41 protein-coding genes, 1 tRNA gene and 1 pseudogene (1 of these 43 cut by a window edge) are annotated in these 57,671 nt (G+C 64.3%); 34 read left to right on the top strand and 9 right to left on the bottom strand.

Annotated elements, in window-relative coordinates:
• Positions 1 to 39 precede the first annotated feature (39 nt).
• The 5 genes from P6U24_RS24970 to P6U24_RS24950 all read left to right on the top strand — a co-directional run bounded on the left by P6U24_RS24970 (position 40) and on the right by P6U24_RS24950 (position 4,844).
• The gene (locus P6U24_RS24970; RefSeq protein ID WP_407160573.1) at positions 40 to 1,479 is read left to right on the top strand and encodes an extracellular solute-binding protein; all 1,440 of its coding nucleotides are present in this window, start codon (positions 40 to 42) and stop codon (positions 1,477 to 1,479) included.
• 66 nt (positions 1,480 to 1,545) lie between these two features.
• On the top strand, positions 1,546 to 2,652 hold the full coding sequence (locus P6U24_RS24965; RefSeq protein WP_407155131.1) for an ABC transporter ATP-binding protein: 1,107 nt from the start codon (positions 1,546 to 1,548) through the stop codon (positions 2,650 to 2,652).
• 176 nt (positions 2,653 to 2,828) lie between these two features.
• Positions 2,829 to 3,647, top strand: a complete 819-nt coding sequence (locus P6U24_RS24960; protein ID WP_407155130.1) for a hypothetical protein — start codon at positions 2,829 to 2,831, stop codon at positions 3,645 to 3,647.
• A gap of 154 nt (positions 3,648 to 3,801) precedes the next feature.
• On the top strand, positions 3,802 to 4,386 hold the full coding sequence (locus tag P6U24_RS24955) for a TMEM175 family protein (RefSeq protein WP_407155129.1): 585 nt from the start codon (positions 3,802 to 3,804) through the stop codon (positions 4,384 to 4,386).
• Between the two features lie 384 nt (positions 4,387 to 4,770).
• Positions 4,771 to 4,844 (top strand) — tRNA-Gly (locus P6U24_RS24950).
• A 1,083-nt stretch (positions 4,845 to 5,927) separates the two neighbouring features.
• Here the strand turns inward: P6U24_RS24950 and P6U24_RS24945 are convergent.
• Entirely contained in the window at positions 5,928 to 6,230 is a 303-nt protein-coding gene (locus P6U24_RS24945) for a hypothetical protein (RefSeq protein WP_407155128.1), read from the bottom strand.
• Positions 6,231 to 6,626: 396 nt separating this feature from the next.
• Here P6U24_RS24945 and P6U24_RS24940 point away from each other — a divergent pair, with 396 nt between their 5' ends.
• The 6 genes from P6U24_RS24940 to P6U24_RS24915 all read left to right on the top strand — a co-directional run bounded on the left by P6U24_RS24940 (position 6,627) and on the right by P6U24_RS24915 (position 10,490).
• Positions 6,627 to 7,103: a helix-turn-helix domain-containing protein gene (locus P6U24_RS24940; protein WP_407155127.1), complete on the top strand. Its 477-nt coding sequence runs from the start codon at positions 6,627 to 6,629 to the stop codon at positions 7,101 to 7,103.
• A 129-nt stretch (positions 7,104 to 7,232) separates the two neighbouring features.
• Entirely contained in the window at positions 7,233 to 7,586 is a 354-nt protein-coding gene (locus tag P6U24_RS24935) for an ArsR/SmtB family transcription factor (RefSeq protein ID WP_407155126.1), read from the top strand.
• 11 nt (positions 7,587 to 7,597) lie between these two features.
• The gene (locus tag P6U24_RS24930) at positions 7,598 to 8,068 is read left to right on the top strand and encodes an ArsI/CadI family heavy metal resistance metalloenzyme (protein WP_407155125.1); all 471 of its coding nucleotides are present in this window, start codon (positions 7,598 to 7,600) and stop codon (positions 8,066 to 8,068) included.
• A gap of 16 nt (positions 8,069 to 8,084) precedes the next feature.
• Positions 8,085 to 8,495 (top strand): arsenate reductase (glutaredoxin), encoded by a 411-nt coding sequence (gene arsC / locus P6U24_RS24925; RefSeq protein WP_407155124.1) that lies wholly within the window; start codon positions 8,085 to 8,087, stop codon positions 8,493 to 8,495.
• On the top strand, positions 8,495 to 9,151 hold the full coding sequence (locus P6U24_RS24920; protein ID WP_407155123.1) for an aquaporin: 657 nt from the start codon (positions 8,495 to 8,497) through the stop codon (positions 9,149 to 9,151). Before arsC ends, P6U24_RS24920 begins: the two co-directional genes overlap by 1 nt.
• 268 nt (positions 9,152 to 9,419) lie before the next feature.
• The gene (locus P6U24_RS24915; RefSeq protein WP_407155122.1) at positions 9,420 to 10,490 is read left to right on the top strand and encodes a hypothetical protein; all 1,071 of its coding nucleotides are present in this window, start codon (positions 9,420 to 9,422) and stop codon (positions 10,488 to 10,490) included.
• 19 nt (positions 10,491 to 10,509) lie between these two features.
• Here the strand turns inward: P6U24_RS24915 and P6U24_RS24910 are convergent, their stop codons facing one another.
• Positions 10,510 to 16,956 carry a type I polyketide synthase gene (locus P6U24_RS24910; RefSeq protein ID WP_407155121.1) on the bottom strand — a complete coding sequence of 2,149 codons (6,447 nt, stop codon included), beginning with the start codon at positions 16,954 to 16,956 and terminating at the stop codon, positions 10,510 to 10,512.
• Positions 16,957 to 17,397: 441 nt separating this feature from the next.
• On the opposite strand from P6U24_RS24910, the gene P6U24_RS24905 reads away from it, so the two are divergent.
• The 7 genes from P6U24_RS24905 (at position 17,398) to P6U24_RS24875 (ending at position 29,876) form a co-directional block, all read left to right on the top strand.
• Complete coding sequence (locus P6U24_RS24905) at positions 17,398 to 22,959, top strand: MupA/Atu3671 family FMN-dependent luciferase-like monooxygenase (RefSeq protein WP_407155120.1); 5,562 nt, start codon at positions 17,398 to 17,400, stop codon at positions 22,957 to 22,959.
• 253 nt (positions 22,960 to 23,212) lie between these two features.
• Positions 23,213 to 23,995 (top strand): DeoR/GlpR family DNA-binding transcription regulator, encoded by a 783-nt coding sequence (locus P6U24_RS24900; protein ID WP_407155119.1) that lies wholly within the window; start codon positions 23,213 to 23,215, stop codon positions 23,993 to 23,995.
• A complete protein-coding gene (locus tag P6U24_RS24895; protein ID WP_407155118.1) occupies positions 23,992 to 25,371 on the top strand; it encodes an FGGY-family carbohydrate kinase in 1,380 nt (459 codons plus the stop codon). Before P6U24_RS24900 ends, P6U24_RS24895 begins: the two co-directional genes overlap by 4 nt.
• A 44-nt stretch (positions 25,372 to 25,415) precedes the next feature.
• A complete protein-coding gene (locus tag P6U24_RS24890; protein ID WP_407160572.1) occupies positions 25,416 to 26,912 on the top strand; it encodes a sugar ABC transporter ATP-binding protein in 1,497 nt (498 codons plus the stop codon).
• Positions 26,909 to 27,910 (top strand): ABC transporter permease subunit, encoded by a 1,002-nt coding sequence (locus tag P6U24_RS24885; RefSeq protein WP_407155117.1) that lies wholly within the window; start codon positions 26,909 to 26,911, stop codon positions 27,908 to 27,910. Before P6U24_RS24890 ends, P6U24_RS24885 begins: the two co-directional genes overlap by 4 nt.
• A gap of 79 nt (positions 27,911 to 27,989) precedes the next feature.
• Positions 27,990 to 28,928 carry an ABC transporter substrate-binding protein gene (locus P6U24_RS24880; protein WP_407155116.1) on the top strand — a complete coding sequence of 313 codons (939 nt, stop codon included), beginning with the start codon at positions 27,990 to 27,992 and terminating at the stop codon, positions 28,926 to 28,928.
• Positions 28,929 to 28,982: 54 nt separating this feature from the next.
• A complete protein-coding gene (locus tag P6U24_RS24875; RefSeq protein WP_407155115.1) occupies positions 28,983 to 29,876 on the top strand; it encodes a sugar phosphate isomerase/epimerase family protein in 894 nt (297 codons plus the stop codon).
• A gap of 77 nt (positions 29,877 to 29,953) precedes the next feature.
• Here P6U24_RS24875 and P6U24_RS24870 read toward each other — a convergent pair whose 3' ends face one another.
• Complete coding sequence (locus P6U24_RS24870; protein WP_407155114.1) at positions 29,954 to 31,093, bottom strand: FAD-dependent oxidoreductase; 1,140 nt, start codon at positions 31,091 to 31,093, stop codon at positions 29,954 to 29,956.
• A gap of 144 nt (positions 31,094 to 31,237) precedes the next feature.
• On the opposite strand from P6U24_RS24870, the gene P6U24_RS24865 reads away from it, so the two are divergent.
• The 4 genes from P6U24_RS24865 to P6U24_RS24850 all read left to right on the top strand — a co-directional run bounded on the left by P6U24_RS24865 (position 31,238) and on the right by P6U24_RS24850 (position 35,924).
• Entirely contained in the window at positions 31,238 to 32,179 is a 942-nt protein-coding gene (locus P6U24_RS24865) for a dienelactone hydrolase family protein (protein WP_407155113.1), read from the top strand.
• 207 nt (positions 32,180 to 32,386) lie between these two features.
• Entirely contained in the window at positions 32,387 to 33,991 is a 1,605-nt protein-coding gene (locus tag P6U24_RS24860) for a class I adenylate-forming enzyme family protein (protein ID WP_407155112.1), read from the top strand.
• 90 nt (positions 33,992 to 34,081) lie between these two features.
• Entirely contained in the window at positions 34,082 to 34,354 is a 273-nt protein-coding gene (locus P6U24_RS24855; RefSeq protein ID WP_407155111.1) for a hypothetical protein, read from the top strand.
• A gap of 316 nt (positions 34,355 to 34,670) precedes the next feature.
• Complete coding sequence (locus P6U24_RS24850; protein WP_407155110.1) at positions 34,671 to 35,924, top strand: threonine/serine exporter ThrE family protein; 1,254 nt, start codon at positions 34,671 to 34,673, stop codon at positions 35,922 to 35,924.
• 161 nt (positions 35,925 to 36,085) lie between these two features.
• Here P6U24_RS24850 and P6U24_RS24845 read toward each other — a convergent pair whose 3' ends face one another.
• Positions 36,086 to 36,985, bottom strand: coding sequence for a LysR family transcriptional regulator (locus P6U24_RS24845; protein ID WP_407155109.1), 900 nt, complete (start codon positions 36,983 to 36,985; stop codon positions 36,086 to 36,088).
• A 136-nt stretch (positions 36,986 to 37,121) separates the two neighbouring features.
• Between P6U24_RS24845 and P6U24_RS24840 the strand changes: the two genes are divergently transcribed.
• The 5 genes from P6U24_RS24840 to P6U24_RS24820 all read left to right on the top strand — a co-directional run bounded on the left by P6U24_RS24840 (position 37,122) and on the right by P6U24_RS24820 (position 43,369).
• Complete coding sequence (locus tag P6U24_RS24840; RefSeq protein ID WP_407155108.1) at positions 37,122 to 37,946, top strand: alpha/beta fold hydrolase; 825 nt, start codon at positions 37,122 to 37,124, stop codon at positions 37,944 to 37,946.
• A gap of 19 nt (positions 37,947 to 37,965) precedes the next feature.
• A complete protein-coding gene (locus tag P6U24_RS24835; protein ID WP_407160571.1) occupies positions 37,966 to 38,925 on the top strand; it encodes an MBL fold metallo-hydrolase in 960 nt (319 codons plus the stop codon).
• A gap of 46 nt (positions 38,926 to 38,971) precedes the next feature.
• Complete coding sequence (locus tag P6U24_RS24830; protein WP_407155107.1) at positions 38,972 to 39,979, top strand: alpha/beta fold hydrolase; 1,008 nt, start codon at positions 38,972 to 38,974, stop codon at positions 39,977 to 39,979.
• A 1,041-nt stretch (positions 39,980 to 41,020) separates the two neighbouring features.
• Positions 41,021 to 41,392, top strand: coding sequence for a tRNA-binding protein (locus P6U24_RS24825; protein ID WP_407155106.1), 372 nt, complete (start codon positions 41,021 to 41,023; stop codon positions 41,390 to 41,392).
• A gap of 21 nt (positions 41,393 to 41,413) precedes the next feature.
• Positions 41,414 to 43,369, top strand: coding sequence for an alpha amylase C-terminal domain-containing protein (locus P6U24_RS24820; RefSeq protein ID WP_407155105.1), 1,956 nt, complete (start codon positions 41,414 to 41,416; stop codon positions 43,367 to 43,369).
• 103 nt (positions 43,370 to 43,472) lie between these two features.
• Here P6U24_RS24820 and P6U24_RS24815 read toward each other — a convergent pair whose 3' ends face one another.
• Positions 43,473 to 44,408, bottom strand: a complete 936-nt coding sequence (locus P6U24_RS24815; protein ID WP_407155104.1) for a sugar kinase — start codon at positions 44,406 to 44,408, stop codon at positions 43,473 to 43,475.
• Positions 44,392 to 45,432, bottom strand: coding sequence for an SPFH domain-containing protein (locus P6U24_RS24810; protein ID WP_407155103.1), 1,041 nt, complete (start codon positions 45,430 to 45,432; stop codon positions 44,392 to 44,394). The genes P6U24_RS24815 and P6U24_RS24810 overlap by 17 nt, the downstream gene beginning before the upstream one ends.
• 130 nt (positions 45,433 to 45,562) lie before the next feature.
• Here P6U24_RS24810 and P6U24_RS24805 point away from each other — a divergent pair, with 130 nt between their 5' ends.
• Positions 45,563 to 46,285 (top strand): NUDIX hydrolase, encoded by a 723-nt coding sequence (locus P6U24_RS24805; protein WP_407155102.1) that lies wholly within the window; start codon positions 45,563 to 45,565, stop codon positions 46,283 to 46,285.
• Between the two features lie 108 nt (positions 46,286 to 46,393).
• Here P6U24_RS24805 and P6U24_RS24800 read toward each other — a convergent pair whose 3' ends face one another.
• On the bottom strand, positions 46,394 to 46,939 hold the full coding sequence (locus P6U24_RS24800; RefSeq protein WP_407155101.1) for a hypothetical protein: 546 nt from the start codon (positions 46,937 to 46,939) through the stop codon (positions 46,394 to 46,396).
• 384 nt (positions 46,940 to 47,323) lie between these two features.
• On the opposite strand from P6U24_RS24800, the gene P6U24_RS24795 reads away from it, so the two are divergent.
• The gene (locus tag P6U24_RS24795; protein WP_407155100.1) at positions 47,324 to 49,423 is read left to right on the top strand and encodes a methyl-accepting chemotaxis protein; all 2,100 of its coding nucleotides are present in this window, start codon (positions 47,324 to 47,326) and stop codon (positions 49,421 to 49,423) included.
• On the opposite strand, the gene P6U24_RS24790 is transcribed toward P6U24_RS24795, so the two are convergent.
• Positions 49,398 to 50,912 (bottom strand): carboxylesterase/lipase family protein, encoded by a 1,515-nt coding sequence (locus P6U24_RS24790; protein ID WP_407155099.1) that lies wholly within the window; start codon positions 50,910 to 50,912, stop codon positions 49,398 to 49,400. The genes P6U24_RS24795 and P6U24_RS24790 overlap by 26 nt on opposite strands.
• Positions 50,913 to 50,916: 4 nt before the next feature.
• The gene (locus P6U24_RS24785; protein ID WP_407155098.1) at positions 50,917 to 52,293 is read right to left on the bottom strand and encodes an MFS transporter; all 1,377 of its coding nucleotides are present in this window, start codon (positions 52,291 to 52,293) and stop codon (positions 50,917 to 50,919) included.
• 204 nt (positions 52,294 to 52,497) lie between these two features.
• Here P6U24_RS24785 and P6U24_RS24780 point away from each other — a divergent pair.
• The 5 genes and pseudogenes from P6U24_RS24780 to P6U24_RS24760 form a co-directional block, all read left to right on the top strand.
• Positions 52,498 to 53,163: pseudogene (locus tag P6U24_RS24780) on the top strand (TetR/AcrR family transcriptional regulator); the annotation flags it as partial.
• 72 nt (positions 53,164 to 53,235) lie between these two features.
• The gene (locus P6U24_RS24775; protein ID WP_407160570.1) at positions 53,236 to 54,075 is read left to right on the top strand and encodes a shikimate dehydrogenase; all 840 of its coding nucleotides are present in this window, start codon (positions 53,236 to 53,238) and stop codon (positions 54,073 to 54,075) included.
• A 129-nt stretch (positions 54,076 to 54,204) separates the two neighbouring features.
• Positions 54,205 to 56,073: a bifunctional sugar phosphate isomerase/epimerase/4-hydroxyphenylpyruvate dioxygenase family protein gene (locus tag P6U24_RS24770; protein WP_407155097.1), complete on the top strand. Its 1,869-nt coding sequence runs from the start codon at positions 54,205 to 54,207 to the stop codon at positions 56,071 to 56,073.
• 165 nt (positions 56,074 to 56,238) lie between these two features.
• Positions 56,239 to 57,462 carry a CaiB/BaiF CoA transferase family protein gene (locus P6U24_RS24765; protein WP_407155096.1) on the top strand — a complete coding sequence of 408 codons (1,224 nt, stop codon included), beginning with the start codon at positions 56,239 to 56,241 and terminating at the stop codon, positions 57,460 to 57,462.
• A 95-nt stretch (positions 57,463 to 57,557) separates the two neighbouring features.
• Positions 57,558 to 57,671 carry the beginning of a RidA family protein gene (locus P6U24_RS24760; RefSeq protein ID WP_407155095.1) on the top strand. Its footprint extends 282 nt past the window's final position, so the window shows 114 of its 396 coding nt (coding positions 1-114); its start codon is at positions 57,558 to 57,560; its stop codon lies beyond the right edge, outside the window.

The following is a 57,671-nucleotide window of genomic DNA, read 5'->3' as shown; positions in this document are numbered from 1 at the left end:
TTGGAGGGAGAGTACACCATGCTGAGACGAACATTCCTGATGCTCGCGACGTCGCTGGCCACCGCTTGCGTGGTCGGTCAGGCAGAGGCCGCGTGCAGCCCGGACTATTCGGGCGTGACGCTGACGGTCGCGACCCAGACCGGACCTTACATTGCGTCCGCGCTGAAGCTTGGCGCCGACGAATGGAGCAAGAAGACCTGCGGCAAGGTCAATGTCGTCGAATTCCCCTGGTCGGAGCTCTATCCGAAGATCGCGACCTCGCTGACCTCGGGCGATGCCACCTTCGACATGGTGAGCTTCGCACCGGCCTGGCTGCCGGACTTCGTGCCGTATCTCACGGAGATGCCAAAGGACATGCAGTCCGGCAAGGACTGGGACGACATCGAGCCGGCCTATCGCGAGCGGCTGATGGTGTGGGAAGGCAAGATCTATTCGCAGTCGATGGACGGCGACGTCCACACCTATACCTATCGCAAGGATCTGTTCGACGATCCCAAGGAGAAGGAAGCCTTCAAGGCCAAGTATGGCTACGACCTCGCCCCACCGAAAACCTGGAAGCAGTATCTCGACATCGCCGAGTACTTCCAGCGGCCGGACAAGGGGCTGTGGGGCACGGCGGAAGCGTTCCGCCGCGGCGGCCAGCAGTTCTGGTTCTTCTTCAGCCATGCCGCCGCCTACACCAATAACCCGAACTATCCGGGCGCGATGTTCTTCGATCCGGAGACGATGGACGCGCAGATCAACAATCCCGGCTGGGTGAAGGGGCTCGAGGAATATATCCGCGCCTCCAAGCTCGGGCCGCCGAATGCGCTGAACTTCTCGTTCGGCGAGGTCAATGCGGCGGTGGCCGGCGGCCAGGTCGCGGAATCGATCGGCTGGGGCGACACCGGCGTCATCGCGGCCGATCCGAAACAGTCGAAGATCGCGGGCAAGGTTGGCTCGGCCGTCCTGCCCGGCTCGGACGAGATCTGGAACGCCAAGACCAAGAAATGGGACAAGTTCCCTGAGGTGTTGCCGGGGCCGTTCATGGCGTTCGGCGGCTGGCAGATCGCGGTGCCGAAGTCCAGCAAGAGCCAGCAGGCGGCGTGGGACTACGTCAAGACGTTGACCAGTCCCGAGGTTTCCGGCCAGGCCGCGATCACCGGCGGCACCGGCGTCAACCCGTACCGCAAGTCGCACACCGCGAACAAGGAGCTGTGGAGCAAGATCTTCACGCCGGAGGAAGCCAAGGAATATCTCGGCGCCCAGGCGGATTCGATCAACGCCAAGAACGTCGCGCTCGACATGCGTCTGCCCGGCTACTTCTCCTACACCGAGGTGGTGGAGATCGAGCTCGGCAAGGCGCTGGCCGGCCAGACCACGCCGCAAGCCGCGCTCGATGCGATGGCCAAGGAGTGGAACAGGCTGACCGACGAGTTCGGCCGCGACAAGCAGCTCGCCGCCTATCGCGCGGCGATGGGCCTGCCGCCGAAGAAGTGATGTGAGCATGAAGGATCCCGGATGGCGCGCGCCATCCGGGAATGCGCGAGAGATAGAAAGCGTGACATGGCCGACGTCCAGATCGACAACGTCTCCAAAGCCTACGGGTCGTACAAGATCATCGAGGGACTAGACCTCAGCGTTGCGGATGAGGAGTTCGTCGTACTGGTCGGCCCAAGCGGCTGCGGCAAGACCACGACCTTGCGGATGATCGCGGGGCTGGAGACGGTGACCTCCGGCACGATCCGGATCGGTCGGCGCGACGTCACGGATCTGCGGCCCGGCCTGCGCAATTGCGCGATGGTGTTCCAGAACTACGCGCTCTATCCGCACATGAGCGTCGCCGAGAACATCGGCTATGGCATGAAGGTGCGCGGCGAGTCGCGGGCGCATGTCGAGAAGGCGGTCAAGGAGGTCGCGCGCGTGCTCGACCTGGAGCCCTATCTCGACCGGCGGCCGAAGCAGCTCTCGGGCGGCCAGCGCCAGCGCGTCGCGATCGGCCGTGCCATCGTGCGCAGCCCGGACGTGTTCCTGTTCGACGAGCCGCTGTCCAATCTCGACGCCAAGCTCCGGATCGAGATGCGCACCGAGATCAAGGCGCTGCATCGCCGCCTCGCCAAGACCATCGTCTATGTCACCCACGACCAGGTGGAGGCCATGACGATGGCCGACCGCGTCGTGGTGATGAACAAGGGACGGATCGAGCAGGCCGCCGATCCGATCACGCTCTATGAGAAGCCGCGCAACCTGTTCGTTGCCGGCTTCATCGGCGCGCCCAGCATGAACTTCATCGAGGGCGAGATCGCTGCCCGCGACGGCGGGCTGGTGTTCACGGAAGCCTCGGGCACGGCGCTTAGCTTGCCGAAAAGCCGCGAGCAGGCCTACGTGCCCATGATCGGCAAGCCGGTCATTCTCGGCGTGCGCCCCGATCACATCCTGCGCCAAGGCGCATCTCAAGGCGCATTGGCGGGCTCGACCATCCGCCTGATCGTGAAGGACGTCGAGCCGCTGGGACCGCATACGCTGGTGATCGGCTCGGTCGGCCGCTTTCCTTTCACCGCGCAGATGCCGGTCGGTGTCGCGGCCGAGCCTGACCGGCCGTTCGACGTCGCGCTCGATCTCGATCGTGCGCATCTGTTCGACAAGGCGAGCGGGCAGGTGATCGCGGTGTGAGGTGACCGCCGGTGCACGCGGCGGGTCTTAGTTCGGGCAGAGCGGCGGGCGTGGTGCGGAAAAGGCACAATCGGAGCTGATGTCAGCGGAGTCCGCGATCGCGCCCGCTTTTGCCCACAGAGTGGCCCCAATGCCGTGATGGCCTTTTTATCAGGGAGTTAGTTAGGGGCTGCGTCATGCGTAGAGTGAGTTGGAAGCCCGGCCGAGCCGGTGTCGTCTGCGGATTTTTTCTATTTCAGGTTGTGTTCGGCGCGGCCTTTGCGCAGAGCGGGGACACGCCCGCGGCCGCGGCTCCGCCAGTTGCGGCGGATGCAGCCAAGGACACGGGACCGTTCGGCGGTTGCGAGCCGATCGGCATGACCGCCTCTGGCGAGTTGGTGTTCCCGCTGGAATGCAAGCACAAGATCAAGCTGCCGGCAGCACCGGTGGCGAGTGAGGAGCAGGCGCCGGGCGCCGACGATAAGCCGGCGACCGCTGCCGAGGCCAAGCCGGCCGCGCCGGAGGACAAGCCCGTCGTGATGCCTGAGAAGACCGCCGTCGCGGACAAGCCCGCGATCGAGACCAAGGCCGCTGCCGTGGAGGACAAGCCCGTCGCGGCTGCGGCCGAGCTGAAGCCCGCCCCAGCGCAGGAGACGCTGACAGCGACCGATAAGACGCCGGCAGCCGCCGAGCACAAACCTGTCGAGGCGAAGGCAGACCAGCCCAATGCGGTGGAGAAGGCCACCAGCGATACGCCTGCGAAGCGCGCAGGCCGACACGCTGCCAAGACAACCGCTGCCAACACGACCGCCGCCAAGCCGGCCGCTGCCGGCAAGCCTGCCAAGCAGGTCGTTGCCGTCGCCAAGCCGATCCAGGCGAATGCAGCGTCAGCCCATGCCGCGGAGCCGCCGGCGGTGCGGACCGCGGGCCTGCCAGCCTGCATGCATTATCGCAGCTATAATGCGACCACGAAGAGCTATCTCGGCTTCGATGGCCACAAATATGCTTGCCGCTGATATGGAAGAGCGCGCATCCGGTCCGGCGCAGGCCGGCCGGGACGTCGCGGGAATGCTGGCCGGGGGACGAAGTCTGCTATAAGGCGCGGAGCATTCACCCACTGATTGCGCGGGAGATCGGCGTGCTGCGCACGTCATCCCGCCATGCCGCGAGATGACCGAGCCAGATCCCGACCTGTTCGAGATGCGCCGGCTGGAGTCGCTGTCCAACACCATCTTCGGTGTGGCGATGACGCTGCTGGCCTACGACCTGCCCAAGGCCAATTTCCAGGCGCTGCCGAACTGGACCGACCTGTTTCATCTCTATTCCGGACGGCTCGGCAGCCTCGCGCTAAGCTTCATCATCGCCGGCGTGTTCTGGATCAGCCACAATCGGCGGCTGGCGCGACAGCCGTTCGGCTCACGTGGCGTCGTGATCCTCAACCTGTTCTTTCTGCTGTCGATCATCCTGCTGCCGGTCACCAACGGGCTGTACGGCAATTACGCCATGAGCAAAGCGGTCGCCGTGCTCTATGGCTGCCATCTCACCATCATCGGTGCGCTGAATGCCTGGTTGTGGTGGCTGACCGCGCGGGACGGGCGCTATCGGGAAATCGTCGGCGCGATCTTTCCGCTCCTGGTGTTCATTCCGGGCACGGCGGTCGCTGCAGTCGACCCGCATTACGCGCCTTACATCTGGATGCTCGGCTTCGGCGGGCTGCTGGCGCGGCGGTTCATCCGTGCCGACGCGCCGGCCTGAACCCCGCCCGCCTCATGGACGAAAAACGCGGCGTGCTTGCCGCCCGCCGCGCTCCGATCTTGAAACTCGCTGGTCCAGGGCCGAGACCGCCCCGTCTGCCGAGCCGCTACTTTAACTCAGCGGGCGATCCCAGCGAGGTGACAGCGCTTCGATTGAGACACTGGATCACCTCCTTTCGTTGTTGATGGGACACCCAATATAGGTCCGTCCCAGCATCTCGTTAAGGGGCGGATTTCACGAAACTTTTGCCGCGGAAACCGACGTTCCATCCGGTCAGGGGAGAGGAGGTGTTCCGGCAGGGGATTACGCCAACCGGGACGGTTGAGACCGTCAGCGCGCCGTGTTAGGGGAACGTCTCCGGACCGCCACGCGCGGGTCGCGGACGCGGGTGTAGCTCAATGGTAGAGCAGCAGCCTTCCAAGCTGAATACGAGGGTTCGATTCCCTTCACCCGCTCCAAGCATTTCAATTTGCTAGATACATCAAATCCCATTCCGACGGATCGGACTGAAGTCGTTCCGGCAGATGATCCCGCTGCGGTCGCGCCCCCCATACAGCAGGTGCAGGGGACGTGACGCGGCGGGCGCTTCGGCGGAAACACCGCTGTCGCCGGAGCGCCCTGACGCCGGCCACATCGGGGGTCAAGGCCACAGCCATGCAATACCTCGGCCGTGAGCCATCCGAGAACGCCGAGCAACGGCAAGACAAAGAGGAATAGAAAGGCGAGAATGCCTGCCCCTTGTCCGCCTCCGTCTGCGCTCGCCATCGAGAGCGAGAGCAGGGAGCCCGGAAGGCTCATCGCAACAACCGACGTGATCGTCGCCAGTCGAAGCGATTTCTCAGACGACGGCTCTTTGATCAACGCGTCCCGCGCGAATCCGTGCAGCCAGAGAAATGGCCAAAATATTAATGCCAGAAAAACGGGAATGACGAGCAGCGAAAGCGGATTGGGGCCGCCACGAACAGGCACATCGAGGGTGAATAGGCTCACCACAAACCAGATCGGGGCGAGAACCGATGGCCCAACGCAGAGAACGAGATAGGCGACCAGCGGAATGTACAGCCAGTGCCATTGGAGTGGCTCGTTGTGCTGACCTTCGGACATCGACCAACCAACCTGGCACCTCTCTCGAGTTTACAATCTTATGATAGATCTCTCCCGTAGAATTCCGGACTCCATTTTCGGAACGGGGTGTTCTACTATGGGAACACCGGCGGGATTTGAGCACGAGTTTTTAGTTAGTCGGGATCGGACCGTAGAGCTGGGTTGGCGCTCTGCGGTCTTTTCCCGTGATAGCGTCGCCAACGGGAGCACCGGCACGACGAACCCGAACTGGTGATCGCGGGTCCGAAGTTGGCCCATTGAAGCTCCTATCGAGCCCGTCGCTTCCCCGTCGTTTCGGCCCTTTCGGCAACAGTCCGCACCCAATGGTGAGGCGCTCATCGCCGAGTCGAGGCTCGTGATCACGAGCTGCTTCCACATTTGATTCCGACGTTCGGGGTTGCGCATCGCGCTGGGGCGACGATGCCGGCGCAGCGCTGTCACTGGCAAATGCCGATCTTGTCCGGCTCATCGATAACCACGCGCACGGCCTTGTCGCTGCCGACGATGACGACATGGATCGGCATCTTGATCGGGCCGCCCTCATAGTTCCGCGCCAGTATGTCTGGTTCGACCCCATCGTTGATGCGCATCACCATCAAACTGTGATTATGGCTGATGAGGCACATGATCAACGGAAGCTCCATACCTCGATCATCGATGCACTGATCGAGTATCTTGGTGAGAACCTCAAGGAGGTTTGCCACTGCCGTCCTCCCCCTTGCCTTAACGACGATGACCAAGCCGTGCCGTGCCGCGCCCTCGCGTGATCTGGATCAACACGCCATCGGCAAGATGAGCGCTATCGCCCTTGGCAGCGGGCCGATCGATGGATCGTTCGTGAGATGGAATTGCGCTCCAGACATGACAGCAATGCATCGCCAGACTCCGCAAAACAGTTTGAGAGCGCGTGACAAGACGCGAAGCTGAAAGTCAGCGAACGAAAAGCGCGGCGATCACCAATACGACCCCGAGAAGTCCGAGGCTGATCACGCCGGCTGTAAAAGCCAAGTTGTTTTCGTAAGTCTGTCTGAACCATCGATGCATGAAATTGCGCCTACTGACTAACATCGCTCACGTTTACAGCGAAAGCATGCACCCGTTAAACACAATCGCAAGCAAAAACAAAGGTGGCGAAAATGGCCAGAGAAACACCAGATAATTCAGACGCGGCATTGGCGAAGCGTCCCAGGCAATCGGCGATCGTCGGCAAATTGATGGTGGCATGCTTCATGGCGATGCGTAGTGGTTACCCTCGCAAGCACCTCGGTGCCGTGTTTGAAGAATTGCTGGTGGGCATGACGATTCGCGTGAGCGATGAGCTGCGCGCGCCGCCGCGCTCGGCCTCCGACATCTCCAAATATCTCGGGCTTCCACGCTCCAACGTTCGGCGCTGCCTCGACGCGCTGATCGAACAAGGCGTGCTGCGCAAGGTGGATGAACACGGCTATACGGGCGAACTGGATTGGCTCGCCTCGCGGATTGAGGCGGAGTACTTTCTCAAAATTCGGGACGCGATTATCACCGCTGCCGACGAACTGAAGGCGCTTGAGGAGCCGCTTGTTGATCGGCGCTTGCTTTGGCCCGGTGCAGGTGCCGCGGCGCAACCAGAGTGACCACCACCATCACCGGACGGCTTTCTCCCATCTCGCGTGACGAGCGCGCGAACGTGAATGAACCGTCGGTCCGGCCGCTCGAGCCGATCGATATTGACAGGCTCGCGTCATTTCGATAATCGTTGTAATATGGAAAAGACGGACGCCATCGCAGCGCTCGCGGCGCTCGCCCAGGACAACCGCCTCGACGTGTTCCGCCTGCTGGTGCAGGCAGGACCCGAGGGGATGTCCGCGGGCGCGATTGCCGAGGCCCTCGAACTGGCGCCCAACACCCTGACCTTCCATTTCGACCGGCTCCGGATGGCCGGTCTCGCCACCGTCCGACGCGAGGGGCGGTCGATGATCTACGCCGCGCAGTTCGAGACGATGAACGCGTTGCTCGGCTTCCTGACCGAAAATTGCTGTGGCGGGTTGCCATGCGCTCCGGCCGCAGGGTGCAAGCCCGCCAAACCCGCGCGGAAACGCGCCAAAGTGCCAGCCTGAAAGGACACGCCATGAAGCGCCTGCATGTGCATGTTTCCGTCGAGGACATTCCGCAATCGATCGGGTTCTACTCCGCCTTGTTCGCCGCCGAGCCTTCCGTGGTGAAATCCGACTATGCCAAATGGATGCTCGAGGACCCTCGCGTGAACTTCGCAATCTCGACGCGGGGGCGAGAGCCAGGACTCGATCATCTCGGCATACAGGTCGAGACCGCCGACGAACTGCATGAGGTCTATGCGCGCCTCCGCCAGGCCGGCGGCAACGTCATCGAGCAGGGCCAGACGACGTGCTGCTACGCCAGGTCCGAAAAATCCTGGATCGACGATCCCGCCGGAATCGCCTGGGAGACCTTCCACACGACCGGCGAGAGCACCGATTACGGCGACGGGTCAGGCGAGAACCGTGCGCGGGTCGCGCATGAAAGGCAATCCGCCTGCTGCACCTCGTCGGCGGTGCCGAAACAGTCCTCTGCATGTTGCTGAGGTTGAGGGCGGCCCAATGGACGTGATCATCTATCACAATCCCGATTGCGGCACCTCGCGCAACACGCTGGCCATGATCCGGCATGCCGGCATCGAGCCGGATGTGATCGAGTATCTGAAGTCGCCGCCCGCACGGGCGCTGCTGCGGCAGCTTGTTGCGCGCATGGGAATCTCCGTGCGCGACCTGCTGCGTGAGAAGGGCACGCCTTATCAGGAACTTGGGCTGGGCAATGAAGCGCTGACCGAGGACCAGCTTCTCGACGCGATGATGGCGCATCCTATCCTGATCAACAGGCCGATCGTGGTTACGCCGAAAGGCGTAAGACTTTGCCGTCCGTCCGAACTGGTCTTGGATCTCCTGCCAGCGCAAAGCGGCGAGTTCGTCAAGGAAGACGGCGAGTGCGTCCAGCTGGACCGCGACGCCTGATGCCGAGTCTTGCGCAGCGTGCCTTTGCCGAATGGCTCGGGACGGCGTTTCTTCTCGCTGCCGTGGTCGGCTCCGGAATCATGGCCGAAAAGCTTGCCGGCGGCAACGTGGCGCTGGCGCTGTTGTGCAACACGATCTCGACCGGTGCCATCCTCGTCGTGCTGATCCTGATATTCGGTCCGGTGTCAGGCGCCCATTTCAACCCGGCGGTGACGTTGGCGTTCGCTCTGCGCAACCGCACCGCCTGGGCGGATGCTGCGATCTACGTGGCCGCGCAGGTCGCTGGCGCGATCGTCGGTGTATGGATTGCTCACCTGATGTTCGAGCTCTCTGTCTGGCAGGTTTCTCTCACGCAGCGTCATGGTGCTGGGCAGTGGCTCGCCGAGGCGGTGGCGACGTTCGGTCTGCTGGCGACGATCTTCGGAGTTGCTGCGCGCACACCGGGCGCTATTCCCTACGCTGTGGGACTCTATATCACGTCGGCCTACTGGTTCACGGCATCGACCTCGTTTGCCAATCCCGCGGTGACGATCGCTCGATCGTTGTCCGACACCTTCGCCGGCATCGCTCCGCATGGCGTGGCCGCGTTCATTGCCGCCCAACTCGTCGGGCCGGCTCTCGCGATTCCGCTCGCGCGCTGGCTTTGGCGACCTTAAGCCGTTGCCGGAGCTCCGCAATGCTCAAGCGTAGGCCGCGCAGCGGGATAGCTGAAGGGTTCGACAGGAGCGTTTGATTTCGATTTCAGGCCAAATTGAGCTCGCCCTCGGGCGATCGGACGAAATTCACGACCTGCAAGTTTTGCAAATTCGAATTGCAAGTCGCGAACAGATGTCGTCGTTATGATTGGGAGCAGGTGCCTGGGGCGGCGGCGTCAGCCGGTCGGCAGGTGCGGGGGCGTCCTGAGTGCCCGTGGGAGGCGTAGCCATGAGGGAGAACACGCGTGCAGCGGCCGGCACGTCGGCTTGGGCGCGAAGGGATCACGTCCGCGTCTTCTACTCCGGCCATAGCCTCAGCGAAGCAATTCCAGATGTCGTCGAGCAGATTGCGGACTCTCTTGGAGATCGCCTGGATTTCGAGACGCAGGTCTTGGGTTATTCGCTCCTGCGTCAGCGGACCAAAGGGGAGGTGGCTTCGGCGTCCGAGTGGACCGGCTATTGTGCCGGCCAGAACCGCGAAGGCGCTGGGCTTGATGTCGCCGAAGAACTGCGCCAGCCCCGGCGACTGGCGCCCGGCGACAAGTATGATGTTCTCGTCGTCACCGAGCGTCACGATCTCCCCGCCATCGCGCGCAAGGAGCGTACCGTATTGTATCTGACCGACATGGCCAAACACCTGCTGGCAGGAAACCCCGAGGCAGAGGTGTTCCTCTATCATAGTTGGCTCGGTCTGAATCCCGATGCGCCATGGCCCTGGATCGACTACGAGCGGGCGGTATTGCCGATGTGGGAATGCATCGCCAGCCGCGCAAACCTCGACCTTCCCCCGCGCGGCGATGTCCCGCGGGTTCGCGTGCTGCCGGGTGGTGGCGCACTCGCGGAGCTGACCGCCGCGTTGTGGGATGGCAAGGTGCCGGGCGTGGCGGCCAGCACCCCGGGTGAGCGCGTGCGCCTGCTCTTTTCCGATCATGTGCATTTGAGCGAGGCCGGCCGTTACTTCATGGCGCTGGTGCACTATGCGGTCCTGTTCGGCCGCAGCCCTGAGGGGGCGGCAATCCCGGCTGCATTATTGCCGGAGACAGGCCGGCATATGCAAACGCTTGCCTGGCAATATGCTGCCTCGAACGGCGAGCGCGCGAATGCCGCCGTGCGCCGTGACATGGCAAGTTGCAGGGCACTGATGCAGAAGGGCGTCTGTCCGGCCTATGCGGCGTTTCGGCAAAGAAGAGGCGTACCGGTTCTCTCGACAGTCAAGCGCCTGTTCGACACTTATTCCTGTCGGCGCGCCTATGCCGATGCGCGTGACCCCGACAATCCGTTTGCTTCACCGGGGGAATGATGGGTGAGCCGCGACGATCTTAGACGCTCGCTTCCCTGACCGGCGCGGGCTTGGAGGGCTTGCGCAGACCAGCTTTGTCGAGCGCAGCATTCAATGGACCCATCAACACCTTGGCGTTCGGTCCGAGCAACAGCGTGTCATGATTGCCGGGAATGATGACCGTCTTCACTCCACCCATGATCACGCTGTCCCACCCGTAGTATGGTCCACCGCCGCCATAGATGTAGGGGACACTCTCGGCCCGAAAGAGAAGCGCTTTCCCCTGCCACGGCTGAGGTCGGTAGCGCGCGGCGGCCTGGCCGAAATTGTCGGTGAGCTGGCGATCACGCAGGGCGTGCGGCACGGGCTTGTTCTCGAGGACGCAGCGGCTGATTTGCCACCGCTCGCGCGCCAGACGAATGCGGTCGCGTCTGTTGCGTGCGATCTCCTTGATGTAACCGAGACCTTCGTTGCGCAAACGGAGCAGCATACGGTCTAATGACACGGTGCGGATCGGCATTTGCGGGTGGAACGTGTCGAAAAACACCAGGAGCGGGACCTCTTCACCCATGGCTGTCAGTTGTTGCGCCATTTCGAAAGCGACGACGCCGCCACCTGAGTAGCCGGCCAGCAAATAGGGACCGCGCGGCCGCAACGCGCGGATCTCCGCGATATAAGCCTCCGCCATCTCCTCGATCGAGCCGTGCGGCTTGCTCGTGCCGTCGATGCCACGGGCCTGCAGCGCGAAAAATGGCTGGTCGTGGTGGAGGCCCCAGGAGAGGTCGCGGAAGTTGAGGACGTTGCCCCCGGCGCCATGAACGCAGAACAATGGCGGCCGATCGCCGCCGCGTGCGATCTCGACCAATGATCGAGGTGCCAACCGACCGCTTGAGGATTTCACATCGCCTACGAAGGGAGTTTCGCTGGCGATATGATCGGTGGGCGCCGATGTACGCTCTGCCGATGGCAGGTCTTCGGCGCTCGCTTGCAGCGGCGCGTCCACGCCATCAGCCGACGGATCGATCGCGGCCAGTCCTTTGGCCTCGCGCAACAGCGCCGCGGTGGCGGCGATGGTCGGGGCCTGGAACAGCACGGAGAGCGGCAACTCGACCCCATGCTGCTTACGAATCCGGTTGAAGAGTCGCATCGCGATCAGCGACTGTCCGCCCAGTTCGAAGAAGTCATCATCGATCGAGATCTGTTGAACGCCCAGCATCTCCTTCCAGATTGCCGCCAGATCCCTCTCAATCGCATCGCGGGGCGCTCTGAGCTCGGCATCGCCACCGGGACGCACGAGGCCCGGCGTTCCGATGAACCAATTGACCTCCTCCGCTGGGGCTCCGCGACCGCCATGGTCTAGCCGATCCAGCCAGAGGTCGAGGTCAAGCGTGGAGGCTGCGACTTGCGGCGAGACGTTGCAGGCGAGGATGCGATCCAGCGCTTCGAGACCCTCCGCAGTGGTCATGCCTTCGCGCAGGAAACTCTCCTCGGCGGTCTCCGGACCATCTGGCCGCACTGGCCTGGACGAGGCAGATGCGGACGCGAACGCCTCGACCCGGCGCATGACGTACCGTTCGATAGAGACCAGCTCGTTTCCGTCTTCATCGAGCAACGTCACGTCAAAGATCGCGCTTCTGCCTTCCGCGGCCTGCAAGCGCACGTGGCTGGAGAAGGCGGCGGGCACCGATCGCCTCACCAGCACCCGGCCATAAGAGAATGGAACGTAGAAGTCGTCGTCGCCCGCAAATCCCGGGATCAGCTTCTGCGCGGCACCGGTTGCCATGTCGAGCAGCGCCGGGTGCAGCGCATAGGTTGCGAGGTCGGCGGCGAAGGCGGCGGGCAATGCGAGATCGATCAACGCTTCGCCCTGGCCGAGATGGATCGCCCGGATATTGGACCAGCGCGGACCGAAATCCATGAAGCTCTGGACCAGTCCGCTGTTCATCACCTCACCACGCTCGCGGCAGCGTCCGCGAATGGCCGAGACCGATCGCCTTGGAGCCGCCGGCGCATCGGCATACGCGACCCGCGCCGTGACATAGGGCTGCTCCTCGGAGTCGCCATAGACCACTAGGCTATGATCGCCTTCGCGATCCAGCTTGATATTGATCGCCCGCGCCTCGTCAGGCCCGACGGCGAAAGGCTGGAGGAATATGAGGTCGCGGATCTCGATCGGCCGGTCGTCGGCCCGATGGGCAAGCGCCGCTCGCGCAAGCTCCAGGAAACCCGTGCCTGGAATGACGGCCTGACCATCCCTGACGACGTGCTCGCCCAGCGGCCAATGTGTTCGAGGGTGCAGCACCGAATGAAAGAGTGTTTGCCCGGCATCGTCGCGCACGCAGTCGCCAAGAAGAGAGCCCGCGCCGGTCAGATCGCCCGTTGCCATCCCATGACGCTCGCGGACCAGCGTCGCGAGCATGCCCACTTCCTTCCAGGCATTCCAGTTGATGCTGACGGTGCGCGTCCGACAGCCGCGAGCGGCGCGCGCCTTCGCGAGCGCGTCCAGGACGGCATTGGCGGCGGTATAGTCGGCCTGTCCGGGCAGCCCAAGGATCGAGCTGACCGAAGAGAAATTGATCAGGATATCCAGGTCACCGTCCTTGAACAGCGACTGCAGAACCAGGGCACCCCTGGCCTTGACCGAGAGCACGGACGATTGAGCCTCGGGAGCACGAAGCGCGATCAGCTGATCCTTGAGCACGCCGGCGCAATGGAAGACACCGTTGATCGTGCCAAAGCGTCGCGCTGCCTCGGCCACGACACGGGCCATGGCCTTGCGATCCGTGACGTCGGCCGCAGCCAGCATCACGTCGGCACCAAGCGCCCGCAATGCCCGCACTCTCCGGATTCTCTGCGACGTGCTGTCCTGCTCGCCATGCTCCCGGAGCCAGTGATCCCAGGCCGATTCCTCCGGCATCGCAGACCTGCCGACGCACACCAGGCGGGCCTTCGCGTGCAGCGCCAGATGCTGCATCAGCTCCAGGCCGATGCCGCCCAGTCCGCCAGTGACCAGATAAACGCCGCCTTCGCGCAGCCAGTTACGAACGCCCGGTGCGGGATCCAACGCCAGCGGCTCGAAACGCTGCACCCATCGTCCGCCGTCGCGCAGCATGACGAATGGATCGCGCCTGCTCGCGTGCAACTCGCCGAGCAGGCGATCGGCCAGCAGCGCTTCTGCGCCAGATCTTGCCGGCGGCACGACCACATCAATGACCGAACATGATGCGCCAGGCATCTCGCGTGGCAACACGCGGCAGACGCCCATCAAGCTCGCCTTCTCAGGGTGCACCTCGCGTTCGCCGGGAAGCGCCTCGATCGCGCTGCCGATGGCGGTCAGCCGGACCTGCTCCACCTCGAATGCCAACGCCTGCGCCAGGAACAGCAGACTGTAGAAGTTGCGGACCGCGCCGGCGTCCCAGGCGGCGAGGTCGGCGTCGCCCAAGGAGCCGAACAACCGCCGGGGTCGGGGCGCCAGCGCCCAGAGGTGCACGATATGCGCCGGCAACGCATCTTCCGTTCGCAGCACCTCCATCAGCTTGGAATAATCGCCTGCACGGGCCGGATCGATCGTGAAGCTCTGTGGGCCGCGCTCTGCAAACTCGGCCGCAGCTGCCACCGTGGAAACGCGCGCGCCAGACGTCCGCAGGCGTTTGACGATCGCCGCGGCGAGCGGCGAATCGTCGGTGAACACCAGCCAGGGTTTACGAAGCTCCGCTTCAGGCAGCGGCTCGGAGGGCGCCGAACGCAGGAAGGAGGGGGCGGAGAACCACTGGCTCAGATCGGGCCGCCGTGTCAGCGAGTTCGAGGGCGCGGTCTGGACCCCCTTGTCGATCCAGTACCGCTGCCGCTCGAAGGGATAGGTGGGCAACGACACGCGGCGTTGTGAATCGCGCGTGAAGAAACTGGTGGGATCGATCTCGACGCCTGCCACCCAGAGCCGGCCCACCGCCTCCTTCAGGAAAGCGAGATCAGACGCCGCTTCGTTGGGGTGGCGGAGCGTGGTGGTCACGACAGCGGCTTTCCCAGGCTGCTGCCTGCAAAGGCCGGCGAGCGTGCGGCCGGGACCCACTTCCAGCAGCGCACGACGTCCGCTCTCGAGCAAGGTCCGCGCGCCCTGGTCGAACCGCACGGTGTTGCGGAGATGACGGACCCAGTAGGCGGGGTCCGTCGCTTCAGTGTCCGTGATCCAGGTGCCGGTGAGATTGGACACGAACGGAATCGTTGGCTTGCGGAAGGCGATAGGTCTGCAGAAGCGCTCGAACTCGGCCAGGATCGGCTCGAGCATCGACGAGTGGGCGGCGACGTCGATGTGAACGCGCGCGTGCTCGATCTGGTCCGCAGCAAGTTCGGCCTCGAGCCGCGCGATTGCGTCCACCGGTCCTGATGCGACGCACAGCGAGGGCCCGTTGACAGCCGCAAGCGAAAGCTCGCTTCCGAGCCGCGGTCGCACCTGCCGCTCGGGCAGCGCGATCGATAGCATGGCGCCGCGTGGCAGCTTCTCGAACAACATGCCGCGCAGCGCCACGAGCGAGATCGCATCCGGCATCGAAAGAACGCCCGACACACAGGCGGCCGCATACTCTCCGGCGCTATGCCCAATCAGCGCGGCGGGGACGATGCCCCACGATCGCAGCAGCGTCGCCAGCGCGTACTCGACCGCGAACAGGGCGGGAAGCGCCAGCGAGGGAGCCTGCAACTGCCTGTCCGCCTCCGGCGCCTGCTCGGGCGGCGGAAACATCAAGCTGCGAAGATCGACCTTGGTCCGGGGCTGAACGACGGAGAGGCACGCGTCCAATGCGTCGCGATAGACCGGCTCCCTTTCATAGAGCTCGGCACCCATGCCGGCATATTGCGCTCCACCACCGGGGAAGAGGAACACCGTCGAGGTAGGCTCGCGCACGGCCTTGCCCGTGACCATGCGCTGCGGATCTCCACCGTCCAGTTGAGCCGCCGCGGAGGCCGCATCGCGCGCCACCAGCGAACGACGGAACTCGAACGCTTCGCGTCCCGCCATCAGCGTGAATGCGACCTCATCCAGCGGCTGCTCGGAATTCGCGCGCAGATGGTTGGCCAGATTCCTGCTCGCCGCATCGAGCGCCGCGCTGGAGCGCGCAGAGAGCAAGAGCAATTGTGGTCCGGCATAACGCTGCGTCTGAAAGGGGCGAGACGAAGCTTCCTCCACGATGAGATGGGCGTTGGTGCCGCCGGCACCCAGGCTCGTGACCCCAGCTATCCGCGTCTTGCCAGGTGCGACCGACCAAGGCCGCAGGCTGGCATTGGCGAAGAAGGGCGAGCGCTCAAGGTCGACCTGCGGATTTGGCGTCTGATAGTGAAGCGTGGCGGGCAACTCGCGGTGCTGGAGTGCGCAGATGGTCTTGATCAGGCTGCACATGCCCGCGGCTTCGCCCGCGTGGCCGATGTTGGATTTGACCGAACCGATGGCGCATGATTGCCGTTGCACGTCGGGGCCGAACGCCTCGATCAAGGCCGTGATCTCGATCGGATCGCCGATCAGCGTGCCGGTACCGTGCGCTTCGATATAGGAGACGTCGTCAGGCGCGACACCCGCCAGGTCCAGAGCCTCGGAGATGACACGAGCCTGCCCGCCGACGCTTGGGGCGAGATAGCCCACTTTGTCGGAGCCATCATTGTTGATGGCCGAGCCGCGGATCACCGCGCGGATGTGGTCGCCGTCCCGCACGGCGTCCGAAAGCCGCTTGAGAATGACGCAACCGACGGCAGATGCCATCACCGTCCCGCCGGCCTGCGCATCGAACGGACGACAATGGCCGTCAGGAGACAGGATCTCTCCCGGCCTGTACAAATAGCCTCGCTGCTCCGGGTAGATAGTGGAGGCGCCGGCAAGTGCCACATCGCACTCGCCATTGAGGAGACTCTGGCAGGCGAGATGAACCGCAACGAGGGACGACGAGCAGGCCGTCTGCACATTCAGGCTCGGGCCGACGAGGTCAAGTTCGTAGGATACGCGCGTTGCGAGGAAGTTGGGATCATTGCCCGTGTGACGGAGCAGCCACGCGCCGATCGAGCGCAACACCTCCTCGTTGGTCACGAGGTTATAGGTGAAGTATTCGCTCGCGCCCGACGCGGCAAAGACGGCGACCGGGCCGCCGATCTTCCCGCCGACATAGCCAGCATCCTCGAATGCCTCCGACGAGCATTCGAGGAACAGGCGGTGCTGCGGGTCGAAGACGGCGGCGTCGCGAGGGGAGATGCCGAAAAATGCTGCATCGAACTTATCGATGTCGTCCAAATAACCGCATGCCCTGACATAAGCGGGGTCGCGCACAACCTCGAGGCGTTCGCCGGCGGCAAGCAACTCCTGCTCGGTAAAGACGCGAACGGATTCACGACCCTCGCGAATGTTCTTCCAGAACGTTGCCACGTTGGGCGCGCCTGGAAAACGCCCCGCCATACCGACAACTGCGATTGACGACGCTTCGTTGCCGGTCGTGCCTCCGTTTGACATCACTGGATCCTGCACTGCTCGTACCAAGAGACGTAAATTCAGTGGTAAAACACCGAATGTTTCAAGTTGAAAGGCGTGGGTTGGTCAATGGATCGGCCCTGCGCGCGAGGTTCGATCTCCCGCCCGCGGACCGACTGACGGTGATGGATTGCCAAGCAGGGCCTTCGTGCAATCGTTCTGTATTTGTCACCTTCCGTCCATCGGACGCGATCAGAAAATTAAATCGGTCGGAAAACATCTGCAGTAGGGTAAATTTGCAGACGATGCTTTCGAGCGCGAATTAAGCATCGCTATTTAAATTGCTTCCGATCATATCGGCTATACCAGTTATAATGCGCCTGATCTAAAGTCAGGTTTTTCGCAGTTACTATAACACCGACGGATCGGCATCAGCTGGATTTTGCAGTCCGAGCGATCGCTTCGCAGTGATTTGGGAGTACCATGGTCCAGGACGTTTATCCGCTCTCGCCGCTCCAGCAAGGAATGCTGTTTCATCATATCGAGGCTCGAACGCGGGGTGTGGATGTCGAGCAGCTCGAGGTGCGGCTCAACGAGCCGATCGACGAAAATCGCCTCGCCGATGCCTGGGCCAGGGTTGCGAGGCAACATCCGATCCTGCGCACCCGCTTTCGTTGGGAAGGACTGAAGGCGCCGCTGCAGGAGGTCCTGAGCGAAATCGCGGTTCCGTTCGAGACGCGCGACCTGTCGGAGATGACGGCCCAGCAGCAGGCCGAGGCACTGAAACTATTCTTGTCCGAAGATCGATCTCGAGCGTTCGCGCTGGACGTTGCGCCGCTCTGGCGCGTGACGCTGCTGCGTCTCGGCGCCGACCGCCACCAACTTGTCTTCACCTACTCGCATGCCATCCTGGACTCCTGTTATGCGTCCGTTGTGAAGGAGGTGTTCGACGTCTATGCAGCGATGGCGCGCGGCGAGCCGCCGTCCTTCCAGGCGCGCCCAGCATACCAGGAGCATATCGCCTGGCTGCAAAGGCATTTGGCGGCAAACGCAAGGGCCGCCGAGGCGTACTGGCGCAACGCTCTGGCGGGCTTCCGGACTCCGAGCAATCTCGAAGCGCTGCGAATGGCTGCCACGGATGCGCGAGCCGCGGCGGGTCATGCGACGGTGGAATTCGCGTTGTCGCCAGCCGATACCGGCAGGCTGCATGATCTCGCCGGCCGGGAGTCGCTGCGGACGTCCGTCTTTGTCGAGGTCGCCTGGGCGCTCGTCCTTGCGGCGTTTTCGGCGCAGGATGATGTCGTCTATGGGCTAACAAGGGCTTGCCGCCGATCGTCGATCGACGGCGCGGATCGTGTCATCGGGTTGTTCATCAATACGGTGCCGGTGCGGATCAAGCTGCCTTCCGATCTGTCGGCGCTCGACCTTTGCCGCGAGCAGCGCGAGCAGCGTGTCGAGCTGCGCCGGTTCGAACACACGCCGCTGGTCGATATCCTTCGGGTCAGTGAGGTGCCTCGCGGGCAATCACTCTTCGAGTCCATCATCGTCTTCAATTCCCAGACCGACGACGCGCGCCTGAAATCCTTCGGCGAGGAATGGCAGCGTCGCGACTTCAAGCTCCACGACCAGACCAACTTTCCCTTCAACGTGATGGCCTATGACGGCCCTCAACTGACGTTCAAACTCTCCTACGACACCGGCTGTTTTGCGCCGGCCGCGGTCGAGCGCGTTGCCGACTTGCTGCAAGCCATTCTTGTCGCGATCGCCGACAACCCGGAGAGCAGGCTCGGCGACTTGCCACGGCTGCCATCGCAGGACGCTCATTCGATATTGCGAATTTGGAACGATACCGCCGGACCGCTGCCGGGGCCGCACTGTGTGCACGAGGCCTTTGAGGCGCAGGTCGATCGCACGCCGGACAAGGTGGCGCTGGTCGATGGCGGGCGCTCGCTCACCTACCGCGAACTGGATCGGCGTGCCAACCACGTGGCGCGAGCGCTGATCGCTCACGGCGCGGGACCAGACCAGATGGTCGGCATTTATGTCGAGCGGTCGGCCGAGATGCTGGTCGGTCTGCTCGGCATCCTCAAGGCGGGTGCGGCCTATGTGCCGATGGATCCCTCGTACCCCAGTGAGCGAATTGCGCTCATGCTCGAGGACTCCCGCGCGCGCGTGGTGGTCACGACCACGAATCTGGCTGGCTCGCTGCCGCCTCACAGCCATGCTCTGTGTGTCGATACGGGCGGAGAGGTCCGGGAAGCGGATCGGCCGCGCGTCGCCGTGAGCGGCGAGCACCTTGCCTATGTCATCTTCACGTCCGGCTCCACCGGCCGCCCCAAAGGGGTGATGCTCGAACACCGCAACGTCACCAGCTTCTTCGAGGCCATGGACCAGGTCTTGGGGACGGAGGCCGGCGTGTGGCTCGCGACCACCAGCATCTCCTTCGACATTTCAGTGTTGGAGCTGTTCTGGACGTTGGCGCGCGGCTTCACCGTGGTCATCCAGCAGGAGGCGGAGCGGCTGGCGCGCGGGGCGGCTACGACAGTGGACGCGAGGCCGATCGATTTCAGCCTGTTCTACTTTGCCGCCGATGCGGTTGAGGGTGCCGGCGGCAAGTACCGCCTGCTGCTGGAAGGCGCGAAATATGCCGATGAGCACGGCTTCTCCGCAGTGTGGACGCCGGAGCGTCATTTCCATCCCTTCGGCGGCCTATACCCGAACGCCGCTCTGACCGGCGCCGCCGTCGCGGCGGTGACCCGGCGCATCGGCATCCGAGCCGGGAGCGTGGTGCTTCCGCTGCACAATCCGATCCGTGTCGCGGAGGAATGGTCGGTCGTGGACAATTTGTCCAACGGTCGCGTCGGATTGAGCTTCGCGTCCGGCTGGCACGCGCGCGATTTCGTGCTGCAGCCGGACAATTACAAGAACCGCCGTGAGCTGATGGCCAGCGGCATCGAAACCGTGAAGGCGCTCTGGCGCGGCGAGTCGGTCAAGGCCATCGGCGGCGACGGTCAGCCGGTCGAAGTGAAAACCTTTCCGCCTCCGGTGCAGCGCGAACCCAAGATGTGGGTGACTGCGAGCTCTCACCCGGACACTTTCGCGCTTGCCGGACGGCTCGGCGCCAACGTGCTGACCAACCTGCTGGTGATGAAGTCCGAGCAGCTCGTCGAGAACATCGCCATCTACCGCAAGGCCTGGACCGACGCCGGTCACGACGGGGCAGGCGTGGTCACCCTCATGCTGCACACCTTCGTGGGCCCCGACGTGGAGGAGGTACGGCGCAAGGTGCGAGCTCCGTTCCTGGAGTACCTCAAGACCTCGACCGACCTGATTTTCAAGATGCGATGGGAGCTGACCGCATTCGCCAAGGGCAGTGATCGCGATGCCTCGGTCGCACCGCACATGAGCCTCGCGGATCTGGACGCCGAAGAGCTCGACGTCATCATGGAGCATGCGTTCGAGCGATACTTCAAGACCGCAGGCTTGTTCGGCTCTCCTACCTCGTGCCTGGCGACAATCAACAAGCTGAAGCAAATCGGCGTCGATGAGATCGCCTGCTTGATCGATTTCGGCGTCGCGGCCGACGAGGTGCTGGCCAGCCTTCCTTATCTGGACGAATTGCGCCGCATGGCCAATCCGGCCCAAGCGGCGATCTCGACCGAGCCGGTTCAGGACATTCCTTCGCAGATTCGTCGCCATAGCGTGTCTCACCTTCAGGCCACGCCGTCCCTGGCAAGCATTCTGGTTTCGGACGAGGCCTCGCTCGATGCGTTAAACTCGCTGCGCATGCTGCTCCTTGGCGGCGAGCCGCTGCCGCGGACCTTGCTCGAGCGATTGCGAAAAAGCTATCAGGGCGACATCCGCAACATGTACGGGCCCACCGAGACCTGCATATGGTCAACCACCAGCCGGGTGGGTGGCGCTGACGACCCGATCACGATCGGAAAGCCGATTGCGAATACCAGGGTCTATGTCGTCGATCGATTGCTGCGGCCGCTGCCGGTCGGCGTCCCCGGCGAAATCCTGATTGGTGGCGCCGGCGTGGCGAGAGGCTATCTGGAACGACCCGAGCTCACCGAAGAGCGCTTTGTCCCAGACCCCTTTGGCGATTCTGGCGCTCGCCTTTACCGCACTGGCGATCTCGCGCAATGGCTGCCCGATGGCACGCTCGCCTACCTCGGACGTCTCGACCATCAAGTGAAGATCCGCGGTTACCGGATCGAGCCGGGCGAGATCGAGGCCGCACTGAACCGGCATCCCTCGGTTCGACAGAGCGCAGTCGTGGCGAGACCGGACGCGACCGGCACGCAGCAACTCGTTGCTTACGTCGTCGCTCCGACAAAGGGCAGTGCCCCGACAACCGCGCAGTGGGGCATGATCTGGGACGAGACTTATCAGCATGGCGGCGGCTCCGAGACCGCTGGCTGGCGGAGCAGCTACACGGGCGATCTCATTCCCGAAGCGCAGATGCGCGAATGGATCGCGTGTACGATCGAGCGGATTCAGCGGCTGCGGCCCCGCCGGGTGCTCGAGCTCGGCTGCGGGACCGGCATGATTCTCTTCCGCATCGCGCCTGCTTGCGAGCTGTATCATGGCGTCGATCTGTCGGCATCTGTTCTGGCGCAGGTGAAGGCTGAAGCCGATCGGCGAGGCCTGGGCGGCGTGGTTCTCGAGCAGAGGGCCGCCGACACGCTTGCCACTCTTGAGGGAGGGCCCTTCGACACGATCGTCATCAATTCGGTCGCCCAATACTTTCCGAGCGTGGCGTATCTCATGGACGTGCTGACGGCAGCCATCGATAGGCTGGCTCCGGGTGGTGCGATTTTTGTCGGTGACGTACGCCACCGGGCGCTGCTGGAGGTGATGCTCTCTGAGATCGAATTGCAGAATGCCACGTCCGATACGCCGGCGGGCGAACTCCAGGCCCGGCTGAGAAAGCGGCTCGACGAGGAGCCGGAATTGGTGCTGGACCCCGACCTGTTCCTATCGCTCCGGCAGCGGCTTCCCGAGGTCGAGGACGTGCAGGTCGAACTCAAGCTGGGTCGCGAGCCCAGCGAGATGACTCGCTTCCGCTACGACGTGGTGATCCGCAAACGTGGCGGGATGCCGCGATTGCCAGATGTCGCCGAGACCAGCAAAGCCCCCGAGCCCTGCACGCTCGACGCCCTGAAGACGATGGTGCGGTCCGGACCAGGCTCGCTCCGTATCACCGCAATCCCTAATTTGAGGGTCTCAGCGCCGCTGGCTGCACTACGCGTACTGAAGGCACGCTCTCCCGCCGACCGGCTGGGTGAGGTGGCTGTGGGCCCCTCGGGGATTGATCCCGAAGACGTGCGGGCGCTGGATGCGAATTACGAGGTGGCCATCGAATGGTCTGCCGCAGGGCCGGGATATTTCGATGCCGTCTTCAGGCTTCGAAACGCGGCAGAGCCTGCGAACGCTCCGACAGAAATTGCAGTGATGGACAGTGATCTCGCCGTTGCTGATATATCCACCTACGCCAATCGGCCGGCATCCCGAGCTGCCGCGGGAAGCAATCTTGTGCCTGCCCTGCGACAACATTTGCGCAGCACTCTGCCGGAGCACATGGTGCCCTCGGCATTCGTGACGCTGGAGGCGCTGCCGCTGACGCCCAACGGCAAGCTCGACCGTCAGGCCTTGCCTGCGCCGGACGGTGCGCGCCACGAGACCGCCACGCCGTTTGTTCCGCCTGCCACTGATGTGGAGCGCAAGCTTGCGGCGATCTTCCAGGAACTGCTGGGATTGAGCGAGATCGGGATCGACGACAACTTCTTCGATCTGGGTGCGAATTCGCTGATGATGGTCCGGGTCGTCGAGAGAATCCGCACCGAGTTCGGCATCAAGATGTCCGTCGTCCGGGTCTTCCAGTTTCCAACGCTGGGCGGCCTCGCCGCCGCGATCGCAGGTTCCGAAACCAATCCCGTGGCAGCGCAGCCGGAGCAAAACCGCGGCCAGCTGCGCAGGGAGATGATGCAGCGAAGACGCGAGATACGCGGTACCTCCAAAACCACTCACAGTTCCTGATATCATTGCCCTGTCAGCTCGCGAGCGCGGTCGCAAGGCCGGGCTGGCGTCTTGCCGCGTAACTGCGCGCGGGCGACGTTACGGCGCAGCCCGGCTGTTTGACCGCCGCCGCCTGCAATTGAGGGTGTCGCTCGCGGGTGCGATCAACTTCCGTCAGCGATGATCCAGTTCAGTCAAGTTGTCCTTGCAATCGCGGGCCGGTTGAGTAGGTTGCATCAACGTCATCACAGAATGACATTCGGGAGGGACACGCTTGAGCGACTCCGGTCGTCAGCGACAGATCGTCGAGCTATTGCGGGATCGCTCGTTCGCCTCGGTGCGCGAGCTGCAGGAGCGGCTCGGGGTCTCTGCTGCGACGGTCAGGCGCGATATTGACAAGATCGACGAGGCCGGTGCGGCCCGGAAGGTCTATGGCGGGATCTCGGCGCTCGATGGCGCCTCGCAGGCCCGCATCGCCTATGCCAGGACGTATGACGAGAACCGCGACCTTGCGGTGGAGGCCAAGCGGCAGATCGCCGCTGTCGCCGCGACGATGGTGCGCGACGGCGATGCGGTCATCGTGCATGGCGGCTCGACCTGCTTCCATCTCGGCGTCAAGCTCGCCGACCGCAACATCCGCCTGTTCACCAACTCGATGCCGCTCGCAGCCTATCTCAGCGACCATGGCCATTGCAGCCTGACCATCGCCGGAGGTGACCTGCACCGCGAACCCGGCATCATCTATTCGCCCATGCAGGCACCGCTGTTCTACGCCGCCAAATTCTTTCTTGGCGCCCAGGGCCTCAGCCGCGACGGCGTGCTGGAATCGCACCCGCTGCTGGTTCGCTCCATCGGTGATCTCAGCCTCTGCGCCGACCAGATCGTTGTGCTGGCGGACAGCCGCAAACTGTCGATCCATGCCCGCAACATTGCCTTGCCGTTGTCGCGGATCGGCACGTTGGTGACCGACGACGGCCTTTCCGACGCTGACGCGCGCATGCTGGAGGATGCGGGTGTGATGGTGCGGGTCGCCACGGGCGCGAGGGCAGTCCAATGAAGCTCGCGGTGCTCGATTTCGGCAAGACCAATTCGAAGCTGTTCGTCTTCGCTCAGGACGGGCGTATCATCGACGAACACCGCAGCAAGCCCAACTGGAAACGCAAGGGCGACTTTAGCATTCTCGACGAAGCCTCGCTCTACGCGTGGGCGGTCAGCGTCGCCACCGATGCTGTCCAGCGTCATGGCGTGGAAGGGTTGATGGTCTCAGGCCATGGCTGCACCTTCGCTTTGGTTGGTGACAACGGCCTGACGCATCCCATCCTCGACTACGAACAGGAACCTCCGGCCGACATTGCCGCGCAAATCGATCGTCGCCTTCCGGATTTCACCGAGACGTTCTCGCCGCGCCTGCCGCTCGGCTTCAATGTTGGTCGCCACATGCTGTGGCTGAAGGCGGTGGATCCGAACGCCTTTGCTGCCGCGACATTCATCCTTGGCTATCCGCAATATTGGAGCTGGCGGTTCGGTGGCCGCCCGGTTTCGGAGATGTCGTATCTTGGCTGCCACTCGCATCTGTGGGCGCCCCGCAACCGGGACTTTTCCTCCCTGGTGGACACGGAAGGCTGGCGCCGGCAGATGCCTCCCTTCGCCCGGGCGGGAGCAGTCATCGGCGAGCAACGCTTCGGCAGGGCGTCGCAGCCGATCGCGATCCACAACGGCGTTCATGACAGCAATGCGGCGCTCTATGCCTATCGCCGGCAGCAGCTTGGATCGCTGACCGTTGTGTCGACCGGCACCTGGGTCGTCGTGCTCAATCCGGATTGCCCGCTGGATGCACTCGACAGCAATCGCGACATGCTGGTCAATGTCGATGTCGACGGCGGCCCGGTGCCGACCATCCGTTTCATGGGTGGGCGCGAATTTGCAGCCATCAGCGGCGACTGGCAGGGCGTGATCTCACCCGATGCAATTCAGCGGGTGATCGACGCCGGCATGATGGCGCTGCCGAGCTTTGCGCCGGGCGGCCCGATGCCTCATCGCCGCGGCGAACTCATCGGGCGCTCGCCCGCCGCCGAGGAGCGGGCGGCCGTGGCGCTCCTCTACGTCGCGCTGATGATCGATCTTTCGCTCGATCTCATTCGCTCCAGCAACACCGTGATCATTGACGGCGGGCTGAACACTGGCGGCTTGCTCGCCAGCCTCGTTGCGGCCCTGCGTCCCGGCCAGGCCTTCATGCAAGGCGCGACGCTGGAAGGCAGTGCCACGGGCGCGGCCGCTCTCGCCTTTGAGAGTGTCGGACGCGCTTTTGCCGCCGAGGCGCCGGAGCCAGTGCGTGCCGCGCGCTTTACGGGGCTAGACGGCTATCGAGACGACTGGCGAGGGACGACCTCTGAACGGGGCGCTCCTGGCAAGGCAGTGGGAGGCGCTCGGTGAGCGCCGCTGTTCAAATCGAGGCCGGGCCTCGCCCATTGCTGGAGATGCGCCACATCTCCAAGACCTTCGGTGCGACCCGCGCATTGCACGACGTGTCGCTCACCGTGCATGCCGGCGAATTGCATGCGCTGATGGGCGAGAACGGCGCCGGCAAGTCGACATTGATGAAGGTGTTGTCCGGCGCCTATTGGCCGGACCCCGGCGGCGAGATCCTGATCGACGGCACGCCCGTCGCGACAGGCGATCCGATCAAGGCCCGCGCACACGGCATCGCGGTCATCTACCAGGAGCTGTCGCTGGCGCCCAACCTGACGGCCGCGCAGAACATCTTCCTGGGCAACGAACCCAGGCGCTTCGGTATGGTCGATCTCGATCAGTGCAACCGGCGGGCCGGGGAGATCCTCGCACGGCTCGGCGTCTCGTTTTCGGCGCGCGCTCAGGTCGCCAGCCTCTCGCTCGGCGAACGTCAGCTCGTTGAGATCGCCCGGGCGTTGTCGGCCAGCGCGCGGATCATCGTCATGGACGAGCCGACGACGTCGCTGACCTCGCGAGAGACGGACCGGTTGTTCGAGGTCATTGCGACGCTGAAGTCGCACGGGATCGCCATCATCTACATCAGCCATCGCATGGAGGAGGTCTACCAGATTGCCGACCGCGTCAGCGTGCTGCGCGACAGCGGCTATGTCGGGACGCTCGAACGCTCCGAGCTCAGCGCTTCGCGCCTCGTCTCGATGATGGTCGGCCGCGACCTCTCTTCGTTCTACAAGAAGGAACATCGCCCGCCGGACAGCAAGCGCGCCATCGCGCTCTCGGTGCGCGGCATGTCCGACGGCCACCTCGTGAAGAACTGCTCGTTCGACCTCCATGAGGGCGAGGTGCTGGCGCTTGCGGGCCTGGTCGGCTCCGGGCGAACCGAGCTGGCACGGCTGATCTTCGGCGCCGATCGGCATGTGGCCGGCACGCTGGAGCTGGACGGCAAGCCGGTCTCGATCGGCTCGCCGCGCGAGGCGCTCGATGCCGGCATCGCCTATCTCACGGAGGACCGCAAGGAGCTCGGTCTGTTCCTCGACATGTTGATCTCCGACAATATCAACATGGGGGTGCTGGCAAGGGACGCGCGAGCCGGAGGCTTGCGCGATTTCGCCGCCGCCAACCGGCGTGCGGCAAAGGCGATGGCCGACCTCTCCATCCGGGCCCGCTCGGCGCAGATCAACGCCGGCTCGCTCTCCGGGGGCAATCAGCAGAAGGTGCTGCTCGCCCGTCTGCTGGAGACCGAGCCAAGGGTCGTCATTCTCGACGAGCCGACCCGCGGCGTCGATGTCGGGGCGAAGTCGGAAATCTACCGGCTGATCGACGGCCTGGCGAAAAAGGGCATCGCCATCCTGATGATCTCCAGTGAGTTGCCGGAAGTGGTCGGCATTGCCGATCGCGTGCTGGTGATGCGCGGGGGCACCATTGCCGGCGAGGTCGTGGCAAGTGCGGGCAAGCCGCTCAGCCAGGAGGCGATCATGGAGCTTGCAACGGGAGCGGATCAGCGATGACCGATAGGGCAATCGGGATGGCGGGCACGACAGATCAGGCGGCCGTGAGCAGCCGGCGCTGGCGCACGGCTGTCGCTGCGCTCGGGATGCTGCCGGTGCTGGTGCTCTTGGCTGCAGTGTTCCAGTTCATCAACCCGCGCTTCCTGACCGGAACCAACCTGCTCATCGTCACGCAGCAATCGTCGATCAACATCGTGCTGGCGGCGGGTATGACCTTCGTCATTCTGACCGGCGGCATCGATCTGTCGGTCGGCTCCATCCTGGCAGCCTCTGCCATGATGGCGGTGTTGGTGTCGCAGATACCGGATTGGGGCATGCTCGGCGTGCCCGTGGCCATTCTGGTCGGGCTCGGCTTCGGCCTGATCAACGGGCTGCTCGTCGCCTACATCCGCCTTCCGCCTTTCATCGTCACGCTGGGGTCGCTGACCGCGGTGCGCGGCATCGCCCGTCTGCTCGGCAAGGACACGACGGTGTTCAACTCCGACCTGCCGTTCGCCTTCATCGGCAACGGGTCGCTGTTCGGCATCCCCTGGCTCGTCATCATCGCGCTGACGGTCGTGGTCCTGTCCTGGGTGGTGCTCAAGCGCACCGTGCTGGGCACCTGGATCTATGCCGTCGGCGGCAATGCCGAGGCCGCGCGTCTCACCGGGATCAAGGTGCCCCTGGTGCTGATCTTCGTCTACGGCGTGTCCGGCCTGCTGGCCGGCCTCGGCGGGGCCATGTCGGCGGCCAGACTCTACGCCGCCAACGGCTTGCAGCTCGGACAGTCCTACGAGCTCGACGCGATCGCTGCCGTCATTCTCGGCGGCACCAGCTTCGTCGGCGGCATCGGCTCGATCTGGGGCACGCTGATCGGCGGCCTGATCATCGCGGTGCTCTCCAACGGCCTCATCCTGGCCGGCGTCTCCGACATCTGGCAGTACATCATCAAGGGACTGGTCATCATCATCGCGGTCGCCCTCGACCGCTACAGGCTCCAGGCAGGAGCAAGGACGTGAGTGGCCTTAATCGCCGGCAATAGACCGGCTCACAAGACGCGCCGTGAGAGGCACGGGGCAAAACGGAGGAAGCAACGCAATGAAGACTATCGCCAAACTGCTCTGCGGCGCCGCTCTCGCGGCCCTCGCCATCGCGCCGGCGTCGGCCAAGGAGCTGAACAAGGTTGGCATCTCGGTCGGCCTGCTCGGCAATCCCTTCTTCGTCGCCACCATCAAGGGCATCGAGGACGCGGCCAAGAAGATCAATCCGAAGGTCCAGGTCACCTCGGTGTCGGCGGACTACGACCTCAACAAGCAGGTGTCGCAGGTCGATTCCTTCATTGCCGCAGGCGTCGACGTGATCATGCTCAACGCCGTGGACGCCAAGGCGATTGCGCCGGCGGTGAAGAAGGCGCAGGCGGCCGGAATCGTGGTCGCGGCCTTCGACGTGTCCGCGCCGGGTGCCGACGTCACCGTGATGACGAACAACGTCAAGGCCGGCGAGGAGGCCTGCCAATACCTGGTCGATCACACTGGCGGAAAGGGCAACTACGTCATCCTCAACGGTCCGGCGTCGTCGTCGATCCTGGAGCGCGTCAAGGGCTGCAAGGACGTGCTTGCCAAGCATCCGGAGATCAAGCTCCTCTCCGACGATCAGAATGCCGAAGGCTCGCGCGATGGCGGCCTGAAAGTGTTCCAATCGCTGCTGACTCGGTTCGACAAGATCGACGCCGTGTTCGCGATCAACGACCCGACGGCGATCGGCGCCCAGCTCGCGGCCAGGCAGCTCAATCGTTCGGAGTTCATCATCACCGCGGTCGATGGCGCGCCCGACATCGAGAAGGAATTCGCCTCCGGCAATTCGCTGATCAAGGCGTCCGCCTCGCAGGATCCTTACGTCATGGCGGGCCAGTCGCTGCAGATGGCCGCAGAGGTGCTCGCCGGCAAGAAGCCGGCCGAGCCGACCGTGCTGCTCGACCCCAAGCTGATCACGGCTGAGAACCTGAAGGACTACAAGGGCTGGACGGCGGTCCGCTGACAGCTGATGCGGCCGGGCTCGCCCGGCCGCATCGACCGGCAGAAGGAGATGATCATGGCGCGCACTGGAATCCACTCGTTCGTATGGTCGGCGAGCTCGGCGCAAGCCGATCTGGAACGCACGCTGGCGAACACCAAGGAGGCCGGCTTCGATCTGATCGAGTTCTCCTATCTCGATCCGGCCAATGTCGACATCGACCGGTTGGCAAAGCGCATTGCCGATATGGAGCTTGGGGTCGCGATCAGCATCGGTCTGCCCGCCGAGGGCGACATCTCCAGCTCCGATAAAGCCATCGCCAATCGCGGCATCGACATCCTGAATAGAACAATCGCGCTCACGCGCGATCTGGGCGGCCGGAAGATCGGCGGCATCCTGTCGGCAGGCCATGGACTGCAGACCGAGGCTCCCAGCCGCGATCAATGGAATCGCAGTGCCGCAACGCTCGCTGAGGTCGCGGAAACCGCCAAGGCCGCCGGCGTCACGCTCAATCTGGAGATCGTCAACCGCTTCGAGAGCAATTTGCTCAACACCGCCGCGCAAGGACTGGCCTTCATCGCGGACACCGGCTCCGACAACATCTTCCTGCATCTCGACACGTTCCACATGAACATCGAGGAGGCCGATGTCGGTTTGGCCATCCGCCACGCCGCGAACAAGATCGGCTATGTGCATATCGGCGAGAGCCATCGCGGCTATCTTGGCACCGGCAGCATCGATTTTGCGGCGGTGTTCGACGCGCTCACGGCGATCGGCTACGCCGACGACCTCACCTTCGAATCCTTTTCCTCCGAGATCGTCGACGAGAACCTGTCGAGAAAGACCGCCATCTGGCGCAATCTGTGGACCGACAACATGGACCTGGCCCGCCATGCCCGCCGCTTCATCGCGCTCGGGTTGGAGACGGCGCGGCGCAAGGCCGAGCTCGTTGCGGCCGTCCAGAAGCCTTGAGGCAGTCGCGGCCGCTTCGTTGCGCGCCAGCAGGCGTGGAGCTGATAGCGCGCGGCCAACCGCCGCCGCGGCTGCACTCACGCGAACGCCGAATAGCGCGAGAGCTGGAAGAACGGCTCGACCTCGTAGTTCGGATCGGTCGCGAGACGGGCAAGCCTTGCGCCGATGGCGGGCGCGAATTTGGCGCCGTGACCGGAGCAGGGCGAGGCGATGATCAGCCGCGGATCGCGCCAGCGATCGATGATGAACTCCGCGCCGCTGTCGGGCCGGCGGTCGGCCGGCAGCGTGTTGGTGTAGAGGCAGACGTCGCGTTCGAGGATCGGCCCGGCGGCACCAGGGATGAATCTCGCCAGGGCATCCGCTGTCGTCGCGAGCTCGGCGTCGGTGGCCGGCGGCTCCCAGTCGTCGGCATCAACGGTCCGCCCATGATTGTGCGGCGCCGCCTTGACGCCGCGCTGCTCGAAATCCGGAAAGCCGTAGACGGTGTTGTCGATGCCGAGATCGAGGATGAAGATCGGGAATTGGCCTGGGAGCACCGTCTCGGGCCGGGCAGGCCTGAACCAGCCGACCGCCTGGCGGGTCACGTTCAGCACGGAGCCAATCTCCGGCAGCGCGCGGCTGAGCCAGGGACCGAGCGCGAGAATGACGCGTTGAGCAAGCACGTCTTCGGATCTGCTGCGCACCAGGACGCCAGCGGAACGCGGGTCGATCCGCGCGGCTTCCGCGATCACCCGCTCGCCGGCGCGCGCCCGCATGATCCGCAAGGCGAGTTCGGCCTTCAGGATGGCGCCGCCGTCCTGCACCACCGCGTCCCAGTCGGCGGGCAGAGCGAAGGCCGGGAATTGATCGTTGATCTCCGCGGCCGACCGCGTGGGATCGGGGCGTCCGTTCGCGATCGCCGCAGCGTGCGAGGCTGCCACCGCGGCTGAACCCGGCAAACCCGCCTCCAGCACAGGGCAGGGGACGAGAATGGATTCGCCGGAGGAGGCTTCCAGGCGCGTCCAGCCCGCATGCGCCTCGTCGCTGAGCCCGGTATAATTGTCGTTCTCGAAGTTGAAACGCCGGAAGATGCGGCAGGAGCCGTGCGAGGAGCCACGATCTGAGGCGGGACCAAGCGGATCGAATCCGATCGCATCGACGCCTGCACTCAGCAGCGCGTCAAGGGCGGCACTGCCCATCAAGCCAAGCCCGACGACGACGACATCGCATCTGCGCATGAAGAGTACCTCCGCGCGGATGATAATCGCGTGGCGCGGTCCTGCGCGAGTGCCTTCTCGAGCGCCGCGCGTGCTTTCCAACATCCCGCAATCTTTGAACCCGTTCTCCCTCGGGCCCGACTGAGTTTCAGGTGAGTGCAGACCATGGGCAGCTCCTTGCGATCTCTTCTCGTCAACACGGTTTCGAGGCTGCAATCGAGACTCATTGCAATCTCGTTCCCTGTCATTGGGCTGCTGGCCTTGACGGCTCCCGCCAGGGCGCAGCCGGACACGGTCTATTTCGACAGCCTCGATCAGAAGACCACAATCGTGGGCTATCTCTTCAAGCCCAGAGGTCCCGGACCTTACCCGGCCATCGTGCTCCTCCACGGCCGGGCAGGTCCTTACTCGATCAATGACAACGCCGATTGCACCCTGGTTGCGAAGGCCGTGCCGTCGCCCTGCAATGCGGGCACGCTGTCCAAGCGGCATGCGATGTGGGGGCAATATTGGGCGGACCATGGCGTCCTTGCCCTGCTTCCCGACAGCTTTGGTCCGCGCGGCAAGGCGCATGGCTTCGGGCGGTTCTCGCATGATGATGTCGAGCGCGACGACGTGAACGAATTGACGGTGCGGCCGCTCGATACCCAGGGAGCGCTGGCCTACTTGCGAAGCCGCAGCGATGTCCTGCCCGACCGCATCTTCCTGCAGGGCTGGTCGAACGGCGGATCGACCGCGCTGAACGTGATGATCCGCCAAGGGATCGACCGCGCGGGCAGCGAAGGGCAGCGGCCAGGCTTCCGCGCAGCGCTGGCCTTTTATCCGGGCTGCGGGCCTGCCGCGCTCCTGAAGCCCGTCATCCACAGCGGGGCGCCGATCGCGATGTTCCTCGCCGAAGACGATGAGGAAGTCTCGCCGGTCCGCTGCCTTGAGGTCGCCGATCGCTCGCGGGCCGCAGGAGCGGCGATCGATGTGACGCTGTATCCGGGCGCAACGCATGACTTCGATGATCCCGGCCAGCGGCGGCAAGCCGTTCCCGGCAATCGGTCGGCGAAGACGGATGCGATGACAAAAGCGCTGACGGTTCTCGAGGCGAACAAACGATGAGCCTGGTGTGCCCAGCGGCCCAAATGGGTGATCGCTCGCTCTGATTGCATGACATATATCATGCCATGATGAGGCGATTTCGCGGACATTTCATGCGCTCCGCCACATCTTTGGCCCTGCCTTACAGCGGCAACCAATTACTCCCGCTGTGAAATTTCCCTGTAGCCGAGGCCGCTCAAAACGGCACCGTCACAAGGGAGACCAGCGATGACCCTCACTCCGAACGATGCCCTGATCCAGAAGGCACAGGCTCGGCCGCAAGATACGGCATTCATTTTTCACGATGTCGTGTGGACCTATCAGAAGCTCGCGCGCGAAACCGATCGGCTTGCACGGGCGATGGCCGCGCAGGGCGTCGGGCCAGGCGACCGCGTCGCCATCCACATGATGAACCGGCCCGAATTCGTCGTGGCCTATCACGCCTGCTTCCGGCTGGGTGCGATCGCCGCGCCGCTGCGCACCGCTTTCACCTTCGCAGAACTCGGGCCGATCCTGCGGCGGCTGGAGCCCGCGCTGTATCTCGGTGAGGCCGGGCTGTACGGCAATGTCGCGGCGGTGGATGCCGCGCTGCTGCCGGCGTCGCAGCGCTTCGTCCTCGGCGCCGCCGGCGATGGCGGCTTCCAGCCTTGGGAGGCCCTGTTCACCGGCAGTCAGGATGCGGTGATGTTCCCGCCGGTTGCGGATGAGCCGTGCGTGCTGATCACGACATCAGGTACGACCGGCCAGCCGAAATTCGTGACGCATACCCAGGCGACGCTCGCCGCTTCGGTGGCCCTGACGCGCGACCACTGGGACCTCAGTGAACGCGATGTCGTGGCGGTGCCGTTGGCGCTGGCGCATATGAGCGGCCTGTTCTGCACGGTGTGCTTCCTGCAGCTGGGCTTGCCCTTCATCCTGCTCGAGGGCTTCGAGGCGGACAAGGTGCTCGATGCCATGGAGCGTCACGCGACGACGGTGCATATCGGCTTTCCAGCCCAATATGCGGCGATGGCCGAGGCCCAGCAGAAGCGGCAGCGCAATCTCGGCGCGCTGCGCTACAGCCTCACCGGCGGCGATACCTGTCCGGTCGCCTTGCAGGAGCAGGTGACGTCGCTGTTCGGCGCGCCGCTCTACAACCTCTGGGGGGCGAGCGAGGTGATTGGCCAGTTGACGTTCGGGCTGCGTCCCGGCCAGGTGATGCGCGTGGTCCCGGGCGCGCAGGTCCGCATCGTCGATGACGCGGGCAATGATGTCGCCGACGGCGAGGTCGGCGAGATGCTGATCGCCGGCGACAATCTGTTTGTCGGCTACTGGAACGATGACAAGGCGACCGCGGCGGCGCTGCGCGACGGCTGGTATCACACCGGCGACCTGGTGCGGCGGGGCGAGGGCGACGAGATCTGGTTCGTTGCGCGCAAGAAGGACATCATCATTCGCGGCGGCACCAATATCTCGCCGATCGAGATCGAGGAGGCGATCATCGCCGCGCATCCCGCGGTCGCGCAGGCCGCGGTGGTGGGCCTGCCCGACGAGGTGCTCGGCCAGCGGGTATTCGCCTTCGCGACCCTCGCAGGCACCGCGGCGGGTGACGCTGTCATGCCCGAGCTGGTCGGCCGGCTCTCGCAGCGGCTTGCGGCCTACAAGATGCCGGAGGCGATCATGGTGATTGACAAGATGCCGCGCAACGCGCTGAGCAAGGTGGATCGGCAGATGCTGCTGGCGATGGCGATGCAGGCCGACCGCGACCAGCGCTCGCAGGCCGCGCCGGCACGGCTTCTGCCGGTGACACAGGCCGAAGCGAAATCGCCGCGGCGCAGCGTGGCCAGCAGGTAGAGGCCCGCGGCAGGCACGCTCGGCGGAGGGCGGCAGGCATTGATGGGCCGCCCTTCGCGACAGGTCGCTGTCGAACCAGGAGATTCACTCATGAATAGTCATCACGTGATCAAGACCTTTGTGCTGGCGGCCCTGATGAACATGCGCACCGTCGTGGCGCAGACCAATCCGCCGATTCCGCAGCTCTCGACGGTCGGCATGGCGGCGCAGTCGGAGCCCTACGATCCGCGCATGTCGACGCCGATCGGCCATCGCCAGCCGCGCCCGAAAGACGTGACGGTGGGCGAGGCAAGCAAGATCGACCAGATCGACGCGGAAAGCGCCGCCGTCGATCGCAAGCTCACCATCTGCCGGGGATGTTGAGGCAGTCACGCGGGCGCGCGTTCATCCCGGATTTTGCGCGTCCACGCCGGTTGCTTGGGCATCAAGGATTGATCGGATGCAAACCCCAAAGCGAGCATGCAACCACGACAGCTGGGAACGTCGCGGCCGTTTCCAAAGGCCCCTTTTGATTTTTTTTGGCCGGTCACGCGTCGAACAGCCGTTGGCGCGCAATAGTTTATAACAACGCATAACGGGCGAATTCTCCGCGTCAGTGCCAAGATCATTGGCACATCGACGGTATTGGCAGGCCCGTGCACGAGGGCAGCTGGTGTGCGTGTCTCCCGGGGAATGGGCCATGACTGGCGAAGAGCGTCTTGAGCTGATCCTTTCATTCGCAAAGGTTCTTTACGTCAACGGGCAGGCAACGGAGCAGGTCGTCGCTGCGATCCGGCGGCTCACCAGCAAGCTTGGTCTTGCTGCCGAGCTGTTGCCGCGCTGGGGCGAATTGCAATTGCGTGTGCGCGGCGACCGGCTGATGGCGGTCTGTAATGTCGCCGCCGATCCGAGCGGGGTCGACATGGACCGGGTCGTGTCCGCGATGCAGGCGCTGACGGAGATCGAGGCGGGCCGGCTTTCGCTCGAGGAGGCGGGAAATCGGATCGATGTCATCGCCAAGGCGCCGCCGGCGCCGACGTGGCTGTTTGCCCTGGCGGCGGCGATCGGCGCGCTGGCGCTCGCGATCATCTTCGGCATCCAGCATCTGCCAGCCGCGCTGATCATCTTCGTAAGCGCGGGGGCAGGCGGGCTGCTCCGCCGCGCCATCGCCAAAGTGAGCGCGAACATCTTCACCCAGCCGTTCTGCGCGGCCCTGCTTGCAGGTGCCCTCGGCGGACTCGCCGTGCACTATCAGCTGAGCACGGCGCTGCGGCTGGTGGTGGTGTGCCCCTGCATGGTGCTGGTTCCGGGTCCGCACATTCTCAACGGCATGCTCGACCTGATGAATGGCCGAATCCATCTCGGTTCGGCTCGCCTGATCTATGCCGGCCTTGTGATCATGGCGATCTCGATCGGACTGCTCGTGGGGCTCGCGCTGTTTCAGCAGTCGCTGCCGATCGATCCGGCGGGACCGGCCGTGCCGCTTTGGCTGGACGTCGTTGCCGCGGGCGTTGCGGTGGCCTGCTACAGCGTCTTCTTCTCGACCCCGCTGAACATGCTGCCGTGGCCGGTTGCCGTCGGCATGCTGGCGCATGCCGTGCGCTGGGCTTGCATCAATCAGTTCGGCCTCGGCGCCGCCACGAGTGCCTTGATGGCCTGTCTCGTCGTCGGGCTATTGCTCACGCCGGTGTCGCGACGAACACATATCCCGTTTGCGGCCATCGGCTTTGCCGCGGTGGTGTCGATGATCCCCGGCGTTTACGTTTTCAGGATGGTGAGCGGGCTGCTGCAGATCGCGGATACCGCGCAAGTAAGACCCGAGCTTCTGGGATCGACCATTGCCGACGGTGTCATCGCCACCGCCATCATACTGGCCATGAGCTTTGGCCTGATCGTCCCGAAGATGGTGATCGACCGTCTCGGCGATCGGCCTCGACGCGCGAAGGAGGGCTAGAGATGCCTATTTCGGCGCAGCCCGATCAGATCAGCGCCGGCCCGAATGCTGCGCATGGAGGAGCGGCTGCCTCGTGTTTTCGCGGACTTTGGTCGAGGAGGCCGCGCGCAAGAGGATGCATTGCAGTGGTCGAAGCCAGGAACAGGCTATCGTGCGTGAGTTCAAGCCAATGCCAGCCGAGCCTTTAGACGCGGCGCCATCCAATCGAGAAACGCGCGCAATTTGACCGGTGCCGGCTTGCGCGGAGGGTAGATGATGTGCACAGGAAGTGGCTCCGGCTCGAATTCTTCGAGGACGATGGCAAGTTGTCCGGCGCGCTTCGCAGCGTCCATCTTGTACGACATCACGCGAGCCAGTCCGGCGCCTCCGATCGCCGCGAGCACCGCGGCTTCAGACGTATTGACACACAGCCGCGACCTGATCGGCTCTATCCTTGCGCGGCTGCCGCGCACGAATTTCCAGACTGCAGGAATGGCGTGATCGTCGATCGTGATGCAGTCGTGCTTGTCGAGGTCGCTGAGTTGCGTGGGCCGCCCGCGTGCGTTGAGATAGCTGGGACTCGCGCAAACGACGGTGCGGATCGAGCCGACGCGGGTCGCGATCATGCCGCTGTCTGGTAGGACGCCGACACGGATGGCGATATCGATGTTCTCGCTGATGGTATTGACCACCCGATCGGTCAGCATCAGTCGCAACGATATTTCCGGATAGGCTTCCAGGAATTCGACCGTGAGCGGCAGCAAGTGCGTGTGTCCGAGTCCCCAGGGTGCCGTTACCGCCATCTGTCCCCTGGGAATTCGGTATTCACCCGATACCTCGCGCTCGGCATCATCCACTTGCTCGATGATGCGCTTGCAGGAATCGATGTAGGACCGACCCGCGTCGGTCAACGTCATCCGCCGTGAGGTCCGTTGGAAGAGCTGAGTTTTCAGGCGGGATTCGAGTTCGGCGACCTTGCGGCTGACGGTCGCGACCGGCGATTTCAGGCGGCGCGACGCCGCCGAAATGCTGCCGGTCTCAGTCACGGCGATGATCACGGACATCGCCTCCAAGCGGTCCATCGCGGGCCTCGCCTTTCCGATCTTTGAGAAGCTCCTTCCCAATCATATGGGCTGCCCGGCTGCGCTGCAACGCAGTATGCCGAATGGGGGCAACAGATGCGCGCCGGTCCGCCCGCAGAAAGCGCAGGAGTTCGGGATGAACACTGTCACGACAAAAGATGGCGTCGAGATCTTTTACAAAGACTGGGGCAGGGGGCAACCCGTCGTGTTCAGCCACGGCTGGCCGCTATCGTCCGACGACTGGGATGCCCAAATGCTGTTCTTCCTCGGCAAGGGCTATCGCGTCATCGCCCATGACCGGCGTGGCCATGGCCGCTCGACGCAGACGGGCGACCATCACGACATGGATCATTATGCCGACGACCTTGCCGCGGTGACGGCGCATCTCGATCTGCATGACGCGATCCACGTCGGCCATTCCACCGGCGGCGGCGAAGTGGTGCGCTACCTCGCGCGGCACGGTGAGAGCCGCGTGGTCAAGGCGGCGATCATCAGCGCCGTACCCCCGTTGATGGTGCGAACCGCGGCCAATCCGGGCGGCCTGCCAAAGGCCGTGTTCGACGACTTTCAGGCGCAGCTTGCGGCCAACCGGTCCGAATTCTATCGCGCCGTCGCGTCAGGTCCCTTCTACAATTACAACCGGCCAGGCACTGAACGCTCCGAAGCCATCATCCAGAACTGGTGGCGCCAGGGCATGATGGGCGGCGCCAAAGCGCATTACGACGGCATTGTCGCGTTCTCTCAGACCGATTTCACGTCCGACCTGAAGAAGATCAACGTGCCGGTGCTGGTGATGCACAGCGAGGACGATCAGATCGTTCCTTATGCCGATGCCGGACCATTGTCGGCCAGGCTTTTGAAGAACGGTACGCTGAAGACCTACAAGGGATTTCCGCACGGCATGCCGACCACGCAGGCCGACATGATCAATGCCGACCTTTTGACATTCATCGAGAGCTGAAGGCGCCATGGCAGTCTCGATGGAGAAATTTCCGTCCCGACGCGGCTTCTGTCTGTGCTGCGTCCGCGGCATAGTCACCGCGGCCATGGGAGCGTCTCTCGCACCGCCCGCGGCTTTCGCGGAGGCGCGCGGCCTGGTCAGCCTGATCAAGGACAGCGCTGCGGCGTCGCCGATCGTCACGCACAGGTTGCGCAACAATATCAGCGTGCTCGAAGGCTCCGGCGGCAGCATCGCCGTGCTGACCGGCCCTGATGGCAAGGTGCTGATCGATGCCGGTATTGCCGTGTCCCGCCCGCAACTCACCAGCGCTCTCGCGGAGCTTGGGGCCGAGCCCATCACGCACTTGATCAATACTCATTGGCATTTCGATCATACCGACGGCAACGCTTGGCTCAACGCGACCGGCGCGAAGATCATCGCCCAGGAAAACACCCGCAAACATCTGTCCGAAGTGCAGCGCGTCGAGGATTGGGACTACAATTTTCTTGCGCAGCCGCCGGGCGGAATCCCGACCGAAGTGTTCGTTCGCGAGCATAGCCTCAAGCTCAACGGCGCGAGCATTGCGCTCAAGCATTACGGGCGGGCGCATACCGACAGCGACATTTCGGTGACGTTTCCTGAAGCAAATGTCGTGCATCTGGCCGATACGTTCTGGAACGGCATCTATCCGTTCATCGATTATTCAACGGGCGGCAGCATCGACGGGATGATCGCGGCTTCCAATGCCAATCTCGCTGCGACGAACGACGACACCATCATCATCGCCGGCCACGGCAAAGCCGTCGGCAACCGGGTTGAACTCCGCGAATTCCGCGACATGCTCGTCGCAATCCGCGACAACGTCGCCGCGCTCAAGAGGCAGGGGCGCTCGCGCGACGAGACCGTGGCGGCCAAGCCAACCGCCGCCTTCGACGCCAGGTTTGGACAGTTCGTCATCGATCCCGCTTTTTTTGTACGGCTTGTCTATGAAGGTGTCTGAGCGCGTGCGCGGGTGATCCATTAATCACTTCGAATTGGAGGCCGACATGAAAGACGTTGATTTGACTCAGACGCCATCGTGGTCGCTGGACCGCCGGCGGTTCGCTATGGCGCTGCCGCTGCTGGCCGCCGGCGCCGCTTCTCCGCAGACTGCGTTGGCGGCAACGGCACCGCCGGAAGGCAAGGCGCCGATCGTCACTCATCACCGGACCAGGGCTGTCGACGGCATCAAGATATTCTATCGCGAGGCGGGGCCGGCGGGTGCTCCGGTGCTGCTGTTGCTGCACGGATTTCCGACCTCGTCCCATATGTTTCGCAACCTGATCCCGGAGCTCGCCGACCGCTATCATGTGATCGCTCCCGACTATCCCGGCTATGGGCAGAGCGACATGCCCGACCGCGCAAAATTTTCGTATACCTTCGACCGGTTTGGAGAACTCGTCGATGGCCTGCTCGATCAACTCGGCGTCGAGCGCTATGCCATGTACGTCATGGACTATGGCGCTCCCGTAGGCTGGCGCCTTGCCCTCAAGCATCCCAAGCGCATCACGGCCCTGGTCGTGCAGAACGGGAACGCCTATGAAGAAGGCCTCAAGGAGTTCTGGAATCCGATCAAGGCTTACTGGTCCGATCATTCGGAAGAGCACCGCAAGGCACTTTATGTGCTGGTCACGCCGGAAACGACGAAGTTTCAATACACCGACGGGGTCAGCGATGTCAGCCGCGTCGCTCCCGACAACTGGGTTCATGATCAGGCGCTGCTCGATCGTCCCGGCAACGCCGAAATCCAAATGGATCTGTTCTACGACTACCGCACCAACCTGCCACTCTATCCGGCGGTGCAGGCCTATTTCCGGAAGCACCAGCCACCGACGCTGATCGTCTGGGGCAAGAACGACAAGATTTTCCCTGCCGACGGGGCCTATCCCTACAAGCGCGACCTCCCCAAGGTCGAGTTTCACCTGATCGACACCGGCCATTTCGCGCTCGAGGACAAAGCCGACGAAATGGTGCCGCTGATCCGCGACTTCCTCAACCGCAATGTCGCAACGTAAGGCAGCAGGCGGGCAGACGACACTCGCTCCGTCTGGCATCGCGGTGGCGGTCGGATTGCGCTGACGCTGCCCGCCTGTCGCACCGAAGCAGAGCACACGCAGGGTGCTGCATTCGGTTGTCGGTCCAGGGGCGGCCAGAGCACCCGAAACGCGTGCGCCGAAACACGAAGTTTGCCATTGTTTTCAATGCGACTCGGCTTGTCCAGACGCTCGGCGAAAAATATTCTTGTTTCGCTTTTTCGGAAATTGTGTTACTCTGTTGCCATCCCGCCTCATCGCAGAGGGGCGTTGCGCGCGATCGTCACGACACGCGAGGCGGGGATGCGGTGGCCGCGAGGGTGTCACAGCGTGCTTGCAAGTACGCGGACGATTGGCATCGCGCGCGGACGCGAAATCGTACGGTCCTGACACCCCGACGCTGGTGTCAAGTTCGCAGCGATGCTGGCGCATCGCGCGGATGATGGTGGCCAACAAGCCCGGCGCACCAGGGAGACTACGTATAAGCGTTAAAACCACCGCGCAGGGAATGCCGGATGATCTGGCTGCACCTGTGGTGACTGCCGCCTGCTTTTTCTTCTGCAGGCGGGCCATGGGTGAGGCCTTCACCCGGCATTCCCTGCGCCCTTTGCATTGTCGAGGGCGAGCGAGACGAGCACCACTCGGGCACATCGTGTCGCGGGCATGCGAGGTCATGGGTGGATCAGCAGAGCTACACACTCGGTGTCATTCCGGGGCGCTTGCGCAGCAAGCGAGCCGGAATCCATAACCACCATCGTGAGTATGGATTCTCAGATGCGAAATTGCGCATCATAGCTCGCGCGGAGCCTGTCATCGGGCCGCGGCTTCGCGCGGACCCGTTGGCGCGTCCCGGAATGACGACGAGAGAGCGGTCACGAGGATATCGAATGACAGCGAGGTGAATCCTGCAGCACCGAGGATTGTCAGCCTGCGCTGCTGCGACTATGAAATTCGACATCTGTCACGCGAAAGGGAACGCGGCCGGCCGGTCGGACACCGCTTTCGCCGTTCGAGAAAGTCACCATGCATCTCGCCCATGATCCCACCGCTGCGCCCGCGCCGCAGATCAATTTCGACCAGTTCCTGGCGGTCGATATCCGCGTCGGCACCATCGTCGCGGCCGAGCCTTATCCCGAGGCGCGCAAGCCATCGCTCAAGCTGACGATCGATTTCGGTCCCGCGATCGGCACGAAGCGCTCCAGCGCACAGATCGCGACGCTGTATGAGCCGGCCGCGCTGATCGGGCGCCAGGTCGCCGGCGTGGTCAATTTTCCGCCGCGCCAGATCGGCAAGTTCATGTCGGAGGTGCTGGCGCTCGGCTTTCCGGACGAGCACGGCAATGTGGTGCTGTTCGCGCCGGACAGGCGCGTGCCCAATGGTGCGCGGCTGTTCTGAGATCAACGAAGCGAGGCGGCCATGCAGACCATCGACCAGCATGCTACCGGGCCGGCCCTCGCGCCGGGCTCGCGCGTGTCGCTCCGGCAGATGCATCTCTTGCAGGCGCCGATGGGCGGCACCTTGGTGCCGGGCGGCGCCACTTTCCGCGTGTTCGCGCCGCATGCCAAGGCGCTCTATGTCTGCGGCGATTTCAACAACTGGGTGCAGGATGCAAGCTGCCAGATGGCGCCGATCGGTGGCGGCCACTGGGCCGTCTTCATCCCGGCCTTGAAGGACGGCGACCCCTATATGTACTTCGTCGACGGGCAGGGCTCGTCGGGCTACAAGCGCGATCCGTATGCGCGCCTGCTCACCATCGAGCCGCCATTTCCGAAGGCCCATTCGGTGCTGCGCAATCCGGATGCCTTTCCCTGGCATGAGGCGCACTTTACGCCGCCGCCGTTCAACGAACTCGTGATCTATCAGCTTCATGTCGGCAGCTTCGACATCAAGCCGGGCAATCCGGACGGCTGCTTCTTCGACGTCATCGAGCGCGTGCCGCATCTCGCCTCGCTCGGCGTCAACGCGATCGAGCTCTTGCCGGTGCAGGAATTCCCGACCACCTTCAGCATGGGCTACAACGGCACCGACCTGTTCAGCCCCGAAACCGAGTATGGCGAGGCCGACGAAGCCAAGCTGAAAGCCTATGTCGACCGGACCAACGCGATCCTGGCAGCGGCCGGGCAGGCGCCTTATGCCGGCGCCGACGTGCTTCGTCACTGTGACGACCAGCTCCGTGCGCTGATCGACGTCTGCCATGTCCATGGCATCGGCGTGATCTTCGATGCCGTCTACAACCATGCCGGCGGCGGCTTCGACGATCATTCGATCTGGTTCTTCGACCGCCAGCCCACCGGCAATGCCAACGACAGCCTGTATTTCACCGACCAGGGCTGGGCCGGTGGCCAGGTGTTCGCTTATTGGAATGCGGACATCCGTCAGTTCCTGGTCGACAATGCGCTGTCGTTCTATCGCGAGTACCGGATCGATGGCCTGCGCTTCGACGAGGTCAGCGTCATGGATCGCTTCGGCGGCTGGGCCACCTGCCAGCAACTGACCTCAGCGCTGCGCGTCGAGAAGCCGGATGCGATCCAGATCGCCGAATATTGGCCGGTCAATCCGTGGGTGGTGAAGGACCACGCTGAGGGCGGCGCCGGCTTCGACGCGACCTGGGGTGACCGGCTGCGCGAGGCCGTGCGCGGCGCGCTCGGCGCAGCGGCTGGCGGTGCGTCTGCCAGCGTCTCGATGCAGGCGATCGCCGATGCGCTCGCCGACGGCAGCCTCGGTAAGCGCTGGCGGGCGGTGCAGGCGATCGAGAACCACGACATCGTCTATGCGGGGCGCCAGCCGCGGGTCGCAATGCTCGCCGACTCCATTGATCCGCGCTCCTGGTATGCGCGCAGCCGCAGCCGGGTTGCGACCGGGCTGCTCCTGACCGCGCCGGGCATTCCGATGCTGTTCATGGGGCAGGAGCTGTTGGAGGCGAGGCCCTGGAGCGACACGCTGGCGTCTGCGACCGAGATCGCCTGGGCGATGCTGGACAGCGGCGACACGGTCACGACCGACTTCGTCCGCTTCGTGCGCGAGCTGATTGCGCTGCGCCGTAGCCGCAAGGCGCTGTCCGGCGAGGGCTGCGCGATCGTCCATGTCCACGACGGCAACCGGGTGCTGGCGTTCGAGCGCTGGGTCGAGGGCAGCGATGATGCGGTGATGGTGGTCGTGAGCCTGAACGAGACCGCGTGGCAGGACTATGCCATCGGCTTCCCGGCGGGCGGCGCCTGGCGGCTGGTGTTCGATAGCGAGGCCTACGAGGCCGGCGCTTCTTCCGCTGTGGGACGCGAGATATCAGCCGATGGACCGCCGCTGCACGGCCGGCCGTGTTCGGCGCATGTTGCGATCCCGGCGAATGGGATTGTGGTGTATGCGAGGAATTAGAGCGTTTTCAAGCGAAGTGGACACCGATTCGCGTGAAGAAAACGCGTCAAAACAAAAAGCTAGAGCCTCGTTCCGATTCAATCGGAACGAGGTTCCAGTGGCCTCAGACGATCAGCCGGCCGTGTCGCTCCGCGATCCCGATGACGGCCTCCGTGCCGGAGTTGAAATCGAGCCGGTCGGCCTCGATGCCGTCAGAGAAGATGACGCCGTTCTCCGGCATCAGCGAGCGCAGCCGCAAAGCATCGGATGCGCCGAGGCGGCCGCAGACCAGGTTGACCTGCGAGCTCCTGCTCGGAAACGGCTCGCGCACGGCAAAGCGCAGTTCGCGCGCGTCCCAGGGCAGCGCGTCATAATGCGCCCCGTTCGGGGAGCTGCCGAAGCTGCCGGCGATCGCGAGCGAGCCGGTGACGATGCTCTTGAACCAGGCGGTCGAGCCGAGCCCCGTCGCTACGATCAGGCCAGAGGAGGATTGCCGCTCGCGCTGCTCGCCGGCCGCGATCTCGTAAATCGCCGAGACATGCGAGCGTGCGCCGATGAAGAGGTCATTGACGGCATAGAGCTCCTGGCCGTCCGACAGGCGCGCTTTCGCCATGGTCACGGATTTGGCGGCACGCTTGTCGGCCGCGACTTCGGGCAGGAGAGCAGGGAGATCGGAGGGACAGAACGGCAGCAGGATGCCGTCATAGCGCCTGGCGTCCGGGTTGAGGCCGATCAGCGGATGGCCGTCGAGATATTTCATGGTGTTGGCGACCACGCCGTCCTGGCCGAGCGCGACCACGATGTCATCAGGACCGAAGATGAAGTTCGGCAGGAAGCCGCGATCGATCACCTGATAGCGGCCCCAGTGCTCCAGCGCCTGCACCGTGCGGGCGCGCTCGGCCTGGTAGACGTCATGCTCGCGCCGGTAGTCGGAGAAGTCGGCGCCGAGATGCTCGACATAGAACTTCGCCTGCTCAGCGGTGAGGAACCTTGCGACGAGCTCCTCGAGCCGCGTCCTTCTGACGACCAGCACCACCTTGCGGTCATTGGCGGCGGGCACGGGCTGCCTCCACGGGTTTCTCCATGAGCGCGTTCAGAAGCTCCGGTGAGACGTTGAGCTGGCCGATCTTCTCGGCCTTCTCGGCGAGGCCTGAGAACGCCTGCGCGATCAGCTGCCCGGGCTGCATGCCGGTTGCGGCGAGCGCCTGGATCACGCGCGTGTCGACGCCCTCGAAGATCTTCATCAGCGCGCCGACTCGGTATGCCTCGGCATCCGCCAGCATGCGGGTGTTCTCGGCGTTCAGTTCGACAAAGTCCTTGCGGCGGCCTTCCAGCGCGATGTCGGCGACCATGCCGGCCTCGCGCAGCTCGTTCTGCTTGGCGGCGACGCTCGCCTCCGCATCCATCTGGGTCTCGCGGATCGCGCGCTTCTTCTGCTCGACGGCGATCTCGGTGTCGAGCTCGCTCTCGCGGATGGCGCGCTCCTGCTCGACGGCGAAATTGCGCCGCGCGAAGATCGCTTCGTCCGCGGTCTTGAGGATCGCCTCGCGCGCCTCCGCCTCCAGCGCCTTCGCGGTGTCGGGCGTCGGCTTCACCGCGCGCACGGAGACGCCCAGGATCTCGAGCCCGAGCGAGGCGATGTCGGCGCGGTTCTTCAGGCCGGTCGCGACCGCCTCCGCAATGCGGTCGGAGGCGCGCAGCGCTTCTTTAAGGGTCATCTCCTTCACGAGCTGCTGCGCCAGCACCTCGACGGTGCCGAGGATGCGCTGCGGCAGCTTCTCCGGATCGTCGGACTCATATGTCTTGCCGTCGCTCTTCAGCGCGAAGTTGAGCATCGCGGCGGCCTTTCTCGGCTCGCTGATGCGGTAGGTGACATGGCCCTGAATGGTCAGAGTCTGAAAGTCGCGCGCGGTCTGCTGAAAGATGAAGGCGGCGTCGCGGCTGCCGATGGGCACCGCGACCAGGGAGGTGGCGGGTCCGTAATAGAAGGTGGACAGGCCGGCGCCCTCCTGGGTCACCTGGCCGGCGCGGTATTTCAGCAGATAGGTGGTGGGCTGGGCCTTGATGAAGCGAATGCCGAACATGGCGGTATCCTCGCAAACGGCTGACATAAGTGCGTCACGCCAACTAAGTAAGTTGGACAGTACAACTAAGTATGCTATTGTCAAGCGGAAAGGCGATGAGGCGGAAGTGGCAGGCGCTCAGGGACAAAAGATGAATGAAAACAGCCGGAAGGCAGGCCGCGGGCTGGATTTCCCGCGCCCCTTGACCACGGTCGATATCGTCATCTTCGCGATCCGGGACGACGCCTTGCAGGTGCTGCTGGTGCAGCGGGGCCAGGGCGAGGGCGAGCCGTTTCCGGGCGCTTATGCGCTGCCCGGCGGCTTTGTCGACGTCGACCGGGATCGGGATCTCGAAGCCTGCGCGCGGCGCAAGCTGAAGGACAAGACCGGCGTCGTCAGTCCTTATCTCGAGCAGCTGGGCAGCTGGGGGAGCGCGACCCGCGACCCCCGCGGCTGGTCGGCAACTCATGCCTATTTCGCGCTGTTGCCCGCCTCAGTGGCGGATGCCGCCCTGGCACCCGATGCGCAGTGGTTTCCGCTGATCAGCGGCAAGGTCAAACCGAAGCTCGCCTTCGACCACGGCGAAATCCTGCAGACGGCCGTGCAGCGGCTGCGCAGCAAGGTCGAGTACACCTCGCTGCCGGCCTATCTGATGCCGCCGGAGTTCACGCTGCCGGAATTGCAGCGGACGTTCGAGATCGTGCTGGACCGCCCGCTGGAGAAAAGCGCGTTCCGGACCCGGATGCTGTCGGCCGACCTGATCGAGCCCATCGACAAGATGCGCAAGGGGCCGAACCGGCCGGCGCAGCTCTATCGGCTGAAGCCAGCAAAGGCGCCGGTCTATTTCGCCCGCACCTTCAATCCGCCGGAGTGAGCAGGAATGTGCGGAGCCCGCAAGGTGGAAGAGCGTCCGACCCGCGGGAACCGTCAGGCCGGACGCTTGCGGGCGGCGGGCTGTAAGCCGGTTGCCGCCGGTCTTGCTTCAGGTCGTGTAGTTCAGCACCAGCGAGGTGCCTGTCGCGCTCGACGAGGTGGTGCCATTGGCGCCGTAGGACGAGGCGGATTGAGTGATGGACTTTTGCAGCGCCGCCAGCAGCTCTCTCAAGAGCTCGGTCGTATCCGTAGCCGTGCTCGACGACGAACTGGTGCTGCTGTCGTCGGAGCTGGCATCGTCCGTGCCAGATGCGGACGGCGGCGGGCCCCCGGCGCCAGGCGCATGGCCGGAGAAGGCATTGGCGAACACGCTCTTCAGCTCGGTGGCCTGGTCGGAGGTGAGCTTGCCGCTCGACACCTCGCTCTGGATCAGGTCGTCGATCTTGGACTTCATATCCTGCGGGGCGGCGGAAGCAGAGGGCGAGCTGCTACCCGCGCTGCTCTTCAGCGCGGAGTCGATGTCGTCGAGCGCCGAGCTGAGCGCGCTCTGATCGGATGAGGCGACGTTACCGGCGGAGACTTCCCTGGCGAGCTCCTGCTTGAGCATGTCGAGCGGCGAATAGCCGGAGGTCGAGGTCGCAGACGAGATGGTCATGGCATGTTCCCCAGATTGAAAAGTTCGGGCCTGGGAGCAGGTAGAACCGGCCCGCTTAATGGGATCTTGCGCTGCGTTTCGCGATATTTCCGCAGGCGCAGCAAACACACAATGAAGCAAGAAAGGATGCCAAGGAACCGTGTAGTTACGGGCTTTTTGCAGTGCCGGCCGATCCGGGAGGCACGAATCATGTCGCATCCGTGCGTCGCGGCATCGTCAGGTCGTTGGCCACACCGCCGTCCTAACAGGGACTAATTAGCAAGGAACCATGGTCGCTCACTCCAGCGAAACTGATAGGAAAGCCGCCTCAATCAGCGGAAAATTAACGTAAAGGGAGCACTATTTTCCCATAAGTCATGAGTGAATGCTGTTGGACATTGCCGCATGAAGCTGCTCACTGGCCTTTCGATCCGCACTGTGTTGGGACTCATCATCGGCGTGCTTGCGCTGCTGCTGGTGGTCCGGCTGACCATCGACGTCACCGATGCCGTCGACCGGCATTCCGCCGCAGGGCGCGTCGAGCGGCTGGCGGGCACGGATCAGCAATTGTTCGCCGCCCTCTACGGGTTCCGCCTGGAGCGTGGTGCATTTCTCGGCGCGCTTGTGAGCGAACAGCCGGCGGACGATGCGATTGAAAGCAGGATCGCAAGCACCCGCCAGGCCTCGGAAGCCGGCTATCACGCGGTTCTGGAACGTCTCGCGGGATTTGCCAACGCCAAGCTCGCCGCGCGGCTCAACACCATGATCGCGGTGCATGACAAGATGGCTTCGCTGCGCACGCAGGCGGATAGTGCCATTCGCCGGCAAAAATCAGAGCGCGATCGTGATCTGATCGAAGAATTCCGTGCCGTTGCACAGGATTACCTCGATGCGATGTTCGGGCTCACGGCCGATCTCGAGGAGACCTTGAAGCTGGTCGATCCCCTGGTGGACCAGCTGCTCGGTGTCAAGCAGTCGGCCTGGGCGGCGCGCAGCTACGGCGGGCTCCTCGCGGTGCGCATCGAAAGCGCGGCAACGTCAGGCAAGCCTTGGAGCCCGGCTGACATGATCGCCGCGGCTGAAGATAATGGCCGGGCCATGCAGGCCTGGAGCCAGGTGCTCGACGCCGCCTCGCGCCCCGATGCACCTGCGGCGGTCATCGCGCCGATCGCGCGCGCCAGGCAGCCTGATGCGGTTGCGCTGGCCGAACGGCAGAAGAGCTTGATCAAGACGCTGCGCGAGGGCGGCACCATCGACGTGCCGTTCTCCGAACTCACCAAGCTAAATACCGCGGTGCTGTCGACCGGCGTCGACGTCGCCAATGCCGCGCTGTCGGAGATGGTGAAGGCGGCCGAAGCCCAGATGAGTGGGGCGCGACTCAGCCTTGTCATGAATGGCGCGATGCTGGCGCTCGGGATCGCGGTCGCGGCGTTCGGCTTCATCCTCGTGCACCGGCGGGTCAGCGCACCGGTGCTCGCCTTGACCGAGGCCATGCGCCGGCTCGCCGAGCGCGACTATGAGATCGAGCTGGTCGGCGCCGAGCGAGGCGACGAGATCGGCGAGATGTCGCGCATGGTTGCCGTGTTCAAGGCGAACATGATCGAGGGCGATCGCCTTGCCGAGGAAAAAGCCATTGAGCAGGCGCGCAAGGAGCGTCGGCAGATCGCGGTCGAAGGCCTGATCAAGCGGTTCGAATCGACCGTCACGGACTCGCTGCAGACTTTGACGCGAGCCTCGAGCCAGCTTGACGGCACCGCCCAATCGATGTCGGCGACCGCCGACCAAGGGCGCGCCAAGGCGGCCGAGGTGGCGAACGTGTCGGAACGGGCGTCCGGCAATGTGCAGATGGTCGCGGCGGCGACCGAGCAGCTTACGGCATCGATTGGCGAAATCAGCCGGCAGGTCTCGGAATCAAGCACAATTGCGAATGCGGCGGCGGCCGAGGCCGAGAAGACCAATCAGCAGGTTCAGACCCTCTCCGACGCGGCCCAGCGCATCGGCGATGTGGTCGCATTGATCACCGGCATTGCGAGCCAGACCAATCTGCTGGCGCTCAACGCGACCATCGAGGCGGCGCGGGCAGGCGAGGCCGGCCGGGGCTTTGCCGTGGTGGCGTCCGAGGTGAAGGCGCTGGCGAGCCAGACCGCCAAGGCGACCGAAGAGATCAGCGCGCAGGTCGCGGGCATCCAAGGCGCGACCCGCAGCTCGGTCGATGCGATCGGGGGGATCAGCGCGACCATCCAGCGCGTCAACCAGATCACCTCCGCCATTGCGGCGGCCGTCGAGCAGCAGGGCGCAGCGACGCGCGAGATCGCACGCAACGTGCAGCAGGCCTCCGAGGGCACGAGCGAGGTGTCGCGGCACATCGCCGGCGTGTCGGCGGCGACCGCCGAGACCGGCAAGGCCGCTGGCGAGGTGCTGGATTCGGCCAAGGCGCTGACGAGCCTCTCCAACGATCTCCGCCGCGATGTCGACAGCTTCATCGGCGATCTGCGCGTGGCGTGACGCCAATCAGCCGTCGCGCGCCTTTCAGGAGGCGCCAAGCCTCGTCTCGCGGCGTGTCCTTGACGCTGCTGATGCGGAACGGGCTGTCGAAGACCGCGAATTGGCGGCCGCTAGCCGTGAAGCTTGGCCAGTGCGTCGCATCGTCGGGTTGTCCGTTGCGAGCAAAGCGCAGCACGCAGGCCTGCAGCCGTGCCGCGACCTCGATATCGGCCAGCGTCATCGGTCCGCCGGCGCGCCCCAGGATTGGGCGGTCGAGGAAGGTGGGTGGGTGCGCCCATAGGCAGGCGTTGTCGGCGCCATGCGTCGGCCCCTGCGAGCGGAAAGGTTCGAGCCGCGGCGCGTGATCGAAGCGGCTGAGCCACACGCGGCCGCGGGCCTGGTCCTGAAGCTGCGCGAGCTCGTCCAGCGGCCGGTGCCACATCGCATCCGACAGCAGCGCCTCATAAGCATCCTCGTCAGCGCGTGCGGTGTCGCGATAGCAGGTGAGTAGCCGCTCCCAGCCGGGATCGCCAAATTGCGAGCGGATGCGGGCTTCGGTCACACGGATCATCGCGGCCGGCGGCGTGCTCTTCAGGAACATCGTCATCTCGTCGCGGCAGGAGCCGAGCCAGAGACTCTGCTCACGCACCGCGCCTTCGGCCACGGCCTGGCGCGGGTCGCAGGGAATGATGGCGCCGTCCGGCACGGGACCAAACAGCGTGCCGTGCGCGGTGTGATCGGCTACATCGCGGCCGACTCGCTCGGCCGTTTCCAACAGGGTCCGTACCGGGACGTCGAGGATGCGCGCCGCATCCCGTGGCGCGAGCTTGAGTGACGTGAGAAAGCGGTCGGCGATCTCATCGGCCTGGGGCTTCGGCATGATGCCGCGGCCGGGTACGCTGAAGGCGATCGCGCCACGGAATTTGCCGCGCGCCTGCGGCAAGGTCATCAGCGTGACCACCAGCGCAGCGCCGGCGGACTGGCCGATCAGCGTGATGGCATCGGCATTGCCGCCGAAGGTGCCGATATTGTCCCGGACCCAGTCGAGTGCGGCGAGCGTGTCGGTGACGGCGAGGTTGCTGGCCTCGGACAGCGGGCCACCGAGGCGATCGAGCTGCAGGAAGCCGAGCGGGCCGAGCCGATAGTTGATGGTGACGATGACGGCCGGGCCATGCGCGGCGAGATGTGTGCCGTCATAGTCGGAGCCGGCGCCGGCGATGAAAGCGCCGCCATGGATGAAGAACAGCACCGGCAGTGGCTGTTCGATCGCTGCCGGCGTCCAGATGTTCAGGGTAAGACAATCGGCTTCGGCATCGTCGGAGACCAAGCCGGGCTGCGGCGCCACTGGGCCGAACGCCGTGCAGCGGCGCGGCGCGTCCCAGGCAGGGAAGGGCGTGGCACGCCGGAAACGCAGCGCGCGTGCGAACGGGATGCCCTTGAAGGCGCGCACGCCTCCAAGGGTCTCGCCGATCACGGCGCCAATGCGGGTCTCGACTAGCGGTGCTGACATCGTGTCAGGTGTGGACGGATGCGGCTGTGCTGTCATGTTCGATCACGTCGGTGCGCTTCTTGCCGAGATCCTCGATGCCGACCGTATGGGTCTCGTGGGCGGTGGCCGCCGCCGCTGCCGAGATCACGCAGCAGCAGGCGATGAAGGCGGCGACGGGGATCCATCCGGTGGGGCCGTCACCGAGCAGGCTCTGGCTGATCACGGGCGTGAAGCCGGCAGCCAGGAAGCCGAGCTGGGTGCCGATCGCGGTCCCCGAATAGCGTACCCGGGTCTCGAACATCTCGGCGTAGAACGAGGGCCAGATCGCGTTGGGCGCCGTATAGATGAGGCCGGACAGCACCACCGTGGCGACCAGGATCGCCGCCGGGTTGCCCGACGTGATGACCATGAAATAGGGGAAGATCATCACCGCGCAGCCGAGCACGCCGCCGATGAACACCGGCTTGCGGCCGATGCGGTCGGCGAGGATGGCCCACAATGGCTGCGCGACCAGTGCGGTCGCGTTGGCCAGCACGCCGGCCCACAGCATCGTGGTGCGCGGCACGCCGAACTTGCTCGTGGCATAGCCCAGCGCGAATACGGCGGTGACCGTGCTGACCGTCGCGATCAGCGCGCAGACGATCACGCGCAGCACGTCCGGCCAGAAATCGCGCAAGAGAGCGACGATCGGAAAGCGCGCGACCGCGTTGCGGGTCTTGATGTCGTTGAAGGCCGGCGTCTCCGGCATGGTGCGGCGGACCAGATAGGCGACCACGAGCACGACGAAGGACAGCAGGAACGGGATGCGCCAGCCCCAGCTCAGGAGTTGCTCCTCGGGCAGTGCGGCGACGGGAATGAACACCAACGTGGCCAGGATGGCGCCGGCCTGGGTGCCGGTCAGCGTCCAGCTGGTAAAGAAGGCGCGGCGGCCGCTGTCGGAATGCTCCAGCGTGAGCGAGTTGGAGCCGCTCTGTTCGCCGGCGGCGGACAGGCCTTGCAAGAGCCGCAGCAGGGTGAGCAGAAGAGGCGCCGCGCTGCCGATCATGCGCGCATCCGGCAGCAGCCCGATCGCAAGCGTCGATCCGCCCATCAGGACCAGCGTGACCACCAGCACCGTCTTGCGACCGATGCGATCGCCGAAATGGCCGAGGACCACCGCGCCGACCGGGCGCGCGATATAGCCGATGCCGAAGCTGAGCAGCGCCAGCACAGTGCCAGTCGCGGGGTCGACATTGGCGAAGAACACTTTTGGAAAGATCAGCGCCGCGGCGGTGCCGTAGATGAAGAAGTCATAGTACTCGAGCATGCTGCCGACGAAGCTGACGATTGCGGCGCGTTGCGGCAGGCGGTCTCTCGATCGGTCCTGGGTCTGAGGCGAGTCCTTGGGCGTGGCCGATGTCATGTATCTCCCCCTTATCTTGTTGCGTGTGCTTGGCTTTCGGTCCCGTCGTCGGTGCACATTCGCGGCATCCGACCAGGACGAGCTTGCTTTCTCGGTGGGCGCCCATCATAATGTACGAACTAGTTCGTTTCAAGGTGCAAACTGATGGGGCCGCAGACCGGGCGCCCCGGCAGGACTAGGATCGGGCAGGACCGCGAGGGGATCATGTTGGAACGGACAACCGATAAATCGCAGCCAAGCCATCCGGAGCCGAGCCGGCGCAAGAACGATCCGGAAGCGACGAAGCGCAACATCATCGATGTCGCGACCGACGAGTTTGCAGCGCAGGGCTATTCGGGGGCGCGGGTCGATGAGATCGCCGCCAAGACCCGCACCTCGAAGCGGATGATCTATTACTATTTCGGCGGCAAGGAGCAGCTTTACCTCGCAGTGCTGGAAGAGGCCTATCGCTCAATCCGCGAGCTGGAAGAGAGCCTCGATACCGAGAACTGCAGCGCCGTGGAGGCGATCCGCCGTCTGATCGAGGCGACCTTCGACCATGACGAGCGCAACCCGAACTTCATCCGGCTGGTCTCGATCGAGAACATCCATCGCGCCAGGCACCTCAAGCACAGCGCGCAGCTGCGCGAGATCAATGCCAGCGTGATCGCCACCCTGCGCCGCATCCTGGAGCGCGGCCGGGCCGAAGGCGTGTTCCGGCACGATGTCGACCCGATCGACCTGCATCTGGCGATCAGCTCGTTCTGCTTCTTCCGCGTCGCCAATCAGTACACGTTTGGCGCGCTGTTCAATCGCGACCTCGCAGAGCCGGCGGTGCGCGATCGCAACAAGCAGCAGATTGCCGACATGGTGCTGGCGTATCTGACCAGCGGGGCGGGCGCGTCCGTGACGGCAGCGGCGAACGTCACCGCAACTGCTGCAGAGTTCGCCGAGCAGCCGCATGTGCTGACCGGCCTGATCGGCGCGCCGATCAAGCATTCCGCTTCGCCCGCGATGCATGAAGCTGCCGCAGCCGCAGTCGGCCTGCGCGGTCATTATCAGCTCATCGAAGTCGCCGGTGCCGACCGCGCGCAACTGCGCGGCCTGCTCGATGGCGTGAGACAGATGGGCTTTGCCGGTGTCAACGTGACATACCCTTACAAGGAAGCGGTGGTCGCGCTGCTGGACGAGCTCGCGCCGGAGGCTAAGGCCATGGCCGCGGTCAACACCGTGGTCGTGCGCGATAACAGGCTGATCGGTCACAACACCGACACCACAGGTTTTGCGCGTGCGGTAGCGCCATTGGTTGCGGCTTCCGGACATGGACCGGTGGCGTTGGTCGGTGCCGGCGGCGTCGGCAAGGCGATCGCCTTTGCGCTTGTCAGTCTCGGAATAAGCGAGCTGCGCATCGTCGATGCTGACCGCACCAAGGCGGAGGCGCTGGCTGCGCTATTGCGCGATCATCCCGGCGTCAGCGTCGCCGATACGGTCGAAGCGGCGCTGCGCGGCGCAGTCGGTCTTGTCAACGGCACGCCGGTTGGCATGCTGCCGAACCGTGACACCCCGGTGCCGGGAGGCTTGCTGCATGATGGGCTATGGGTGGCGGATGCGATCTATTCGCCGCTGTGGACGCCGCTGCTCACCGCCGCCAAGGCGAGGGGCGCGCGGGTGATGACCGGGCGCGAGCTCGCGATCCACCAGGCCGCCGATGGGTTCAAGCTGTTCACCGGCCGTGAGGCTTCGGTCGAGGCGATCGCGGCGGCGTTCGACGGCGTGATGGCGAGGCGGTATGGGGCAGGATAGCTGCGACGTCATTGCGAGGAGCGATAGCTCCGAAGCAATCCAGTCTTTCTGCTAGTCCCTGGATTGCTTCGCTCCGCTCGCAATGACGATACTCACGAAGAGCTACAACAGGCGAGGAAGGACGGCCACATGAACCAGCGCTCGATCGCAACGGTCTCGATCAGCGGCGCGCTCGAGGAGAAGCTGCGAGCGATCGCTGCCGCCGGCTTCCCGGCGGTCGAGATCTTCGAGAATGATTTGATCTCGTCGGGCGCGCGGCCGCGCGAGATCGCGAAGCTCTGCGCCGATCTCGGCCTGTCGATCTGCGCCTATCAGCCGTTCCGCGACTTCGAGGGCATGCCGGAGCCGCAGCGCTCGCGCAACTTCGCTCGTGCCGAGCGCAAATTTGACCTGATGCAGGAGCTCGGCACCGATCTCTTGTTGATCTGCAGCAACGTCTCGCCGCTGGCGCTCGGCGGCATCGATCGTGCGGCTGACGATTTTCGTGAGCTCGGCGAGCGCGCCGCCAAGCGGGACTTGCGCATCGGCTACGAGGCGCTGGCCTGGGGGCGGCATGTCAACGACCATCGCGATGCCTGGGAGATCGTGCGCCGCGCCGATCATCCTGCTATTGGCGTCATCCTCGACAGCTTCCACACGCTGGCGCCGAAGTTTCCGCAGCGATCGATCCGCGCGATCCCGGCCGACAAGATCTTCCTGGTGCAGCTTGCGGATGCACCGCGGCTCGAGCTCGACGTGCTGTCATGGAGCCGGCATTTCCGCTGCTTTCCGGGGCAGGGCGATCTGCCGGTCGCCGACTTCATGCAGGCGATCCGCGCCACCGGCTATGCCGGGCCGCTGTCGCTGGAGATTTTCAACGATCAGTTCCGCGCCGGATCTGCCGCGCGGACGGCGGTTGACGGCATGCGCTCGCTGATCCTGCTGGAGGAGGCGCTGGCGGCCTCACCGGAACCGGCCCGGGCAACGTTGCCCCCGCGGCCGCGCAGCCGCGGCGTCAGCTTCGTCGAGTTCGCCGTCAACCAGCCCAAGGCCGAGGGGCTGGCAGCTCTGTTCGGCCAGCTCGGCTTCCGCAAGACCGGGCGGCATCGCAGCAAGGCGGTGGAGCGCTGGTCGCAAGGCGGGATCGAGCTCGTCATCAATCGCGAACCCTCCGGCTTTGCCCATTCGCATTATGTGACACATGGGCCCGGCGTCTGCGCCATCGGCCTCGACGTGGACGATGCCGGCCGCATCATGGCGCGCGCGGACGCGCTGAAGGCGAAGACGTTCCACCAGCCGGTCGGTCCCGGCGAGCTGCAGATCCCGGCGATCCATGGCGTCGGCGGCAGCCTGCTGTATTTCCTCGATAGCGGCGACAGCAACTGGGACGTCGACTTCGTCGCAATCGAAAGCAGCGCAGCGAGCGATCGCCTGACCGCGATCGACCACATCTCGCAATCGATGCCGCATGAAGAGATGCTGTCGTGGCTCTCGTTCTACACCGGCATGCTCGACCTTATCAGGCTGCCGCAGCTCGAGATCGCCGACATCCGCGGCCTCGTCGCGAGCCAGGCGCTGATCAACACCGACCGGTCCTTGCGCATCATCCTCAACGGTTCGACGGCGACACGGACCCAGTCGGCGCGCTTCATCAATGAGTTCTTCGGCTCCGGCGTGCAGCACATCGCCTTTGCCTGCAATGATATCTTCGCCACTGTCGCCGAGATGCGCGCCCGCGGCGCCGGTTTCCTCGACATCCCCGACAACTACTATGACGACCTCGAGGCCAAGTACGATCTCGATCCGGCCACCCTAGCAAGCTTGCGCGCCAACCGGATCCTGTACGACCGCGAAGGCGATGGCGAGTTTTTCCAGGTCTATACCCACGTGTTCGAGGAGCGCTTCTTCTTCGAGATCGTCGAGCGCCGCCTCTATCAGGGCTTTGGCGCAGCCAACGCTGCGATCCGGCTCGCCGCCCAGGCCCGCGAGGCCGCGCCGTCGGATGCGTCGGCGATGTGAGCCGACCGCCGCGTCAGCCGGACGCGTATCGGTATTCCGGACGACGTCCACGGGATGGCGGCATGCCGGAAGCGCAGGGCTGAGAAGCGAAAAATGGTGTATCGGCAAAGCTTCGCGGCCGCTTCGTCTGCCCGCGACAAGGAATAAGGCTTTGGAGGAAAATTCATGTCGGCTCTGCCGCTCACTGGCATCAAGATTCTCGATCTGACGCGCGTGCTCGCCGGGCCCCTGTCGGCGCAGATGCTGGGTGATCTCGGTGCCGAGGTGATCAAGGTCGAGCGGCCCGGAACCGGCGACGATGCTCGCGCCTTCGGCCCGCCTTACCTGGTCGATCCGCAAGGCAGGGCCAACAACAACAATTCCTTCTATCTGTGCGCCAACCGCAACAAGAAGTCGGTCACCGTCAACATCGCCTGCAAGGAAGGGCAGGAGATCATCCGCGAACTCGCCAAGGACTGCGACGTCTTCATGGAGAACTACAAGGTCGGCGACCTCAAGCGCTACGGTCTTGATTACGAATCGATCCGCGCCGTCAATCCCAGCGTGATCTACTGCTCGGTGACCGGTTTCGGCCAGACCGGGCCCTATGCGCCGCGCGCCGGCTATGACGCGATCTTCCAGGCCATGGGCGGGCTGATGAGCGTGACCGGCCACATGGACGGTGAACCGGGCGAGGGGCCGATGAAGGTCGGCCCGTCGATCGTCGACTACATGACCGGCATGAACACCTCGATCGGCATTCTCGCGGCGCTGTATCACCGCAAGAATACGGGCGTCGGCCAGCAGATCGACGTCTGCCTGCTCGACACCGTGATCGCCTCACTGTCGCACTGGGCGCAGATCTATCTCGTCAATGGCACGACGCCGCCGCGCCGCGGCACCTGGGGTAATGGCGGCATGCCGGCCGGCATGTTCCGCTGCTCAGATGGTGAGCTGATGCTGGTGGTCGGCAATGACGGGCAGTTCGCGCGCACCTGCGAGGTGTTAGGCGCGCCGGAGCTCGCAACCAATCCAAAATTCCTCAAGAACAATGACCGCGTCGTCAACGGCAAGGAGATCATGGCGATCTTTGCCGGCCTGTTCCTGAAGAACACCGTCGCGCACTGGCTGGAGCAGCTGGAGAAGGCGGGCGTTCCCTGTGGCCCGGTCAACGACTTCGCCCATGTCTTCGCCGACCCGCATGTGCGTTCGCGCGGCATGGAGGTGAAGGTCGATCATCCCTTCGAGCCGCATCTGTCGCTGATCCGCAACGCGCTGACCTTCTCGGAAACGCCGGTGAAGGAGTATCGCGCGCCGCCGCTGCTCGGCGAGCATACCAAGGAGGTGCTGTGTAGGCTCGGCTATGACGAAAGCAAGATCGCGGGCTTGAAGGAGCGCGGCGCGATCTGAGCGTTTCAGTCGCCGCGAGCATTATTCGACCGATTTCGAAGCATACTTGCGTAAGGTCGCTCTAGGCTGCCGTCTCCGTGCACAAGGAGGCCACAATGAAGCGTGAAGTGATCCAGGTCGAGCCGATCTCGTCCTTTCTCCAGCGCTGGAGCAGCTTGCCGGTCGCACCGGTGACGCGCGCCGGCAACATGGTGTTCGTGTCGGGGCTG

The sequence above is a fragment of the Bradyrhizobium sp. STM 3557 genome, from assembly GCF_045571465.1.
Lineage (GTDB): Bacteria > Pseudomonadota > Alphaproteobacteria > Rhizobiales > Xanthobacteraceae > Bradyrhizobium.
Note: the sequence above shows the minus strand (reverse complement) of the source record. Positions and strands in the feature narration are given on the sequence as shown.

Bases quoted from the DNA above. Each gene is read 5' to 3' on its own strand.
- P6U24_RS24970 (WP_407160573.1), top strand. From the start codon at position 40: ATGCTCGCGACGTCGCTGGCCACCGCTTGCGTGGTCGGTCAGGCAGAG.
- P6U24_RS24965 (WP_407155131.1), top strand. From the start codon at position 1,546: ATGGCCGACGTCCAGATCGACAACGTCTCCAAAGCCTACGGGTCGTAC.
- P6U24_RS24960 (WP_407155130.1), top strand. From the start codon at position 2,829: ATGCGTAGAGTGAGTTGGAAGCCCGGCCGAGCCGGTGTCGTCTGCGGA.
- P6U24_RS24955 (WP_407155129.1), top strand. From the start codon at position 3,802: ATGACCGAGCCAGATCCCGACCTGTTCGAGATGCGCCGGCTGGAGTCG.
- P6U24_RS24940 (WP_407155127.1), top strand. From the start codon at position 6,627: ATGGCCAGAGAAACACCAGATAATTCAGACGCGGCATTGGCGAAGCGT.
- P6U24_RS24935 (WP_407155126.1), top strand. From the start codon at position 7,233: ATGGAAAAGACGGACGCCATCGCAGCGCTCGCGGCGCTCGCCCAGGAC.
- P6U24_RS24930 (WP_407155125.1), top strand. From the start codon at position 7,598: ATGAAGCGCCTGCATGTGCATGTTTCCGTCGAGGACATTCCGCAATCG.
- arsC (WP_407155124.1), top strand. From the start codon at position 8,085: ATGGACGTGATCATCTATCACAATCCCGATTGCGGCACCTCGCGCAAC.
- P6U24_RS24920 (WP_407155123.1), top strand. From the start codon at position 8,495: ATGCCGAGTCTTGCGCAGCGTGCCTTTGCCGAATGGCTCGGGACGGCG.
- P6U24_RS24915 (WP_407155122.1), top strand. From the start codon at position 9,420: ATGAGGGAGAACACGCGTGCAGCGGCCGGCACGTCGGCTTGGGCGCGA.
- P6U24_RS24910 (WP_407155121.1), bottom strand. From the start codon at position 16,956: ATGTCAAACGGAGGCACGACCGGCAACGAAGCGTCGTCAATCGCAGTT.
- P6U24_RS24905 (WP_407155120.1), top strand. From the start codon at position 17,398: ATGGTCCAGGACGTTTATCCGCTCTCGCCGCTCCAGCAAGGAATGCTG.
- P6U24_RS24895 (WP_407155118.1), top strand. From the start codon at position 23,992: ATGAAGCTCGCGGTGCTCGATTTCGGCAAGACCAATTCGAAGCTGTTC.
- P6U24_RS24890 (WP_407160572.1), top strand. From the start codon at position 25,416: ATGCGCCACATCTCCAAGACCTTCGGTGCGACCCGCGCATTGCACGAC.
- P6U24_RS24885 (WP_407155117.1), top strand. From the start codon at position 26,909: ATGACCGATAGGGCAATCGGGATGGCGGGCACGACAGATCAGGCGGCC.
- P6U24_RS24880 (WP_407155116.1), top strand. From the start codon at position 27,990: ATGAAGACTATCGCCAAACTGCTCTGCGGCGCCGCTCTCGCGGCCCTC.
- P6U24_RS24875 (WP_407155115.1), top strand. From the start codon at position 28,983: ATGGCGCGCACTGGAATCCACTCGTTCGTATGGTCGGCGAGCTCGGCG.
- P6U24_RS24870 (WP_407155114.1), bottom strand. From the start codon at position 31,093: ATGCGCAGATGCGATGTCGTCGTCGTCGGGCTTGGCTTGATGGGCAGT.
- P6U24_RS24865 (WP_407155113.1), top strand. From the start codon at position 31,238: ATGGGCAGCTCCTTGCGATCTCTTCTCGTCAACACGGTTTCGAGGCTG.
- P6U24_RS24860 (WP_407155112.1), top strand. From the start codon at position 32,387: ATGACCCTCACTCCGAACGATGCCCTGATCCAGAAGGCACAGGCTCGG.
- P6U24_RS24855 (WP_407155111.1), top strand. From the start codon at position 34,082: ATGAATAGTCATCACGTGATCAAGACCTTTGTGCTGGCGGCCCTGATG.
- P6U24_RS24850 (WP_407155110.1), top strand. From the start codon at position 34,671: ATGACTGGCGAAGAGCGTCTTGAGCTGATCCTTTCATTCGCAAAGGTT.
- P6U24_RS24845 (WP_407155109.1), bottom strand. From the start codon at position 36,985: ATGGACCGCTTGGAGGCGATGTCCGTGATCATCGCCGTGACTGAGACC.
- P6U24_RS24840 (WP_407155108.1), top strand. From the start codon at position 37,122: ATGAACACTGTCACGACAAAAGATGGCGTCGAGATCTTTTACAAAGAC.
- P6U24_RS24835 (WP_407160571.1), top strand. From the start codon at position 37,966: ATGGAGAAATTTCCGTCCCGACGCGGCTTCTGTCTGTGCTGCGTCCGC.
- P6U24_RS24830 (WP_407155107.1), top strand. From the start codon at position 38,972: ATGAAAGACGTTGATTTGACTCAGACGCCATCGTGGTCGCTGGACCGC.
- P6U24_RS24825 (WP_407155106.1), top strand. From the start codon at position 41,021: ATGCATCTCGCCCATGATCCCACCGCTGCGCCCGCGCCGCAGATCAAT.
- P6U24_RS24820 (WP_407155105.1), top strand. From the start codon at position 41,414: ATGCAGACCATCGACCAGCATGCTACCGGGCCGGCCCTCGCGCCGGGC.
- P6U24_RS24810 (WP_407155103.1), bottom strand. From the start codon at position 45,432: ATGTTCGGCATTCGCTTCATCAAGGCCCAGCCCACCACCTATCTGCTG.
- P6U24_RS24805 (WP_407155102.1), top strand. From the start codon at position 45,563: ATGAATGAAAACAGCCGGAAGGCAGGCCGCGGGCTGGATTTCCCGCGC.
- P6U24_RS24800 (WP_407155101.1), bottom strand. From the start codon at position 46,939: ATGACCATCTCGTCTGCGACCTCGACCTCCGGCTATTCGCCGCTCGAC.
- P6U24_RS24795 (WP_407155100.1), top strand. From the start codon at position 47,324: ATGAAGCTGCTCACTGGCCTTTCGATCCGCACTGTGTTGGGACTCATC.
- P6U24_RS24790 (WP_407155099.1), bottom strand. From the start codon at position 50,912: ATGTCAGCACCGCTAGTCGAGACCCGCATTGGCGCCGTGATCGGCGAG.
- P6U24_RS24785 (WP_407155098.1), bottom strand. From the start codon at position 52,293: ATGACATCGGCCACGCCCAAGGACTCGCCTCAGACCCAGGACCGATCG.
- P6U24_RS24770 (WP_407155097.1), top strand. From the start codon at position 54,205: ATGAACCAGCGCTCGATCGCAACGGTCTCGATCAGCGGCGCGCTCGAG.
- P6U24_RS24765 (WP_407155096.1), top strand. From the start codon at position 56,239: ATGTCGGCTCTGCCGCTCACTGGCATCAAGATTCTCGATCTGACGCGC.